Here is a 55,851-nt window from a genome sequence, read left to right on the forward strand (position 1 = left end):
TCGGGCACTCCGTCATCGCCACCAGCCGGGCGGAGCTCGACCGCCTGCGTGTGCACGAGCATGAGCATGTGCGGCAGTACGAGCGGTGGGGCCTGCTGTTCTTTGCCGCCTATCCGCTGGAAAGCCTGTGGCAGCTGCTGCGCGGCCGCCGCCTGTATGTCGACAACCGTTTCGAAGTGCAGGCGCGGGCCAGGGAAGTTGCGCAAGCTGTAAGCAAATACAGCAAGTTGTAAGCGCGTGTAAGGATGGTCAACTGGTCTGTCCCGGGCCGCGTTTCCTCCTCAGTGACACGGCAATTGTGCACCGGAAACCGAAACCGTTTATATCATTTTAAAGGAAATACATCATGACCAAGACCATCGCTACCCTGATCGCCGGCCTGTTCGCAACCGCAGCTTTCGCCCAGACCCCGGCTCCCGCCGCATCGCCAGTGCCAGCGGCCAAAGCCGAAGCCAAGGCGGTGAAAGCCGAAGCCAAGGAAACCAAGGAAGTGGTAAAAGCCGAAGCCAAGGAAAACAAGGAAGTGGTGAAGGCGGAAGGCAAGGAAGCCAAGGCCGTCGCCGGCGCCCACGCTGACGTGGCAAGCGCCAAGGCGGACGCCAAAGTAGAGAAAGCCAAGGCGCACGAGAAGTCGGCGAAAACCAAGGCCAAGGCGCACACCAAGGCCGCGAAGGAAGTCAAGCCGGCGGAAACCGCCGCTGTGCCAGCCGCTGCGCCGGCAGTGGCTCCTGCGCCAGCTGCCAAATAATCGTCCCCGCCTGGATCGCATCCCCGCCTCGGCGGGGATTTTTTTCGTCCTTACGGCATATCCCGGCAGCAAAATACAGTTGCAGTACGGACATGTTAAGATCCTGTCTATAATTATTGATTTAGTAATTTCATCGGCAGTCTCTTATGATAAGGCGAAACCATGGCGGTCATTGATATCAAGCTTACGCAAACTGCGCTGGATGCCGGCGGCAATCTGGGCGGCACGGACGGCAATGGCACGCTAGGGACGATATTCGACTCGATCGCCGGGATCAGCCACGCAGTGGACGAGTCGCTTAGTTACTACGCTTCGTGGAGCTTCCTCGGCAGCACCTTGCGGCTCGATTTTTCCGACGGCTCGTCCGAGGTGTTTACCGGCGTCGCGCTGTCCAACCCCGGCGCGCAGAGCGGGACGGCGACGGCCACCGGCATCGAAGTGCGCCTTGCGGGCGTGGTGACGATCGCGGAGGCGGGTTTGTACAGCTTCAAATACGACGTCAATGCCAGCAACCAGCTGTCGCTTGTCAGCACCGCTTCCACCACCGCCGCGGCCAGGATAGCCACGGTACTGCCTGCTTATTCTCCCGACTACAACCAGGAGTTCGGCAACGTCGCCATCCAGTTCAACGGTTCGCTCAGTTCCGATCCGAGCGGCAATACCAGCGGCAACGTGTCGAAAATCGTGCTGAGCGCCGATAAAGTCCTCTCGTCCACCACCGTCGCCGGCGACTTCAATATCAGCGGCAATGCGCTGACCATAGCCCAGGGACTGAGCCACTCATCGGTGACCGGCACCATGGCTTCCTATGTCACGGAATTCCGCGATGGCAGCTATGAGCGCATCAGCGGCCTGTCCGCGCCTTTGAGCGCGGCCTCGGTAATCGATTCCGACATGTTGGCGGACAGTGCGCTGTTTGGCGGCGACGACAGCATCAGCGTGGACCTGCCTGCGCAGATCTACGGGGATGCGTGGATCATGGCCGGTGCCGGAAAGGACACAGTCAAGATAGGCGGCGGCGGAGGGCAGCTGCATGTGGACACAGGGGCCGGCAACGATGTGATCTCGGCGCTGTCCGGTTCGCACCGCATCGATGGCGGAAGCGGGTTCGATGTACTGAAGTACAGCGGCGCGCGGGCCGGATACACGGTTGCAAAGACTGCCGTCGGCTTCAATGTGTCGGCGTCGGGCGGTGGCGTCGACATGACCGGCAACATCGAGCGCCTGCAATTTTCCGACACGGCGCTTGCCTTCGACATCAGCGGCAACGCCGGCATGGCTTACCGCGTTTATCAGGCCGCGTTCAACCGTACTCCGGATATGGCTGGCCTGAGCTATTGGATCGGCGTGCTGGACGCAAACAACAGCATGCGCGATGTCGCCGGCAGCTTTATCGGCAGCCCGGAATTTCAGGGCATGTATGGCGCCAATCCGTCGGTCGACGTTTTTGTCACGAGCTTGTATGCCAATGTGCTGCACCGTGCGCCCGATCAGGGCGGGTTCGACTTCTGGAGCGCCTCCGTCAAAAACGGCATGGCGTATGCCGATGTGCTGGTCAGCTTCAGCGAAAGCGCCGAGAACCAGCTGCAGGTGATCGGGGCGATACAGAACGGTATCGCTTACACGCCGGTCGCCTGACGCCTCCTGGCCCCTCAGACGGATCCCTGCTTCGGCGGGGATTTTTTTTCGCCTGGACCTGGACAGACCTGTAAGCAAATGCCGCAAGTTGTAAGCACGTGTAAAGCTCGTCAACTGCTAGCTCGCCGGCTGCGTTTTCTGCTCAGTGACACGGCAAATGTGCACGGAACCTAAACTTGGAAAGAGGGACTGAAGAATGAGAAAAGTAACCGTTACCCTGATCGCCGGACTGTTCGCCAGCGCTGCGTTCGCACAGACCTCCACGCCAGCTGCACCGGCAACCGTGCCAGTCAGCGCAGCAGTTGCAGCGGTGGCCGTAGCGACGCCCGTAGCGACGCCCGTAGCTGCGCCCGCAGCGACGCCCGTAGCGAAAGTCGAAGCGAAAACGGAAGCCAAAGCCGAAGTCAAAGCAGTAACCCAAGACACCAAGGACGCGGAAAAACCAGCCGCCCCGGCAGCGAAGTAATTAGTACCAACAAACAAACTAAACCGTTTATATCAATCTAAAGGAATTCATCATGACCAAGACCATCGCCACCCTGATCGCCGGCCTGTTCGCTACCGCAGCCTTCGCCCAAGCCCCGGCTCCCGCCGCATCGCCGGTGCCAGCGGCCAAAGCCGAAGCCAAAGCGGTGAAAGCCGAAGCCAAGGAAACCAAGGAAGTCGTGAAAGCCGAAGCCAAGGAAAACAAGGAAGTAGCGAAAGCCGACGCGAAGGAAGCCAAGGTTGTCGCCGGTGCCAAGGCGGACGTGGCCAGCGCCAAGGCGGACGCCAAAGTAGAGCAAGCCCAGGCTCACGAAAAGTCGGCGAAGAAGAAGGCCAAGTCGCACGCCAAGGCTGCGAAGGAAGTCAAACCGGTGGAAACCGCTGGCGCGCCAGCCGCCGCGCCAGCAGTGGCAGCGGCTGCCGCACCAGCCGCCCCGGTCAAGAAATAAGTCTGCCTGAAGAAACAAACTAAACCGTTTATATCAAAAATTAAGGAATTCATCATGACCAAGACCATCGCTACCCTGATCGCCGGCCTGTTCGCAACCGCAGCCTTCGCACAAGCCCCGGCTCCGGCCGCAGCGCCAGCTGCAGCGGCTAAAATCGAAGCCAAGACCGAAGCCAAAGCGGTGAAGGCCGACGCCAAGGAAGCCAAGGCTGTCACCAAAGCCGAAGCCAAGGAAATCAAGGAAGTGGCGAAAGCCGAAGCCAAGGAGACCAAGGCGGTAGCGAGCGCGAAGGAAGACGTGGTCAGCGCCAAAGCGGACGCCAAGGTGGAGAAGGCCAAGGCGCACGAGAAGGCTGACAAATCGAAGGAAAAGGCGGCGCATGCCAAGGATGCGGCCAAGCCGGCTGAAAAATCAACAGGCGTTCCGGTGGCAGCGCCGGTTGTGGCTGCGGCAGCCGCACCTGCCGCAAAGTGATCGGATCGCGCTGATATGAATCCAGCCCCGCCAGTGTGCGGGGCTTTTTTTCGGATCGCTGCTTGCAACGGAAATCAACGCTTTCTACAATGGCTTACGGCAGTTCCCACAACAGGAGATGAACATGGCTCGATCGGTGACAGGCAAGGCATTGGCGGCGCTGGCATTGTTGGCGTGCGTGGCGGATGCGGCGGTGGCGCAACAGGCCAATCTGCCGGCCGGCATGGAAGGTCTGCGCGGGCGCCATTGGCGCGGCGGCGAGTGTTGCGGCTGGACCTGGGACTGGGTGCAGCAGAACGGGCCGGTCTTCCGGGGGGCCTTCCGTAATCCCAATGGACAGCGGCTCGAAGAGCAGAACATCATCATTTCGATTTTCGGCGACCGCGTGCAGATCACGCGCGCCAACGGTTCGGCGGCGGGCGGCTGCACCTACGACGGCGTGATCCGCGGCGGCAGCGCCGAAGGCACTTATGCCTGCGCGGGCAGGGATGCCGGCAAGTGGGCCGCCACCATTTATCAGAGCGCGCCGCGATAGCCGCTGCGCAGCCGTGTTAAGTCTGGGACTTTACGCGGCAATATGTCTATTTTTGTAACTTTTTTGACTAGCTCGCCGCGACTGTTTAACTTGGGCCGCCTGAAAACCGACCCCTGGAGACAGACATGGCAGCTTGTATTTCGACCAGATTCAACGCATTGATCGTAGCCGGATTGCTGGCTGGCGCTTCCGCAAGCGTGCTGGCGCAAACCGGCACGATCTGGATCACCGTGGGCGACGCCGCCTACGCCCAATTGAAGAAGTCCGCGCCGCAGGCCGTCACGCGCGAGAGCCGCTCCACGCTGATGACGAGCGCCAGCGGCGCATTCGCCGCCCAGGAGAAAGTTCATCTGGTCGAGGTCAGCGAGCAGCAGATGCTGGCGCTGTCGGCCGCCGTCCACAGGGAGCTGCACCGCTGCGGCGGTTTCATGGCCCACGCCAGCGAGGCGGCCGGCATCACGGCATTGGCGCCCAGGTCGCCGGCGGCCACGCTGGCCTCCCTGGCCGTGCCGCGCCCCTCCTACGTGATCGACCAGCAAACTGTCGTCAACCCGCTGCTGCCGCAAATGCAGGCCTCGAACATCGCGCAGACCATTACCGACCTGGCGGCCCACACCAACCGCTACTACACCACCGCCAGCGGCGTGGCCGCGTCGAACTGGCTGAAGCAGAAGTGGACCACGATGGCCACCGGGCGCAGCGACATCAGCGTAAGCCAGTTTACGCATGCGGCCTATCCGCAGAAGTCCGTCATCGTCACCATCAACGGCACCGACAACGCGTCCGAAGTGGTGGTGCTGGGCGCCCACCTCGATTCGATCAACGGCAGCGGCACCGGCGAGACCACCCGCGCGCCAGGCGCCGACGACGACGCCTCCGGCATCGCCAGCATGACCGAAGCGCTGCGCGTGATGATCGCCAGCGGCTACAAGCCGCGCCGCACCATCAAAATGATAGGCTACGCCGCCGAGGAAGTGGGCCTGCGCGGTTCGCAGGAAATCGCCCAGTACCACAAAAACAACAACATCAACGTGGTCGGCGTGATGCAGCTCGACATGACGAACTACAAGGGCTCGGCGTCCGACATCTATGTCTACACGGACTACACCGACAGCCTGCAGAACGACTTCCTCGTCAAGCTGATCACCACCTACCAGCCGACGCTGACGATAGGGTACGACAAGTGCGGCTACGGCTGCTCCGACCACGCCTCGTGGACCGCCGCCGGCTACTGGGCCTCGATGCCGTTCGAGACCTCCTTCACGCAGGACAACCCCTACATCCACACCGCCAACGACACCTACGCCAACATGGGCAGCCAGGCCGAGCACGCCCTCAAGTTCGCGCGCCTGGGCCTGACGTTCGCGGTTGAACTGGGCAGCGACGGCCCCGGCGTGGTGCCGCTGCCGGACATGGTGGAGACCTTCAGCGGCAGCCTGACCCGTGGCCAGACGCGCAGCTTCGGGCCGTTCAAGGCCGGCGCCGGCAGCTTCAAGGCATCGACCACCGGCAGCGGCGACGCCGACCTGTATGTGCGTAAAACCAGCATGCCGACCACCAGCACCTTCGACTGCAAGTCCGATGGCTCGACCAGCACGGAAAGCTGCACGCTCACCATGGCGGCCAACGGCGACGTCTACGTGCTGCTGAACGGCTACTCGGCCTCCAGTTACACGCTGACGGCAACGTACCGCCCGCAATAAATAGTATTGTTGGTAACTATGTGGCCTTGCGGCTGCCGGGAGATGTATAATTCGATCCGCTGCCGAAAGGCGCACACGCTAGGGGTCCTGCAAGCCGCCGTTTATCAAACGGCGGGGCGCGGGTGAGAAATACCCTCCGAACCTGATCTGGATAATGCCAGCGAAGGGAAGCTTTAGGCCTCCATCCGCCACACCGCGCGCCCGCGCTCAGGGTTGCGCGCAGTGCCGGCCAGTTTGCCGAACCTCCTTTGCTGGCTCCTGTAGCTAACGAAGGAGCCAAATGAACGCCAACTCGAAATTCCTCTCCGCCACTGCCGAAGTGGACAGCGCCGCCATCGCACCGCTGCCGAATTCCCGCAAAATCTATGTCCAGGGCAGCCGTCCTGATATCCGCGTTCCCATGCGCGAGATTTCGCAGTCCGACACCTCGGCCTCGTTCGGCCACGAGAAGAATCCGCCTATCTATGTCTACGACACCTCCGGCCCCTATACCGACCCGGACGTGCAGATCGACATCCGCTCCGGCCTGTCCACCCCGCGCCTGCCGTGGATACAGGAGCGCGACGACACCGAAGAACTGGACGGTCCAAGCTCGGACTACGGCAAGGAGCGCCTGGCCGACGCCGCGCTGGAAGAACTGCGCTTCAATCTGACGCGCAAGCCGCGCGTCGCCAAGCCGGGCCGCAACGTGTCGCAGATGCACTACGCGCGCCAGGGCATCATCACCGCCGAGATGGAATACGTGGCGATCCGCGAGAACCTGCGCCGCCGCGAGTACCTGGAAGAGCTGAAGGCGTCCGGCCCCATGGGCGAACGCATGGCCGACCTGATGGGCCGCCAGCACCCGGGCCAGAACTACGGCGCCGCCATCCCGGCCGAGATCACGCCCGAATTCGTGCGCTCCGAAATCGCCCGCGGCCGCGCCATCATCCCGGCCAACATCAACCACCCCGAAGTCGAGCCGATGATCATCGGCCGCAATTTCCTGGTCAAGATCAACGCCAACATCGGTAATTCGGCCGTCACCTCGTCCATCGGCGAGGAAGTGGAAAAGATGACCTGGGCCATCCGCTGGGGCGGCGACAACGTGATGGATCTGTCGACCGGCAAGCATATCCACGAAACGCGCGAATGGATCATTCGCAACAGCCCGGTGCCGATCGGCACCGTGCCGATCTACCAGGCGCTGGAGAAGGTGAACGGCAAGGCCGAGGACCTGACCTGGGAAATCTTCCGCGACACGCTGATCGAACAGGCGGAGCAGGGCGTCGACTACTTCACCATCCACGCCGGCGTGCTGCTGCGCTACGTGCCGATGACGGCCAAGCGCCTGACCGGCATCGTCTCGCGCGGCGGCTCCATCATGGCCAAGTGGTGCCTGGCGCACCACAAGGAATCGTTCCTGTACACGCACTTCGAAGAGATTTGCGAAATCATGAAGGCCTACGACGTGTCCTTCAGCCTGGGCGACGGCCTGCGCCCCGGTTCGATCTACGACGCCAACGACGAGGCCCAGCTGGGCGAGCTGAAAACCCTGGGCGAGCTGACCCAGGTCGCCTGGAAGCACGACGTGCAGGTGATGATCGAAGGCCCGGGCCACGTGCCGATGCAGCTGATCAAAGAGAATATGGACCTGCAGCTGGAGCAGTGCAGCGAAGCGCCGTTCTACACGCTGGGACCGCTGACCACCGACATCGCGCCCGGCTACGACCACATCACCTCCGGCATCGGCGCCGCGCTGATCGGCTGGTACGGCACGGCCATGCTGTGCTACGTCACGCCCAAGGAGCACCTCGGCCTGCCGAACAAGGACGACGTCAAGGACGGCATCATCACCTACAAGATCGCGGCGCACGCTGCCGACCTGGCGAAAGGCCATCCGGGCGCGCAGATCCGCGACAACGCGCTGTCCAAGGCGCGCTTCGAGTTCCGCTGGGACGATCAGTTCAACATCGGCCTCGATCCGGACAAGGCTCGCTCCTTCCATGACGAGACGCTGCCGAAAGACAGCGCCAAGGTGGCGCACTTCTGCTCCATGTGCGGCCCGCATTTCTGCTCGATGAAGATCACGCAGGAAGTGCGCGACTACGCCGCCAAGGGCATGCAGGAGAAGGCGGTGGAGTTCGTGAAGAAGGGCGCGCAGCTCTACAGCAAGGCCTGAGCGATGAGCGCGACGCAAATTGCCATTGAGCTCAACGGCGAGCCGCGCAGCGTGCCGCCGCAGCACAGCCTGCAGGCCCTGGTGGAAGAGCTGGGCCTGGCGCACCAGGCGCTGGCGCTGGCGGTCAACCGCAGCGTGGTGCCGCGCCAGGCCTGGAGCGCACGCACGCTGCAGGCGCGGGACAAGGTGGACATCGTGCGCGCCATCGGCGGCGGCTGACCATGGCGGGTTAGCGTGCAACGCGTAACCCGCCAGGCCGGCGCGTGCAATTACAACAAGGAGAACGAAGATGCGTGACCAACATGAAGACTTGCTGACCATCGCGGGCAAGAGCTACAACTCGCGCCTGCTGGTCGGCAGCGGAAAATACAAGGACCTGCAGCAGACGCGCGAGGCAACCGACGCGGCGGCAGCGGAAATCATCACCGTGGCGATCCGCCGCGTGAACATCGGCCAGGACCCGAAGGCGCCCAGCCTGCTGGACGTGCTGCCGCCGTCGCAGTACACCATCCTGCCCAACACGGCCGGCTGCTACTCGGCCAAGGACGCGGTCTACACGCTGCAGATGGCGCGCGAGCTGCTCAACGGCCACAAACTGGTAAAGCTGGAAGTGCTGGGCGACGAGAAGACGCTGTTCCCCAACATGCCCGAAACGCTGGTGGCGGCCAGGGAGCTGGTGAAGGACGGCTTCGACGTGATGGTCTACTGCAGCGACGACCCGATCCAGGCCCGCATGCTGGAGGACATCGGCTGCGTGGCGGTGATGCCGCTGGCCTCGCTGATCGGTTCCGGCATGGGCATCCTGAATCCGTGGAACCTGTCGCTGATCATCGAGCAGTCCTCGGTGCCGGTGCTGGTGGATGCCGGCGTGGGTACGGCCTCGGACGCGGCAATCGCGATGGAGCTGGGCTGCGATGGCGTATTGATGAACACCGCCATCGCCGGCGCGCAGGATCCGGTGCGTATGGCGCGCGCCATGAAGCTGGGCGTGCAGGCGGGCCGCGAGGCCTATCTGGCCGGCCGCATTCCGCGCAAGTTCGCGGCATCGCCGTCGTCGCCGATGGCGGGCCGGATGGCATGATGACCGCCGTGATGGCAAAGGACGCGCCCGCGCCGCGCCAGCGCTGCGTGCTGGTGTTTTCCGGCGCCGATCCATCCGGCGGCGCAGGCATCGCGGCCGACATCCTGGCGATCCACGCCCAGGGTGCGCACGCGCTGCCCGTCATCACCGCGCTGACGGTGCAGGACAACGAGCGCGTGTACGAAGTGCTGCCGGTGGAGCCGGACGTCGTGCTGCGCCAGGCGCGCGCGCTGATGGCGCGGGTGACGATAGACGCGGTCAAGATCGGCATCCCCGGCAGCGCGGCCAATGCGCGCGTGATCGCGCAGGTGATCGGCGAGCTGCGCGCCGCGTTGCGCGCGCGGCCCGGAGTGCCGGTCGAGCTGCCGGTGGTGCTCGACCCGGTGCTGGCCAGCGGCCACGGCGACCTGCTCTCGCGCGACGATGCGGTGCAGGCGCTGGCGGTGCTGCTGCCGCTGGTCACGCTGATCACGCCCAACGGCCCGGAGGCGCTGGCGCTCACCGCGCCGCCCGACGGCCCCTGCGACGACCCTGCGCAGCTTGCCGCGCAGGCCCTGCTGGCGCGGGGCTGCCAGCACGTCTTGATCACCGGCGGCCATGACGGCGGCGACACCGTCGTCAACCGCTGGTTCAGCTCCGTCCCGGACCAGGGGCAGAGCTGGAGCTGGGCGCGGCTGCCGGGCGAGTTCCATGGCAGCGGCTGCACACTGGCCGCTGCCATCGCCGGCCTGCTGGCCTATGGTTACCCGATGCCGCAAACCCTGTCGCGCGCGCAAGGCTACAGCCACCGCGCGCTTGCCTCCGCCTTCGCCATCGCGCCCGGCCAACGCATTCCGCAACGTTAAATACCAACCCATTCGAAAGCGCACCATGCAAGGACTCTACCTCGTCACCCCGAACTGGGACGACACCTCCCGCCTGCTGGACGTCAGCGAACAGGCCTTGGCCGAAGGCGTGGCCCTGCTGCAGTACCGGCACAAGGACGCCAACCCCGAACTGCGCATGGAGCAAAGCTCGGCGCTGCTGGCGTTGTGCCGCCGCTACAGTGTGCCCTTCATCATCAACGACCATGTCGACCTGTGCCTGCTGCTCGGCGCCGACGGCATCCACCTGGGCGGCACCGACGCCGAGGTGGCGCAGGTACGCGCACAGCTGGGCCCCGATACCATCATCGGCTCGTCCTGCTACGGCGACATGCAGCGCGCGCTCGACGCGCAGGCTGCCGGCGCCAGCTACGTCGCCTTCGGCGGCTTCTATCCCTCGCGCGTGAAGCAGTACGCGGTCACTACCCAGCCGTCCATACTGGACCAGGCGCGCGAGCACATCCGGCTGCCGCGCGTGGTCATCGGCGGCATGACGCCGCACAACGCGGCGCCGCTGGTGGCGCGCGGCGCGCACATGGTGGCAGCCGTCAGCAGCGTGTACATGAGTGAGAACCCGGCCCAGGCCGTGCGCGATTTCAACACCCTGTTCGCGACCGAAGAAATTAGCTCCAACGCCGCCTAAGCGCTTTATAATTGGTCGCGTTATCTCCCGCTCAAGGTTGCGACCATGAATGCCTCCCCCCCGGCGAAGCGCCTGATTTTGATCGTCGACGACGACCAGCTGCTTGCCGCCTTTCTGAGCGAAGTCCTGCGCCACGCCGGCTACGACACGGTGCAAGCATACTCCGCCGACCAGGCCCTGGCACAGGTGGCCGAGCGCGAGCCCGACATGGCCCTGCTCGACATCCACATGCCCGGCATGTCCGGCCTGGAACTGGCCAAGCAGCTCAACCGCAACACCTCGGTGCCCTTCATGTTCCTGTCCGGCCGCGGCGACAGCGACGCGGCCAAGCAGGCCGCCGCCTATGGCGCGGTCGGTTTCGTGGTGAAGCCGGTCGACGAGCAGCACCTGATGCCGGCGTTCGAAGCGGGCCTGGCGCGCGCCGACGAGATCCGCCAGCTGCGGCGCACCGAGCTGAATCTGAACGCGGCGCTGGCGGCGGGGCGGGAGACCAGCCTGGCAGTCGGCCTGCTGATGTGCAAATTCCAGACCGACCGCAACACCGCGTTCGAAGTGCTGCGCGACCACGCCCGTTCCAGCCGCCGCAAGATCAACGAGATTGCGGACCAGTTGCTGACCGCCGAGGAAACATTGAATGGTTTGCATGCGGCGTTCAACGCAAGGCTTAAAAAATAACGATAGCTTCCGTCAGGAAATGCGTTAAACTAGTTTCATCAGCGCGGGGTCCTGACACGCCCCGCTGCCTATCCCTTACAGCCGCCCGTTCCCTGCCGCTGTATCCGAATTTCGGCCCAGCTCCGCCGAGTATTGCACCCTGAACCATACCGATCCCGCGCCGCCTTGCTGCGTGTGCCCGTCCGTCCGGCTCCAGGCGTTGCACAACACTGAAAATCCGCAGCCGCCATGGCTGCGGGCGGAGAACACGATGAAAGACGATTTGACCGCGATCGGCGCCGTGATGGACGAACTCGCCGCCGCCTACAAGGATGTGCCACGGGTGCTGCACGTGGACAGCGACGGCGACACGGCACTGGTGCTGGCGACCTTGCTGGTGCCGGAAACCGAAGTGTTGCACGCCGCCACGCTGGCCGACGCGGTGAGCGCTGTGGAAAGCGGACGCTTCTCGCTGGTGGTGCTCGATCCGGACCTGCCGGACGGCGACGGCGCCGAGCTGCTGCAGCGCCTGAGGCAGCAGCAGGAACACACGCCGGTGCTGCTGTATTCGGCGCGCCATCCCGGCTTGCGCACCCAGGCGCATGCCTTCCTGCCCAAGCCATGGACCTCGCCGCGCCAGCTGTGGCGCACGGTATCCCATTTGCTGGGCATAGACCCGGTGGCTATCCAGGAGGCGACAACATGAGCGGCGCCGAACTACACAACATCCTGTATGTGGAAGACAACCCGCATGTGCGCGGCGTGGCCAAGATGGCCCTGGAAGTGATAGGCCGCTTCAAGGTGCGCGACTGTTGTTCCTCTGGCAGCGAGCTGCTGGCGGCGTCCGATTTCCGGCCGGACCTGATCCTGCTGGACGTGCAGAATCCGGGCACCGACGGCGTGGCCGCGCTGTCGCTGCTGCGCCGCATGCCGCATTTGCTGCATACCCCGGCCATGTTCGTCACCGGGCTGGCCTCGGCCAGCGACGTGGCGCGCTATGTGGCGGCCGGCGCGGCAGGCATCATCGCCAAGCCGCTCGAACCGCTGCGCCTGGCCGGCCAGGTGCGCCTGTTGTGGGAGGGGCAGGCGGCGCACCGTCCGCCGCCGGGTATGTTACCCATGTAAGCTTGCTTTCCTTGCTATGATGCGGATATCCCGCTTATCAGGGTATTCCCCGCTCATACACAGGACACACGAATGAAAACCAAAGCAGCCGTTGCATGGAAATCCGGCGCTCCGCTGACCATTGAAGAGGTGGAGCTCGGCGGCCCGCGTGAAGGCGAAGTGCTGGTGGAAATCAAGGCCACCGGCATTTGCCACACCGACTACTACACTCTGTCCGGCGCCGATCCGGAAGGCATCTTCCCGGCCATCCTCGGCCACGAGGGCGCAGGCGTGGTGGTCGACGTCGGCCCGGGCGTCAAAACGCTGAAGAAGGACGACCACGTCATTCCGCTGTACACGCCGGAATGCCGCCAGTGCAAATTCTGCCTGTCGCAAAAAACCAACTTGTGCCAGTCGATCCGTTCGACCCAGGGGCGCGGCCTGATGCCGGACGCCACCAGCCGCTTCTCGATCGACGGCCAGCCCATCTTCCACTACATGGGCACGTCCACCTTCTCGAACTACATCGTGGTGCCCGAGATCGCGCTGGCCAAGATCCGCTCGGACGCGCCGTTCGACAAGGTCTGCTACATCGGCTGCGGCGTCACCACCGGCGTGGGCGCCGTGCTGTTCACCGCCAAGGTGGAGGCGGGCGCCAACGTGGTCGTGTTCGGCCTGGGCGGCATCGGCCTGAACGTGATCCAGGCGGCCAAAATGGTCGGCGCCGACAAGATCATCGGCGTCGACATCAACCCGGCGCGCGAAGACATGGCGCGCAAGTTCGGCATGACGCACTTCGTCAATCCGAACAAGGTGGAGAACGTGGTGGACGCCATCGTCCAGCTGACCGACGGCGGTGCCGACTACAGTTTCGAATGCATCGGCAACACCACCACCATGCGCCAGGCGCTGGAGTGCTGCCACAAGGGCTGGGGCCAGTCCATCATCATCGGCGTGGCGGCGGCGGGGCAGGAGATTTCCACCCGTCCGTTCCAGCTGGTGACGGGGCGGGTATGGAAGGGCTCCGCTTTCGGCGGCGCGCGCGGCCGCACCGACGTGCCCAAGATCGTCGACTGGTATATGGAAGGCAAGCTCAATATCGACGACCTGATCACCCACAAGCTGAAGCTGGAAGACATCAACAAGGGCTTCGAGCTGATGAAGTCCGGCGAGTCGATCCGTTCCGTGGTCGAGTTCTAAACCCCGCATTTTTGCCGCCTGCTCCGCGCAGGCGGCATTCCATCGCAATCCACCGGCAATTCCCCCTCCCTGGCGCTACATTCATGCTCGGCCCACTCGTGGCTGGAAGTAGAAAAAAAGTTCTAGACAACATGGTCTAGATCATTTAATCTACATTGCATATCCAAGGAGCCCCGCATGACCTCGTCCTCGCTGCTGTCCCTGCTGATGCCGGCCCTGGGCTGGTCGCTGCTGCACTTTGTGTGGCAGGGTTTGCTCATCGGCTGGGCCGCATCGCTGGCGCTGCATCTGCTGCGCAACGCCCGGCCGCAGGCGCGCTATGGCGTCGCCTGCGCTGCCCTGCTGCTGTGCGCGGCGCTGCCGCTGGGCGGCACCGTCTGGCGCGTGCTGGACGCGGCCGGTTCCGCTGCCACCGCTGCCTCGGGCACCGCCACCGCGCCCGGATTGTTGCTCGCGGGCGGGCAGGGCGCCTTCGGTTCCGCCTCGGCCATGGCCGCCAGCCTCGCCACGCCTTTGCTGGTCGATAACGACAAACTGATTTCCTGGCAGTACCTGCTGCAGCGCCAACTGCCGTGGCTGGTGTTGTTATGGGCTTGCGGCGCCGCCGTGATGACCTTGCGCTTGTCGCTGGGCCTGATGTGGGTGCGCGAGCGCACGCTGGCGGCGCGGCGGGCGGCCGGCGCTGGCTGGGAACAATGGCAGCCGCACGTGGACCGGCTGGCGCTGCGCATGGGCCTGGGCCGCGACGTGCGCCTGGCCATCGTTGAACATCTGGACGGGCCGATGACCGCCGGCTGCTGGAAGCCGGTCGTGCTGCTGCCCGCCGCGCTGCTGACGGGCATGCCGGCCGCGCTGCTGGAAGCGTTGCTGGCGCACGAACTGGCCCACATCAAGCGCCACGACTACCTGGTCAACCTGGTCCAGAGCGCAATCGAGATTTTGCTGTTCTACCACCCGAGCGTATGGATGCTGTCCCGGCACATCCGCGACGGGCGCGAACAGATTGCAGATGATTTAGCCGCAAGTACCCTGGGCGAACCGCGGCGCCTGGCCCTTGCATTGTCGGAGCTGGACAAGTTCCAGTTCACCACGCCCCAACCCGCCCTGGCGGCCCATGGAGGAAACCTCATGTCACGCATCAAACGCCTGGTCCGGCCAGGCAAGCAGCCCCTGAGCTGGAAAATCGCCGCGCCCCTGCTCGGCCTGTGTACCGCTTGCGCGGTGCTGGTGGCCCACGCGGCCCCGCAGATGGCGACCGAACTCGTCGGCGGCCCCCCGGCTTCGGACGAAGCTGCCCCGCCCCCGGCGCCAGTGCCGCCGGGGCCGCAGGGGAGGTCGGCCGTACCGCCTGTTCCGCCCGCCATGACGGTTGGCGAAGTGCCGCCTGTGCCGCCCGTTCCGGCGCCGCCGCGCTTCATCGCGGCTGTGCCTCCAGTGCCGCCACTGGCCAAGGTCCCGCCGGCCCCGGGTGCACCCGCAGCGCGACCAGCGCCACCAGCGCCACCAGCGCCACCAGCGCGACCAGTGCCACCAGCGCCGCCAGCGCCCCGCATGATGCTGGCCGCCGCCCCAGCGGCCCCAGCCGCCTCGGCCGTGCCCGCAGCGCCAGCAGTGCCCGCCGCCCGCCTCGCACCGGCGGCGCCTGCCGCTCCCGCCGCTCCCGCCGCACCATCAGCTCCGGCCATCGATGCCGACGATGGCTCGTCCGTCAGCCTCCGCGAACTGCGCAAATTGCGTGGCGTCCGCATCGACGGCGAGCAGATGCGTTTCCAGCACTTCAACATGGTCGACAGCCGCAAGGCATCCTATGCCCTCAAGCGCGGCGATGAATTCGTCTCGCTGTCCGGAAATCCGCGCGACCTGGCTGACGTCAAAGGCGTGAAAAACAGCGTCAAGGGCGATTTCATCTGGTATCGCGACGGCAAGCACACTTATTTGATCCAGGATCCTGCGCTGTTGGCGAAAGCCGACGCCGCCTGGGGGCCAGTGAAAAAACTGGACGCGCAAATGGAAGTGCACAGCAAGACCATGGAGCAGCACAGCAGGGCCGTGGAGGCGGTCGGTCAGCGCATGGGCAAGCTGACGGCGGAGGCCGAGGGCACGCGTGCCGAGGTGCAGGCGCGCCGCGAGCAGGAGCGCAAGATCGAGCGCCTGGCGCGCCAGCAGGAAGCGGTCGCGCAGCGCATGGAAGCGGTGAGCCGCAAAATGGAGCGCAGCGGCGGCGTGGACGACCAGCTTGACAGCCACCAGCGCGACATGGCGGCGCTGAAAGCGAGAATGGAAGTGCTGCAGCAGCAGATGAAGCAGGCATCGAGCGAGCTGGACAGGCAGCACGCCGGCCTGCGGGCTGTGCAGGCGCCGCTGCAGTCGCTCAGCGCCGACATGCGCGAAGCCAGCAAGCCGATGAAGGAGCTGGGCAGGAAGATGGGCGAACTGGGCCGCGAGCAGGGCCGCCTCAGCCGCGAAGCCGACCAGACCGTGCGCGGCCTGATCCAGGAAGCCATCGCCAAAGGCCAGGCCACGGCGCTGCCGGCGCCCAAGGGCTGATCGTATATCCAGTGTTTTGCACCGGGGCGCGAGCCGCCCCGGTATAATCACGGGATGCAAAATCTCCTCCACAACCTCAATCCCGAACAACTCGCCGCCGTCACGCTGCCCGCCCAGAGCGCCCTGATCCTCGCGGGCGCCGGCTCCGGCAAGACGCGCGTGCTGACCACCCGCATCGCCTGGCTGATCCAGACCGGCCAGGTCTCGCCGGCCGGCATCCTGGCGGTGACGTTCACCAACAAGGCGGCGAAGGAAATGCTGACGCGCTTGTCGGCCATGTTGCCGATCAATACACGCGGCATGTGGATAGGCACTTTCCACGGCCTGTGCAACCGCCTGCTGCGCACCCACTACCGCGACGCGGCGCTGCCGCAAACTTTCCAGATCCTCGATTCCCAGGACCAGCTGTCGGCCATCAAGCGCCTGCTGAAAGCGTTCAACATCGACGACGAAAAGTTCCCCGCGAAATCGGTGATGTATTTCATCAACGGCGCCAAGGACGCGGGCTTGCGGGCGGACAAGGTGGAGGCCTACGACGCCAACGAGCGCAAGATGGTCGAGTTGTACCAGCTGTACGACGACCAGTGCCAGCGCGAAGGCGTGGTCGATTTTGCCGAACTGCTGCTGCGCAGCTATGAACTGCTGAGCCGTAACCAGCCACTGCGCGAGCACTACCAGGCGCGCTTCAAGCACATGCTGGTCGACGAGTTCCAGGACACCAACGATTTGCAGTACAAATGGCTGAAACTGCTGTCCGGCCAAGGCCAGAGCCAGGGCAGCAGCGCGCTGTTCGCGGTGGGCGACGACGACCAGAGCATCTATGCCTTCCGGGGCGCGAACGTGGGCAATATGCGCGCCTTCGAGCAGGAGTTCAACGTCAAGAACCTGATCAAGCTGGAGCAGAACTACCGCTCGCACGGCCACATCCTGGACTCGGCCAATATGCTGATCGCCAACAACAGCAAGCGCCTGGGCAAGAACCTGCGCACCGACGCCGGGCACGGCGAGCAGGTGCGCGTGTACGAGGCCAGCTCGGACTTGCAGGAAGCGCAGTGGATCATCGAAGAGGCCAAGAGCCTGATCGGCGAAGGCGCGCTGCGCCGCGAGATCGCGGTGCTGTACCGTTCCAACGCGCAGTCGCGCGTGATCGAGCACGCGCTGTTCTCGGCCGGCATCCCCTACCAGGTGTACGGCGGCCTGCGCTACTTCCAGCGCGCCGAGGTCAAGCACGCCATCGCCTATTTGCAGCTGATGGACAATCCGCACAACGACTCGGCCTTCCTGCGCGTGGTGAACTTCCCCACGCGCGGCATCGGCGTGCGCACCATCGAGAACCTGCAGGGCGCGGCGCAGCAGTATGGCATCTCGCTGTACGCGGCCGTGCCCTACCTGACGGGCAAGGCCGGCAGCTCGCTGGGCGGCTTCGTCAAGATGATCGAAGGCATGCGTTTTGAAACCCAGCAGATGGCCTTGCCGGAACTGGTGCGCGTGGTGCTGGAAGGCAGCACGCTGCTGAGCCATTACGCCGCCGAAAAGGAAGGCGCAGACCGCGTCGAGAACCTGGAGCAGATGGTCAGCGCGGCCACGCAGTTCATCTCCGAAGAGGGTTACGGCCAGGGTGCGCCCGCGCATCTTGGGCCGCGTTCGGACGCGCAATCGGGCATGCCCATCGTGACCGCCGACGGCATCGAGATCCTGGATGCGGACGCGCCGCTGGCCACCGTGATGTCGCCGCTGTCGGCCTTCCTGTCGCACGCATCCCTGGAGGCGGGCGACAACCAGGCGCAGGCCGGCCAGGACGCGCTGCAGATGATGACGGTGCACTCGGCCAAGGGCCTGGAATTCGACAACGTCTTCATCACCGGCCTGGAGGAAGGCCTGTTCCCGCACGAGAGCAGCTCGAAGGAAGAGGGCGGCGTGGAGGAGGAGCGGCGCCTGATGTACGTGGCCATCACGCGCGCGCGCAAGCGCCTGTACATGTGCTTCTCGCAGACGCGCATGCTGCACGGCCAGACCCGCTACAACATGAAGTCGCGCTTCTTCGACGAGCTGCCGGAAGAGTCCTTGAAATGGCTGTCGCCGAAGGTGCAGTCGCACTGGTACGCCAACAAGAAATCGGCCTGGGACGACGCGCCCGTGACCATGGGCAGCGACAACGCCCTGGCGCAGCGCATCGCGCAGAAGGCGGCCGGCGGCAGCGGCTGGCGCATCGGCGAATCGGTCGCGCACGGCAAATTCGGCGAAGGCGTGATCGTCAACATCGAAGGCAGCGGCGCCAACTGCCGCGCGCAGATCAACTTCGGCAGCTTCGGCATGAAGGTGCTGGACCTGAGCATCGCCAAGCTGGAACGGCTGGGCCGGTAAACGACAGGGGAGCGAAAGGGGAGCCAAGCTCCCCCTTTTTTACTTCTGGTCCGGTATGCCGAAGATCTGGCGGTAGCTGGAATAGAACGAGCAGTGGATCAGCACCGAGAACAGCAGCAGCACGATCTGCATCACCATCACCAGCACTTTCGGACTGCCGCCGAACAGCATGCCGATGATCTGCGTCAGCACCAGCATCAGGCCGAACTGGCTGAAGGCGAATACGATGAAGGTTTTCAGCGCGCGCCAGACGGCGAAGAAACTGAAGAACATCGCCTTGCCCACGCCCATGTTCTGGAAGTAGATCAGCGGCGCGCTGAAGCAGAAGGCCATCGCGGCCGGCAAGCCGACCAGCATGATCATCACGAAGGCGCTGCCCAGGCTGGCCTCGCGCGCTTCCTTCGAGTTCGGGTCGACTTTCCCCGTCAGCAGCTTGAGCAGCATGCCGTCGTCAGCCAGCGACGACAGGCCGATGGCCAGCGCGGCGGCCGACACGTACAGCAATCCCACCGCCAGCAGCTTGAGGAAGGCCGGCTTGCGGAAACCGGTCAGCAGCAGCGCAGGCAGCACGCGCTTGCCTTGCTCGATGTCGAGGCAGGCTTGCATGAACGCGACCGAGAAGGCCGGGATCAGGACGATGGAGGCCAGCTGGCCGACCACCGGCACCAGGTTCATCACCAGGTTCAGCATGGCGTACAGCATGGCCAGCGAGGTCAAGCCGCCGGGCTGCCGGAGGAACAGCTGGAAGCCTTGCTTGATCCACAGCCAGCCTGTGCTTGCGGGGAATTTTCCCATGTCAGAACAGCGCCGGCGCGGCCACTGCGATGCGTTCGCGCAGGATGCGTTCGAAGTGGCCCGGGTCGTGCGGCGTCAGCATTTCGGCCTCGCGCGGCAGGTGCAGGTCATACAGGCGCGAGAGCCAGAAGCGCAGCGCGCCGGCGCGCAGCATCGGCTGCCAGGCGGTTTGCTCGGCCTGCGTGAACGGGCGCTCCGCGTGGTAGGCGTCCAGCATGGCGCGCACGCGGGCCGTGTCCAGCACGCCGGTGTCGAGGTCGATGCACCAGTCGTTGACGGTGACGGCGACGTCGAACAGCCAGCTGTCGCAGCCGGCGAAGTAGAAGTCGAAGAAGCCGGTGAGCTTGTCGCCGTCGAACATCACGTTGTTGCGGAACAGGTCGGCGTGCACCGGGCCTTGCTGCAGCAGCTTATAGGTGTCGCAGCCGTAGAACGCGTCCTGGAAATGCATCTCGGCGCGCAGCAGGTGGGCTTCTGCGTCGGACAGGAAGGGCAGCACCTGGGGCGTGGCCCAGTTCCACCATTCCAGGCCGCGCAGGTTCGGCTGCGTGCCCGGGTAGTCCAGCGCCGCCACGTGCATCCTGGCCAGCATGGCGCCCACTTCGGCGCAATGCACCGGCTGCGGGTCCATCTGCGAGCGGCCCTCGAGCTTGCTGACGATGGACGCCGGCTTGCCGTGCAGGGGCACCACCAGCTCGCCGCTGGCGTTGGCGATCGGCGCGGGCACGGCCACGTCCCGGTCGGCCAGATGGCGCATCAGGTTCAAATAGAAGGGGAGTTGCTCGAAAGACAGGTTCTCGAATATCGTGAGGACGTATTCGCCGCTCTCGGTAGTGAGGAAGAAGTTGCTGTTTTCGATGCCGGAAGCGATGCCTTTGATCGCCACCGGTTTGCCGAGGGGAAATTGCGTGATCCACTGGCTAACGTCGTCCAGGCTGACCGGGGTAAAAACTGCCATGAGAAGCGGAATATTTTAAAATTAAGCTACGGGAGCAAGCGATCAGCGTTTCGGTGGCGGCGGCGGTGGCGCGGATGCGTCGTCGGCTGCTTCGCCTTCCTTCTGCTTGGTCTTTTTCTTGCCGATGTCGAATTCCATCACGGTCCACTGCGGGCCGCGGTTGGCCGAACCGCCCGACGCGTCGCCCGGCAGGGCGGTCGTGCTGGTGGTGCTGTTCGGCTTGACGGTGTATGTGCTCGGGCCGCTCTTGACTTTGGCCTCGGTGACACGGCCGCCCTCGCGTTTTTCCGTGACCTTGCGTTCGTTGGCCGGCTTGGTGGTAACCGTGATCGGCGTGTCGACTTCTTCGATTTTGTCGAGTTTTGGAGGCTGGGCCGCAGGCGTTTGGGCCTGGGCATAGCTGCTCAGGGCGAGTATGAGGACTGGCCAGATAGTGGAAGCACGCATGGTAATTACCGCCCTGTTAGGTGAATTGCTAGTTTCTGTGTGCTCATTGTAACAAACCGACACGATTCCGGTTTTAAAATAGTCTGCGATAATGGCCGATTCGATCCCATACAACGCCGGCGCCCGCGAGGCGGCCGGCCAGCTTACTATCATATATGCAAAAGACCCTGCTGCTGGTTGACGGTTCCAGCTACCTCTATCGTGCCTTCCACGCGCTGCCCGACCTGCGCAGCCAGGACGGCCACCCGACCGGCGCCATGCACGGCATGGTCAACATGCTGCGCCGCCTGCGCGCCGATTTCCCCGCTGCCTACATCGCTTGCGTGTTCGACGCCAAGGGCAAGACCTTCCGCGACGATATGTACCCGGAATACAAGGCCACCCGCGCCTCGATGCCGGACGACCTGCGCCTGCAGATCGAACCCATCCACGAGGCGGTGCGCGCCATGGGCTGGCCCATCCTGATGGTCGAGGGGGTGGAGGCGGACGACGTGATCGGCACGCTGTGCGTGGACGCGGCCAAGGCCGGGATGGACGTGATCGTCTCGACCGGCGACAAGGACCTGGCGCAGCTGGTCAATGCGCAGGTCACGCTGATCAACACCATGACCAACGAGAAGCTCGACGAGCCGGGCGTGCTGGCCAAGTTCGGCGTGCCGCCGAACCGCATCATCGACTACCTGACCCTGATCGGCGACACGGTCGACAACGTGCCGGGCGTGGCCAAGTGCGGACCGAAGACCGCGCTCAAATGGCTGGCCGCCTACGACAGCCTGGACGGCGTGATCGCGAACGCGGACAAGGTCACCGGCGCGGTCGGCGACAACCTGCGCAGCGCGCTGGAATGGCTGCCCAAGGGCCGCGAGCTGATTACCGTGAAGACCGACTGCGACCTGAGCGCGCACATGATGTCGATCTCCGAAACGCTGGTGGCGCGCGGCGAGGACAAGGAAACGCTGCTGGCCTTCTTCTCGAAATACGGCTTCAAGACCCTGCTGCGCGAGCTGGGCGGCATGACGCCGGCCGCGCCCATCGGCGCCGGCGGCGCAGGCGCCCCCGCTGCGGCGTCGGGTACGGGCTCGGCGCCCACCGGCGCGGTCGCGGCGGGTGGCCTCGCCGGCAGCATCAATGGCGACCTGTTCGCCGCCGCCAGCGCGCCGGCCAGCGTCAGCTATGAAACCGTGCTGACCGAGGCCCAGCTGGACGCCTGGATCGCGCGCATCGAAGCCGCCGCGCTGACGGCGGTGGACACCGAAACCACGTCGCTGGAGCCGATGACGGCGCAGATGGTCGGCATTTCGCTGGCCACCGAGCCCGGCCTGGCCTGCTACATCCCGGTGGCGCACAGCTACCAGGGCGTGGCAGAGCAGCTGCCGCGCGAGCTGGTGCTGGAAAAGCTCAAGCCGTGGCTGGAGGACGCCGGCAAGGCCAAGGTCGGCCAGAACCTGAAGTACGACGCCCACATCTTCGCCAACCACGGCGTGGCGCTGCGCGGCATCGTGCACGACACGCTGCTGCAGTCCTATGTGTTCGAATCGCACCGCACGCACGACATGGACAGCCTGGCCCTGCGCCACCTGAACCACACCACGATCCCCTTCGTCGACGTGTGCGGCAAGGGCGTGAAGCAGATCACGTTCGACCAGGTGGAAATCGGCCGCGCCACCGAGTACGCGGCGGAGGACGCCGACATCACGCTGCGCCTGCACCTTGCCATGTACGGCAACGTCAGCGCGGACGAGAAGCTGACCCACATTTACAGCAAGATCGAGCTGCCGACGGCCGTCGTGCTGCAGAAGATTGAACGCAACGGCGTGATGATCGACGCTGCGCTGCTGAAGACGCAATCGAATGAACTGGGCGCGCGCATCATGGAACTGGAAGCGAAGGCGCACGAGCTGGCCGAGCAGCCTTTCAACCTCGGTTCGCCCAAGCAGATCGGCGAAATCTTCTTCGAGAAGCTGAAGCTGCCGGTGGTGAAGAAGACCCCGAGCGGCGCGCCTTCGACCGACGAGGAAGTGCTGCAGAAGCTGGCCGAGGACTACCCGCTGCCGAAAGTGCTGCTGGAGTACCGCGGCATGGCCAAGCTGAAGTCGACCTATACCGACAAGCTGCCGCTGATGATCAACAAGGACACCGGCCGCGTCCACACCAACTACGCGCAGGCGGTGGCCGTGACGGGGCGCCTGGCGTCCAACGATCCTAACCTGCAGAACATCCCGATCCGCACCGCCGAGGGACGCCGCATCCGCGAAGCCTTCGTGGCGCCGGAAGGCAGCCATATCGTCTCGGCAGACTATTCGCAGATCGAGCTGCGCATCATGGCGCACATCTCGGAAGACGAGAACATGCTGCGCGCCTTCGCCGAGGGCGAGGACATCCACCGCGCCACCGCCGCCGAGATTTTCGGCGTGGCCCCGGCCGACGTGACGAGCGAGCAGCGCCGCTACGCCAAGGTGATCAACTTCGGCCTGATCTACGGCATGAGCGCCTTCGGCCTGGCGGGCAACCTGGGCATCGACCGCGCCGCCGCGCAGAACTATATCGACCGCTATTTCGCGCGTTTCTCCGGCGTGAAGGCCTATATGGACGATACGCGCCTGCAGGCGAAAGCCAAGGGCTACGTGGAGACCGTGTTCGGCCGCCGCCTGTGGCTGCCCGAGATCAATTCGCCGAACGGCCCACGCCGCCAGGGCGCCGAGCGCGCCGCGATCAACGCGCCGATGCAGGGCACGGCGGCCGACCTGATCAAGCTGGCCATGGTCGCGGTGCAGGACTGGCTGGAGAAAGACCAGCTCAAGACCAAGATGATCATGCAGGTGCACGATGAACTGGTGCTGGAAGTGCCGGACGACGAGCTGGCGCTGGTGCGCGAACGACTGCCGCAACTGATGGCCGGCGTGGCCGAGCTGAAGGTGCCGCTGCTGGCCGAGGTCGGCGTCGGCAAGAACTGGGAGGAGGCGCATTGAACATGCCCCTCCTTGCCTCAAGCGTTTAGCAGGTATTGCAGGTCGCCGCTGATCACGCCCGCCAGTTGCACATGGTTTTCGGCGCTGGCGGCGAACTGCAGCATCACATCCGCGCGCGGCACGCCCTGTGCCAGCGCGCCGCTCCAGAATTGCAGTCCTCCCGCGTCGGGCGCGCGGTGCAGCACGTTCTGGTAGAGCAGCGCGGCATAGGCGCTGTCCGACATCTCCGAACCGAAGCGCGCGGCAAACTCGCCGGATACGCTGAAGTCGCGCGCCACTTCCAGCATGCTGGTGCCGTGCTCGACATTGCCCAGCCACCATCTGAATCCAGCCGCATCCGGCGCGCGGTCGAACGCCGCCTTGTACAGGCGGTACACTTGTGCCGCCCATCCTTCCACATCCAACGCTTGCAGCGGCAGCACCGCGCTGCTGGCGACCGGCAGCATGACCGCGCCGCTCCAGTGCAGCATGTCGGCAGAGGTGGACAGCGCCAGTTGTTCGCTGCCGCCGGCGCGGGCGCCCTCGTAACTGAGCTTGTCCAGGTCCGCGGCGGCGACGATGAATACGCCGGGCGACAGCGCGCTCTTGGCCTGCAGGTTGGTGCCGTCCACGCGCAGATGCAGCGATCCCGCGCCATCCGGATCGGTGATGCGATAGTAGGCCTGCGCCTCTCCGTTTGCACTGAACAGCGACGACAGCGCGATGGTTTCCCCGCCCTTGATGGCGGCGGCGTGCGCGGCGACCGGCGCCGCGCCGGCCACGGTGGTCAGCATCGCGCTGCCGGGCGCACCGCCGGCGCCGTTGTTGGCCCAGATCTCGATGAACTGCGCGCCCAGGTCGGGGGCGGCGCGGAACGTCACCTTGTCCAGGTCCTGCGCGGCGATCTGATAATTGCCCGGCGGTGCGCCGATACCGGCGATCAAATCCACCGCCCCGTGCAACTGCAGCGTGCCGCCGGAAGAAGGCGAGTTCGGTCCCCAGTCGATCACCTGCACGCCGGTGGTGCTGATGCTGTAGCTGGTGACGGCCGTGCCGTCCGGCAGTGTGACGTTGAACAGCGCGGACAGCGGGATCTCCGAGTCCGGCGTGACCCACTGCGGCGCCGCGTGCACGGTGGCCACCTGCGCGGCCATGACGACATGCGCTTCGACGCTGGCCAGCGGCGACGCGTTGTGCGCGGTGATGCCCAGCGTGTCCGCATTGCTGTAAGCGCTGGCCGTGTAGGTGAGCCTGGCGAAATCGGCGGCGTTCACTTCCAGCGTGCGCTCCTGGTCCGCTCCGGGCGCCGCGCCGGCGTAGAGATTGGCCGCGCCGTTGAGCTGCACGGTGCCGGAATGGGCGGGGTAGGTGACGGTGTAGGACGTGATGGCCGAGCTGCGCGCATCCGCGACGACCAGCGAGGACAGCGCTAACGATTGCCCGCCATGGACGAACACCGTGTCCGCCGCCGGGCGCAGCAGGGCGGGTTGCGCGGCCGCGCCGGTTGCCGTGCCTGGCGTACCTGGCGTGCCTGCCGTGGCCGGCGCTGGCGCGACTGCGATGGTTTCCCAGTCGCCCCAGTAGCTGCCATTGAAGGCGCGTACTTCGACGGTGCCGGGCGCTGCGGCGCTAAAGGCCAGCCGCGCCAGGCTGGCGCTGTCCACGGTGATGGCCTCGGCCGCGCTGTGCGCGCCGGACGCTGCGCCGTCGAGCGTGAAGCTGCCCGCCGCCGTGGCATAGAACTGGTAGCCTTGCACGGTCTTGCCAGCCGGGTCCTGCACGCTGAACAGCGGGGCCAGTTTGCCGCTGCCTGCCAGGCCGCTGGCCACGCTGATCAGCGGCGTGTCGAGCCGGTAGACCACCACATTGTCCGGATCGTCGCCCAGCGCCCAGTAGGGCATGGTGTGCGCTGCGCCGATCACGATGTCGTGCGGGCCGCCGCCGGCTGCAGCGCCGCCGCTGTTGTCGATGAATTGCGCCGCGTAGCCGGACCCTGCCACCACCGTGCTCACGTGGCCGCCGCAGCTGTTGTCCGCCACCAGGATGTCGCCGGGGCGCAGCAGTTGCTGCCAGCTGAGCTTCTGCGCCGCGCTGGCGGCGGCGCTGTTGTAGGCCACGATCCAGCCGCCGTTGGCCAGCGGCGGCACGACGGTGGGGCGCGCTTCGTCGCTGGTGAGCGGCAGCGAGGCGCCGGCCGAGGCGGCGATATTGCTGGCCAGGACCCAGCAGCCATTGTCGTCCCAGGTCTTGCCCACATAGCTGGCGGCCACCGCCGCTATCTCGTCCGGCGTGGCGGCGTTGGGCGTGGGGTCCGCGTAGCCGCTGCGGGTGACGATGTTGAGCGCGCCCAGTTCGCCTGAAACGGGATAGTTCCGGGCTTCCATGAAGGCGCCGCCGTCGAAAAAGGGCTGGCCGACTTCAGCCTGCAGTTTTGCGCCGAGCGCGCTGTCGGGCGCGGCGGCGCTGCCGTAGCCGTACAGCGCCAAATAGGCGCTGCGGTATTCGGCGGCGGAGGCGTGGTAGTTCAGGTCGGCCAGATAGCCGTGGCTGCCGCTGTAGTAGCCCGACGCCGTATGGCTGAAGACCACCCCGAAACTGGCGCAGTCCGAGCCCGGATAGGCGTGGAAGGCGATGGCCTCGCCGGTGCCGCTGAGCGTGCCCGGCGTACTGGCCGCCGCCCCCGCCAGGCTGGCCGGATAGCGCTCGCGGTCCAGTCCCACCAGCACGATGTATTCCGGCGCGTATCCCGGCGTGGCCGCCAGCAGCGCCGACATGGCGTAGCTTTGTCCGGGCTGGGCGATGACGGCGTTCTGGCTGAAAGCGAGTGGCATGCGAACTCCTGTGATGATTCCAGTCTAGCTCAGCAGGAAGCATGCCATGGCAAAAAAGCGCCCGATGGCCACTTTTTGTCAGCGTCCACTGACAAAATTTGTCGAATCATGCTGTTAGAATGGAAATCTTGTCAATTCACTCGGGAGCTTAGGATGAAGGATTTGCTGGAAGACGCTGTAAGCTTGCACGCGCCCGCCACGTCGACGGATGGCGTCGAGCGGCGCGGCTTTCTGAAAGCCGCACTGGGTGCAGGCTTCGCCGCCGCCGCGATGCCCGTGGTGGCGCAAAATGTCGTCAAGACCGACAGCGAGGGCCTGACCGCCGGCACCGTGACGATTACCGTCAACGGCACGGCCGTGCCTGTGTACCGCGCCCAGCCGGCAGGCAAGACCGGCCTGCCGGTGATCCTGGTGATCTCCGAAATCTTCGGCGTGCACGAGCACATCGCCGACGTGGTGCGCCGTTTTGCCAAGCAGGGCTACCTGGCGCTGGCGCCGGACCTGTTCGTGCGCCAGGGCGACGCCACCAGCCAGCCGTCGCAGGCTGAGCTGATGAAGAACATCATCGCCAAGACGCCGGACAGCGACGTCATGGCCGACCTGGACGCCGCCGTGGCCTGGGCCAGGGCCAACGGCGGCAGCACGGACAAGCTGGGCGTGACCGGTTTCTGCTGGGGCGGCCGCCAGGCCTGGCTGTACGCGGCGCACAATCCGAACGTGAAGGCCGGCGTGGCGTGGTACGGCCGCGTGGTGGGCGAGAAAACGCCCATCAACCCCGCCCATCCCATTGATCTGGCCGCGCAAATAAAAGCCCCCATGCTCGGCCTGTACGGCGCCAAGGACAGCGGCATCCCGGTCGAATCGCTGGACAAGATGAAGGCGGCCCTGGCGGCGGCCGGCAATACCAGGTCCACCTTCGTGGTCTATCCGAACTCGGGCCACGCCTTCCACGCCGACTACCGGCCGAGCTACGTCGAGGCCGACGCCAAGGACGGTTTTGCCCGCGCGCTGGCCTGGTTCAAGGCCAACGGCGTTGCATAACTGAGCAGGAAATCGGGCCGGGCGGTAAAATGCCCGGTTTGCGCCGGTATCCAGGCGCGCAACGCAGCAGGCGCCGGGCCCCGGCTGCGTTCCCAGGCAGTGCTCAAGAGGCAATAAAATCGATTCCACACTCATCTCCATCCTGCTGGCCACCACCATAGGCGGCATCGTCAGCCTGACGGCGGCGGCCATCTTCTCGTTCACCTTGCTGTCCAAGGTGGTCGAGCGCATGGTCAGCCTGTCGGTGGGCATCATGCTGTCCACGTCGCTGCTGCACGCGTTGCCGGAGGCCTTCGAATCGAACGCGGACCCGCGCACCTTGTTTGCGACCCTGCTGGCCGGCCTGCTGGGTTTCTTCATGCTGGAAAAGCTGGCCATCCTGCGCCACTCGCACCACCACGAGGGCGACGGCCACCACCACCACCATGGACATGACAAGCGCGAGGCGGGCAAGGCGGGCTGGATGATCCTGGTCGGCGACGGCATGCACAACTTCACCGACGGCATCCTGATCGCGGCGGCCTTCCTGGCCGATCCGGGCCTGGGCCTGGTGACCGGCCTGGCCATCATCGCGCACGAGATCCCGCAGGAGATCGGCGATTTCATCGTGCTGCTCAACGCCGGCTTCTCGCGCACGCGCGCCTATGTCTACAACCTGATCTGCAGCATGATGGCGATCGCCGGCGGCCTGCTGGGCTACTACACGCTGGACCGGGCCAGCAACCTGATCCCCTACGTGCTGGTGTTCGCCTCGTCCGGCTTCATCTACATCGCCGTCAGCGACCTGATGCCGCAGATGCAGCGCCGCGCCACCATGCGCGAGACCATCCCGCAGGTGCTGCTGATCGCCGCCGGCGTCTGCATCGTCCTCTTCCTCACCGCGCACCGCCACTAGGCAGCGCCTTGCGGCGGCGCAAAATGCGCAGCCGCCATCCTGTGCTAAGGTGGAGTTTTGGGCCGCCAAGGAGGACATCATGGCTACCGAACAAGACTTGCAAGCCCTGTCAGCTGCCGACCGCGAGCGTCTTGAGCGCCTGGCGGTTCTTTGTGAACGCACGTCGCTGGAAACCTTGTATTTTGTTCAGCGGGACGGATTTGAGGAGTGCGAGGAGAGCGTGCGCGAAACCTTGCTCGCCGAGCAGAGCATATTGGAGCATGGCACGATCCCTCACGAGGAAGTCATGGCCGAGACGCGGCGCATGGTTGAGTACTATGCCCGGAAAAAACAGTCGGCAAAGTAGTTATCGCGTCGAGTGGGCGCCACCCGCATTGCAGTCTTATCGCGACACGCTGCAGCATATTGCTGAGCAAGACACTGAGACGCTGGCGTTATTTGAGCAGCGGGTGATGCGCGCGCTGTCCCTGCTCGCCGAGCAGCCAGGCATCGGAACGCCGAGCACACGTCAAGGCAAGAGGACTTTTGCCGTGCCGAAAACCGGGCACACGGTCGAGTATCAAGCGCAGGATGGCACCGTGGTGATATTGCGCTGGTACCGCCAGCGCCGCAAGCGGCCCTGATCAGGCCCCGGTGGCGACCGGGCGGGCCGGGTCGGCGCACCATTCGCTCCAGGAGCCGGGATACAGCGCCGCGCCATGCAGGCCGGCCACTTCCATCGCCAGCAGGTTGTGGCAGGCCGTCGCTCCCGAACCGCATTGCATGATGGCCGCCTGCGCGCTGCCGAACAGCGGCGCGAACTCCTGTTTCAGTTGCGCGGCCGGCTTGAAACGGCCGTCCGGCTGCAGATTGTCCTTGAAGAAGCGGTTCTTCGCGCCCGGAATGTGGCCGCCCACCGGGTCGATGGTCTCGTTTTCGCCGCGGTAGCGGTCCGCCGCGCGCGCGTCCACCACGGTGCGGCGCTGCGTGGCCAGATTCTCCACCACGTCGGCCACCGACACGGTGTGCGTCAAGCTCGGGCGCTCGGCAATATGGCCGCGCGTCGGCGTCACCGTCGGCGTCACCAGCGGCAAGCTTTCCGACTGCCACGCGGCCAGGCCGCCGTCCAGCACCGCCACCGCCGGGTGGCCTATCCAGCGCAGCAGCCACCACAGGCGCGCGGCGAACATGCCGCCGTGCGCGTCGTAGGCCACCACTTGCGTGTCGTCGTCGATGCCCCAGCCGCGCAGCGTCTCGATCAGCGCGCCGCGCTCGGGCAGCGGATGGCGGCCCGTGAACTGGGCGCCGGCCGCCGCCTTGGGACCCGACAGGTCGTCGTCGAGGCTGGCGAACTGCGCGTTCTGGATATGGCCGATGGCGTAGCCGTCGCGGCCCGCGTTCGGGTTCATCAGGTCGTGGCGGCAGTCCAGGATGACCCAGGCCGGGTCGGTCAGGTGCTGCGCCAGGTTGGCGGCGCTGATCAGGGTGGTGTGCATGGCGTGCTTCCTCTTCTACACTTCGCTGGCGATCGGATCGGTGTCGGCAATGGCTTTGCCGCGTTCCGTACTGCGCGTATTGTAAAACGTTGCGGCGATGCCGGACGCAAGAATGATGGCGATGCCCAGCCAGCTATGCCAGTCGAACGAGTCGTTGAACACCATCACGCCCCAGAAGCTGGAGAAGACGATGCCCGTGTACTGCAGATTGGCCACCACCAGCGTCTTGCCGACGCGGTAGGCGCGCGTCATGGCCATCTGGGCGGCGGTGGCCGACAGGCCGATACCGAGCAGCAGGACGAATTTGGTCCAGCTGTCCACCGGGTGCCAGAGCACCGGGCCGCTGCCGGCCTCGAGGATGTTGCCGAACACGCCGGCCAGCAGGTTGCCGATCGCGAAATAGAACACCACGCGGTATTCCGGTTCGCCCGCCAGGCCCAGCTTGCGCACCTGCATATAGGCCATGGCCGACAGCACGCTGGAGGTCAGCGCCACCAGGGTGGGGCCGAACAAATGGGAATGGAAGGCCGGCTGCAGCAGCAAGGTGACGCCGACAAAGCTCATGAACACGGCCAGGATCAGCGGCCATTCGATGCGGTTCCTGGCGTGCCACCAGCCGTGCGCGAACAGCCAGACGGCGATCCAGATCGGCGCCATGTAGTTCAGCGTCATGGCGGTGGCGAGGGGGAGTTTGGCGATGGCGTAGAACCACAGCCACAGCGAGACCACGCCGATGAAGCCGCGCCACAGATGGGCCAGCGGCATGGTGGTCTTGAAGCTGCCGCCCTGCAGGCGGATCATGCAGAACAGGAAAACGACGCCGACCACGCCCCGGCACAGCACGATTTCGGACGTGGTGTAGATTTCCGACGCCAGTTTCACGCACACCCCCATGGCGGCGAACATGAAACTGGCGAACAACATCCAAAGCGATTGCATCATTTCCTGTTTCTGCCGCCCTGGCGGCTGGATTACAAAGCGACTTTACTGCGGTACCACTCATGGAAGTGCTGCATGCCGTCTTCCATCGGCGACTGGTACGGCCCGGCGTCGCTCTCGCCGCGCTGCATCAGGATCTTGCGGCCGGCATCCATGCGCAGGGCGATTTCATCGTCCTCGACGCAGGTTTCCATGTAGGCCGCGCGTTCAGCGTCGACGAAGTCGCGCTCGAACAGCACGATTTCCTCGGGATAGTAGAACTCCACCACGTTGCGCGTCTTCTGCGGGCCGTCCGGCCACAGGGTGGAGACCACCAGCACGTGCGGATACCATTCCACCATGATGTTGGGGTACAGCGTGAGCCAGATGGCGCCGTACGGCGGCGGTTCTCCGCCCCGGAACTTGAGCACTTGCTCCTGCCATTTCTGGTACACCGGCGAGCCGGATTTGCGCAGGCTGCGGTTCACGCCCACGGTCTGCACGCTGTAGTCGGCGCCGAATTCCCAGCGCAGGTCCTCGCAGTTGACGAAGCCGCCCAGGCCCGGATGGAAGGGCTCGACGTGGTAGTCCTCCAGGTAGACCTCGATGAAGGTCTTCCAGTTGTAGTCGCACTCGTGCACTTCGGCGTGGTCGAACATATAGCCGCTGAAGTCCAGGTCCTTGGTGACCGACATCGCCTTCAGCTTTTCCATGACGTTGTAGCCGTTCTGCTCGAACAGCAGGCCGTTCCAGCTTTGCAGCGGGGTCTTCGGCAGGTTCAGGCAGGGCGTCTCGGGGAAATGGGGCGCGCCGATCAGTTCTCCCTTCAGGTCGTAAGTCCAGCGGTGCAGCGGGCAGACGATGGTGCTGGCGTTGCCGCGGCCGTTGAACATCAGCGCCTGGCGGTGGCGGCAGACGTTGGACAGCACTTCCAGGCCGTTTGCGTTGCGCACGAGCATACGCCCTTCGTTTTCGGAAACGAGGGTCGCGAAGTCGCCGGTGTTCGGCACCATCAGTTCATGCCCGACGTAGCGCGGGCCTGTCTTAAACAGTTGCTGCATTTCACGCTGCAGTAGCGTTTCGTCAAAGTAGACGTCAACCGGAAGTTGCGCGTTGGAGCGCGCTAGCTTGGCGTGGGTAGCCAGATCGGACATCCCAACCCCCCTTAATTAATGTGCTGCAAACCAAGAAGAGACAGAATCCGTAAAGACCTGTGTCAAATTTTGAAACGGTATTTCGGACAGAACCGGAGATTATAGCGTGAAACGGCCATCTTTCGCTTGAGTTACTCCCCCGCAATCCCGTACAAGTCTGTTAATTCCACTGCATTGGATGGTTTGATCTAAAATAACGGGCTACACTGCTGGCGGCCCCCGAACGCTGCCCGGCCTTACCGATTTGAGTGCATATGTCTAAGAAATTGAACGCTGATCCTGCGGCTTCGACCGCCGCGCCCGCCTCCTTCGAGGAAGCGATGGCGGAGCTCGCCCAACTGGTTACGCAGATGGAGGCGGGCCAGTTGCCGCTGGAAGCGTCCGTGGCGGCCTACGCGCGCGGCTCGGAACTGGTGAAATACTGCGCCGGCCAGCTCGACAAAGTGGAAGCCCAGGTGAAAGTGCTGGAGGGCGGCATGCTCAAGCCTTTCGCCGACACCGAGGAGCTGGCATGAGCGCCGCCTTCCACGACTGGATGAAAACCATCCAGGCCGGCATGGAGCAGGACATGGGCGACTACCTGCCCGCCGCCGACGCGGTGCTGGGCAAGCTGCACGAGGCGATGCGCTATGCGCTGCTGGGCGGCGGCAAGCGCGTGCGCCCGCTGCTGGTGTACGCGGCCGGGGCGCTGTTCGGCGCCGACGCGGCCGTGCTGAGCCGCGCCGCCGCCGCCGTTGAAATGATCCACGCCTACTCGCTGGTGCACGACGACATGCCCTGCATGGACGACGATGCGCTGCGCCGCGGCAAACCGACCGTGCACGTGGCCTACGACGAGGCCACCGCGCTGCTGGTGGGCGACGCGCTGCAATCGCAGGCTTTCCTGGTGCTGGCCGATGCCGCGTCTGCGGCGCTGCCCGCGCCCCGCCTGGCGGCCATGCTGCGCCTGCTGGCGCACGCCTCCGGCTCGGCCGGCATGTGCGGCGGCCAGGCCATCGACCTCGACAGCGTGGGCCTGAGCCTGACGCTGGAACAGCTCGAACGCATGCACCAGCTGAAGACGGGCGCGCTGCTGCGCGCGTCCGTGGTGCTGGGCGCGCTGGCCGGCAAGGACCTGGGCGAGGCCGAGACGGCAGCGCTGAACGATTACGCGCGCGCCATCGGCCTGGCCTTCCAGGTGGTGGACGACGTGCTCGACGCGACGGCCGATTCGGCCACGCTGGGCAAGACGGCGGGCAAGGACGCGGCCGACAACAAGCCGACCTATGTGTCCATCCTGGGCCTGGAACCGTCGCGCGTGCTGGCGGAAAAATTGCGGCTCGACGCGCACGCAGCGCTCGCACCGTTTGGTGACAAAGCTCTGCGGTTACGCGAACTCGCGGATCTGATCGTGCAGCGGAAAGCATAATAATGAACTTGCTCGAAAATATAAACGACCCGGCCGACGTGCGCAAACTGACGCGCGCGCAACTGACGCCGCTGGCGCACGAAGTGCGCAACTACCTGCTCGACTCGGTCTCCAAGACCGGCGGCCACCTGTCGTCCAACCTGGGCACGGTGGAGCTGACCGTGGCGCTGCACTATGTGTTCAACACGCCGCACGACCGCATCGTCTGGGACGTGGGCCACCAGACCTACACGCACAAGATCCTGACCGGGCGCCGCAACAAGATGCACACGCTGCGCCAGCTGAACGGCATCTCCGGTTTCCCGCGCCGCGTGGAAAGCGAATACGACACCTTCGGCACGGCCCACTCGTCGACCTCGATCTCGGCCGCGCTGGGCATGGCGCAGGCGGCCAAGATCAAGGGCGAGCACCGCCACGCCATCGCCGTCATCGGCGACGGCTCGATGACGGCCGGCATGGCCTTCGAGGCGCTCAACAACGCCGGCGTGCAGGAAGACGTGAACCTGCTGGTGATCCTGAACGACAACGACATGTCGATCTCGCCGCCGGTGGGCGCGCTGAACCGCTACCTGGCGCGCCTGATGTCCGGCCAGTTCTACGCGGCCGCCAAGAATGTCGGCAAGTCGGTGCTGCCCGGCCCCGTGCTGGAGCTGGCCAAGCGCTTCGAGGAGCACGCCAAGGGCATGGTGGTCCCGGCCACGATGTTCGAGGAGTTCGGCTTCAACTACATCGGCCCGATCGACGGCCACGACCTCGAATCGCTGATTCCCACGCTGGAAAACATCAAGAAGCTCAAGGGCCCGCAGTTCCTGCACGTGGTGACCAAGAAGGGCCAGGGCTACAAGCTGGCCGAGGCGGAGCCCGTGCTGTACCACGGCACGCCCAAGTTCAATCCGGCCGAAGGCATCGTGCCCGGCCCGGCGGGCAAGAAGTCCTACACCGACGTCTTCGGCGACTGGCTGTGCGACATGGCCAAGGCGGACAAGCGCCTGGTCGGCATCACGCCCGCCATGCGCGAAGGCTCGGGCATGGTGCGCTTCGAGCAGGAGCAGCCGGAACGCTACTTCGACGTCGGCATCGCCGAGCAGCACGCGGTGACCTTCGGCGCCGGCCTCGCTTGCGAAGGCCTGAAGCCGGTGGTGGCGATCTACTCCACCTTCCTGCAGCGCGCCTACGACCAGCTGATCCACGACGTGGCGCTGCAGAACCTGGACGTCACGTTCGCGCTGGACCGCGCCGGCCTGGTCGGCGCCGACGGCGCCACCCACGCCGGCAATTACGACCTGGCCTACCTGCGCTGCATCCCGAACATGGTGGTGATGGCCGCGTCCGACGAGAACGAGTGCCGCCAGATGCTGACCACCGGCTACCACTACGCGGGACCGGCTGCGATCCGCTATCCGCGCGGCGCCGGCATCGGCGCGGCGATCGATCCGGTGCTGTCGTCGATTGAAATCGGCAAGGGCGAAATCAAGCGCCGGGGCCAGAAGATCGCCATCCTGGCCTTCGGTTCCATGGTCGCGCCTTCGGTGGCGGCGGGCGCCCAGCTCGACGCCACCGTGGCCAATATGCGCTTCGTCAAGCCGCTGGACGTGGAACTGGTCAAGCAGCTCGCCGCCGAACACGATGTCTTCGTGACGGTGGAAGAGGGCAGCATCATGGGCGGCGCCGGCTCGGCCGTGGCCGAAGCGCTGGCCGCCGAGGGCCTGGTGAAGCCGGTGCTGATGCTCGGCCTGCCGGACAAATTCATCGACCACGGCGACCCGGCCAAGCTGCTCGCCGGCGTCGGCCTGGACGCGGCCGGCATCGCCGCCTCCATCAGGGCGCGCTTTGGCGGCCAGGGCTCCGGCGACGAGCCGCGCCTGGTCGTCAACAACGGCTGAACCATGCCGGTCAGCTCCTATCTCGACACCTCGCCCGAACTGGGCGAGGGCGTCTACCTGCACGACACGGCGCAAGTCATCGGCGACGTGCGGATCGGGCGCGATTCCTCCGTGTGGTGCAACACGGTGCTGCGCGGCGACGTCAACCGCATCGTCATCGGCGCGTGCAGCAATGTGCAGGACTTCGCCATGGGGCACGTGTCGCACAAGAACGCGGCCAAGCCGGACGGCTCGCCGCTGCTGATCGGCAACCACGTCACCATCGGCCATTCGGTCATCCTGCACGGCTGCGAGATCGGCGACGAATGCCTGGTCGGCATGGGCTCCATCATCATGGACGACGCCGTGCTGCAAAAGCACGTCATGGTGGGCGCCGGCAGCCTGGTATCGCCGGGCAAGGTGCTCGAAAGCGGCTACCTGTACGTCGGCCGCCCGGTCAAGCGCGTGCGCAAGCTGACCGATGAGGAAGTCGCTTACCTGAAGTATTCGGCCGAGCACTACGTCCGCGTTAAAAACAACTATCTGAAGTAGCGCGTCCCCATTTCGGGCTTGCGGCAGGCCTGGCGGCCTCCTATATTGGTATAAACGGTTTATGCCAATGAGGGAAGGTCGCCATGCGTCTCGCTGCGCTGCTTTGGGGATGGTGCTTGTGTATTCCCGTCCTGGCCCAGGTTCCGGACTCCGGCCGCTGGCAGGAGCTGCGTTTCGGCGCGGACGAAGTCGGCGAGCGCATGGAAGACCGTTACATCGAGCAGGTGGTGGACCTGGCCGCCGCCGGCAGGCTCGATGCGGACCGCGCCTTGCTGCACCGTCTGCGCTACGTCAGTACCGAACTGATTGCCGCAGCGGTCGAACTGAAGCCGGAGGCGGCATCCTGGCATTGGGAAGTCCATCTCGCCAGCGGCCCGGAGATCGACGCCGTCTGCCTGGCCGGCGGCAAGCTGCTGGTCGGCGCCGAATTCGTCCGGCGGCTGGCGCTGGACGACGGCGAGCTGGCCGTCTTGCTGGCGCACGAAGTGGCGCATGCCATCGCCGAACATTCCCGTGAATTCCTCTCCGAAGCGCAACTGGCCTATCGCCCGCTGGTGCCGGTGGACGTCGTGATGGAGCGGCTGGACAGCGATTTGCCGCTGCAATTGCGCATGGCAGGGCTGGCGCGCACGCAGGAGCGCGAGGCGGACCAGTTGGGGATGGTGCTCGCGCATCGCGCCGGTTGGCCGGTATCGGCCATGCTCAGCTTGTACCGCAAGCTGGCCGACGCGGATGGCGGCGCCAGCGTCAGCGAGCCGCTGATTGCCAGCCATCCCTCGCATGCCGCGCGCATCAGCATGTCGCGCGGCATGGCGCGGCTGCTGGAACCCTGAGCCAGCCATTGCGCCCATGATGGACTAATCCTTGCCGAGGAATAGTTTTCCATCCTTGAATTCGCAGGGCGCCGGAATCTGGCGCGCATCCGTCCCGCGGCAGCTACCTTGGCCATGCCGCAGGCCGCTGTCATTCGCGGGTCCTCTGAAAACCAAGCCATTTTCCGCCGCCCATTCGATCCCGCCACGCCGCCATGTGCCGCTAAGCGTGACCGGTTTTTTCGCCGCGGTGAATTCGCCCGCGCCATGCATGCCGCCGTCCTTGAACTCGCCCACGTAACGGCCCGCTTGCGTCACCAGTTCGCCTTTGCCGGATGGCTGCATGTACTCGACCTGCCCCTTGTACGAGACGGTCTCGTTGCCGGCCGGGTAGCTCACTTCGCCCTGGCCGCGCGCAAACCCGCGCTCGAATTCGCCCAGGTAGGTCAGGCCGGAGTCGCTGGCCAGTTTTCCCCTGCCGTGCGGCAGCCCCTGCACGAAAGGTCCTTCGTAATACGAGCCGTTCGGCAAGGCCATTTTTCCTGTGCCTTCAGGCTTGCCGCTGCTGACCGGGCCGGTATACAGTGTGCCGCCGGGGTATTCGAGTCCGGCGCCCGTGGCCTTGGCGCCGCCGGCCAGCTCAGTCAGCAGTTCGAGGTTGTCGAGCAGCAGCACCTCCGGGCCGAGCAGGGAAGGCTTGTTGAACGCTACCGCGCTGCGCAAAGCAGCGAGCGCTTCCATCGGCCTGCCCATGCGGATGAAGACGCCGGCAAGCTGCTTGAAAGTCTCCGGTTCACGCGTGTAGATCGACGCCGTATCGAAACCGGCCAGGGCTTCCTGCAAGGGCTCGCTGGCCGGCAGCAGACGGTAGATCAGGCCCAGGCCGTTGTAGGGGGCGGGATAGTCGGCATCGATAGCGATCGCTTTGCGGTAGTAGTCGCGCGCCTGGTAGGCGACAGGCAGCCAGCCGTCGTCGCCCCGGTCGTTCATGTATTCGGCCTGCCGCCGCAGCGTGTCGCCGCGCCAGGCCAGCAGTTTGGGATGCTTGGGGAAGCGCCGCTCCAGGTCTGCCGCCGCCGCACCTCCTTCCAGGCCCGACAGCAAGGGCAACACGTTGGCGTCGCCGTCGTCCGGATTGAGCTGTCGGTTCCGGCTCAGCAGCTTTGGGATGTCCTTGTGCAGCGTCTTGAAGTTGGGAAGAACGCGGGCAAGTTGGCTGTACAGGGCAGGCGTGTCGAGCCGGGTGACGGTGGGGGAAATGGTCGGGAAGCCGAAGCTGCCCTTCTGGGCGGTCAGCATCTGCGTTGCCAGGTCGCGGGTGGCGTACTTTGCGATGTCTTGGTCCAGTTTCCCGTAGGATCTTTGGAAAGCCATTGCGGCCGCACGGTCCTGACGGTAGCCGCGGTTGATCAGGGCGAGGTATTTGCCGAGCGAGGCGCGCAGCGCTTCCGAGGAATTGAAATAGTGGACCGCAAAGTAGGCGGACGAGTAGAACCGTTCCGTGTTGAATTCGTCCGTCCGGCCCCTGCCGTCGACCGCGAGATCGACGGTATTGAAAACCTTTTCCGTATCGGCGGCGACGCGGCCGAAGTGGTTGTACAGGCCGTAGTCCCTGCTGCCGCCATTAGTACTCGTCACCCGGTCGCCCAACCGGATGACGGGGCCTTCGACATTGAAGGTCGCCCAGTAGTCTGCCAGGCCCTCGTCCACCCAGCGCGTATAGGCGAAGGTTTGTTCCGTCAGGCGCAAGAGAAAATGGGAATACTCGTGCAGCAGGACGGTGCGGGCCCAATTGTCCGTTTTGCTGCCGTCCCTGTAGTTGCCGATATTGGCCATTGCGGAATAGCCCTGCAGGTTCAGGTTGAACACGCCGGCCCACATGGGCGGCAAGCCCAGTTCGCCGAAGGCATCGTCGCCGGCGGCAAGCATCGGCAGCGGCTTGGAGACATTCAATGGCTTGATGCCGCCGAGCTGGACTCTGAAATACCGGAACGCTTCCAGGTCGCTTATTACCTGCCTGGCGACGTCCTCCGGCTGCTCGGTGATGATGCTGAAGTGCGGGCTGTCGACCTTGAGCCAGCTGCGCTTGGCGAGGGCGTCCAGGTCGGCGGCGGCGGCAGAGGAGAGCAGGCAGGCGGCGCAGAGCAGCGCGCACAGGGATAGACGGGACATGGAAAAGTTGATGATAAGAAATAATTTATCTTATCAACAACTTGAGTCCATGGCAATGCTTGTGTCCGCTTAGCGGCTCTTGCGCTCGTGCTGCCACAGCACGTCGCTGCCGCCGGCAAAGCGGTTCAGCACGCGGGCCAGTACGAACATCAGGTCCGACAGGCGGTTGACGTATTGGCGCGGGTGCTCGTGCAAGGTCTCGGCCTTGCCCAGGGTGACGATGCTGCGCTCGGCGCGGCGGCAGATGGTGCGGCACACGTGGGCGATGGCGGCGGCGCGCGAACCGGCCGGCAGGATGAATTCGGTCAGCGCGGGCAGGGTGGCGTTGTACTTGGCCAGCAGCGCGTCCAGCTTTTCGACGTGCGCTTCCTTGATCATCTGGTAGCCGGGGATGCACAACTCGCCGCCCAGGTCGAACAGGTCGTGCTGGATGCCGACCAGTTCGTCGCGCAGCGCGTCCGGCATGGCCTCGCTGAGCAGCAGGCCGATGTTGGAGTTCAGCTCGTCCACGTCGCCGATGGCGTGGATGCGCAGGCTGTCCTTGTCGGTGCGGCTGCCGTCGCCCAGGCCGGTGGTGCCGTTGTCGCCGGTGCGGGTGGCGATTTTCGAGAGTCGGTTGCCCATGGTATTGCTCCTCGTGTCTGGAATGACAGCGAGCATACGATAATTTGCCGCGTCCCGCCTGTTTTCGGCCGATTTGAACTTACAATCACTGCATGACTCCAGCCACCCCAGCCACCGAACTCCCTGCGTTCACCGCGGAGCGGCAGCACAGCGTCGCCGCCGCGCTGAGCGCCGTGCTGCCGCCGGCCAGCATCCTGTCGGCGCTCGAAGACACCCGCCCCTACGAATGCGACGGCCTGTCGGCCTACCGCCAGCCGCCCATGATCGTCGCGCTGCCGGCATCGGAGCAGGAGGTGCTGGCGGTGCTGAAGGTGTGCCGCGACATGAACGTACCCATCGTGCCGCGCGGCGCCGGCACCGGCCTGTCCGGCGGCGCCATGCCGATCGCCGACGGCGTGGTGCTGTCGACCGCGCGCATGAACCGCATCGTGCGCATGGACGCCTATTCCCGCACGGCGGTGGTGCAGCCCGGCGTGCGCAACCTGGCCATTTCGGACGCGGCGGCGCAGCACGCGCTGTACTACGCGCCGGACCCGTCGTCGCAGATCGCCTGCACCATAGGCGGCAACGTGGCCGAGAATTCGGGCGGCGTGCATTGCCTGAAATACGGCCTGACCGTGCACAACGTGCTGCGCGTGCGCGTGGCGACGATAGACGGCGACATGCTGGAGCTGGGCAGCGGGGCGCTCGATGCGCCGGGCCTGGACTTGCTGTCGGCCTTCATCGGCTCGGAAGGCATGCTGGGCATCGTCACCGAAGTGACCGTGAAGCTGGTGCCGAAACCGGCCAGCGCGCGCGTCATCATGGCCTCGTTCAACGACGTGGTCACCGGCGGCAACGCGGTGGCCAGGGTGATCGCGGCCGGCATCATACCGGCCGGGCTGGAGATGATGGACCGCACCTCCTCGCGCATGGTGGAGCCCTTCGTCAAAGCGGGCTACGACACCGACGCCGCCGCCATCCTGCTGTGCGAGGCGGACGGCACGGCGGAGGAGGTGGACGAGGAAATCGCGCGCATGACGGCGGTGCTGGAAGCGGCCGGCGCGAGCGCCATCCAGGTTTCGCAAAGCGAGGCGGAACGGCTGAAGTTCTGGTCCGGGCGCAAGAACGCCTTCCCGGCGGCGGGCCGCATCTCGCCGGACTACTACTGCATGGACGGCACCATCCCGCGCAAGAACCTGGCGCAGGTCCTGACCGGCATCGCGCAGATGGAGGCCAGGTACGGCCTGCGCTGCGCCAACGTGTTCCACGCCGGCGACGGCAACCTGCATCCGCTGATCCTGTTCGACGCCAACCAGCCGGACGAGCTGGAACGGGCCGAGGCTTTCGGCGCCGAGATCCTGGCCCTGTGCGTGGAGGTGGGCGGCACCATCACCGGCGAGCACGGCGTGGGCATCGAGAAGATCGATTCCATGTGCGTGCAGTTCAAGCCCGCCGAGCTGGAGGCGTTCTTCAGCGTCAAGCGCGCTTTCGATCCGGCCATGCTGCTCAATCCAAACAAGGCCATCCCGACCCTGAACCGTTGCGCGGAATTCGGCAAGATGCGCGTGACGGCGGGCCTGCTGCCGCACGCCGGCCTGCCGCGCTTTTAACCGGAACCCCATGCAAGCGATCATCGAAGACTTCCGCAGGCAGATCCTGGCCGCGACAGAAACCGGAACCCCGCTGCGCCTGCGCGGCGGCGGCAGCAAGGACTGGTACGGCAACGCGCCGGCGGCGCTGTCCGGCACATTGCCCGCCACGCTGCTCGACACGGGCGCCTACACGGGCGTGGTCGACTACGAGCCGACCGAACTGGTGATCACCGCGCGCTGCGGCACGCCGCTGGCGCAGATCGAGGCCTTGCTGGCCGCGAACGGCCAGATGCTCGCTTTCGAACCGCCGCGCTACGCCGAAGGCTCGACCATAGGCGGCGTGGTGGCGAGCGGCCTGGCCGGCCCGCGCCGCGCCAGCGCCGGCGGCGTGCGCGACTTCGTGCTGGGCGCGAAGCTCATGGATGGCAGGGGCGAGGTGTTGAAGTTCGGCGGGCAGGTGATGAAGAACGTGGCCGGCTACGACGTCTCGCGCCTGCTGGCTGGATCCATGGGTACGCTGGGGCTGGTACTCGAGGTGTCGCTGAAAGTGCTGCCGCTGCCGGTGTGCGAAGCGTCGCTGCGTTTCGGCATGAGCGAGATCGATGCGCTGCGGCGCCTGAACGAATGGGCGGGCCAGCCATTGCCGGTATCGGCCAGCTGCTGGCACCAGGGCGTGCTGACGCTACGCCTGTCCGGCGCCGAGGCGGCGGTGCGGGCCGCGCTGTTGCGCTTCGGCGCGGCCGGCGGCGCGCGCCTGGACGACGGCGAGGCGGCCGCGTTCTGGACCGGCTTGCGCGACCAGACGCAGGGCTATTTCAGCGGCGGCGCACTGTGGCGGCTGTCCGTGCCGTCGGCGGCCAGCGCCATCATCCTCAAGGGCGAGCAATTGATCGAGTGGGGCGGCGCGCTGCGCTGGCTCAAAGTCGACGCGGACGCCGGGCCGGATGCGGGTGCTATAGCCGAGGGCATCCGCCGCAGCGTGGCGGCGGCTGGCGGTCACGCCACGCTGTTCCGCGCCGAAGACAAACGCTGCGGCGCCTTCCACCCCCTGCCGCCCGCCGTCGCCACGATCAACCGGCGCCTGAAGCAGGCCTTCGACCCGGCCGGCATTTTCGACCCGGGCCGACTTTAAAGCTGGTAAATCTGGGGTCAGGCCTGCATTCGTGCACTTGTTGCCGTTTCGCAACAAATGCACAAATGCAGGCCTGACCCCAGGGGGATGATCCCAGGGAGAGTTTATGCAAACGAATTTGGCGGACTTCATCAAGAACACGCGCGAGGGCGACGAGGCGGAGGCGATCCTGCGCGCGTGCGTGCATTGCGGTTTTTGCACGGCGACCTGTCCAACCTACCAGTTGCTGGGCGATGAGCTCGATGGGCCGCGCGGCCGCATCTACTTGATCAAGCAGGTGCTGGAGGGCGCGCCCGTCACGCAGAAGACGCAGCTGCACCTGGACCGCTGCCTGACCTGCCGCAACTGCGAAAGCACCTGTCCGTCCGGCGTGCAGTATGGCCGCCTGGCCGACATCGGCCGCAAGGTGGTGGAGCAGCGCGTGCGGCGGCCGCTGGCCGACCGCGTCAAGCGTTACGTGCTGAAGGAGGCCTTGCCGCGCCGCTGGCTGTTCACGCCGGCCATCGCGATGGGGCGCCTGGTCAAGCCGCTGCTGTCGCCGTCCCTGCAGGACAAGCTGCCGCCTGCCGCCGCGCCGGGACGCTGGCCCGCGCGCAGCCATGCGCGCAAGATGCTGGTGCTGGAAGGCTGCGTGCAGCCGGGCATGGCGCCCAATATCAACACGGCCGCGGCGCGCGTGCTCGACGCCCTGGGGGTGCAGCTGATCGCCGCGCCCAGGGCGGCCTGCTGCGGTGCGCTCCGCTATCACTTGAACGACCAGGACGGCGGGCTCGATGATATGCGCCGCAATGTCGACGCGTGGTGGCCGCATGTGTCGGGTGGCGCCGGCGCAGCGCAGGTCGAGGCCATCGTCATGACGGCGTCCGGCTGCGGCGCCACGGTGAAGGAGTACGGCCACCTGCTGGCGCACGATCCGGCCTACGCGGACAGGGCGCGCCGCATTTCGGTATTGACCTGCGACTTGAGCGAGGTGCTGCCGGCGTTCGAGGCGGAACTGGCCGAGAAGATGAAAGGCCGCGCCACGGGGCGCGTGGCTTTCCATCCGCCGTGCACGCTGCAGCACGGGCAGCAGATACGCGGCAAGGTGGAAGGCGTGCTGCGCGCGGCGGGCGTGGATGTGGTGCTGTGCGCCGACAGCCATTTGTGCTGTGGTTCGGCTGGCACGTATTCGATGCTGCAGCCGGAGCTGTCGCTGCAGCTGCGCGACCGCAAGCTGGAGAACCTGCAGGCGACCGGCGCGCAGCAGATCGTGTCGGCCAATGTGGGTTGCCAGACGCATTTGCAGTCGGGCACCGATACACCGGTGCGGCATTGGATCGAACTGCTGGACCAGGCGCTGGCCGGCGGCTGATGCACGTCGAGCAGGCGAAGCGCCGAGCTCCTACGGACCTGCGGCGCGCTGCCGCGATACGCCGTCACCCGGGCGACGGCAGGGCCGGGTAGGAGGGGCGGGGCGCGCCGCTCATGCCGTCCAGCGGCAGCAGCGCGGCGCGCTGCCAGGCGGGCGAGCAGACGAAACCGGCGCTCCAGTCCAGCACTTCCCCGGCCGGCATCGGCCGCGCGATGCCGTAGCCTTGCGCCAGCTCGCAGCCCAGCCGCATCAGCTGGGCGCCGTGCTCCACCGTCTCCACGCCCTCGGCGATCACGCTGCGGTTGAAGGCGCGCGCCAGGCCGATGACGGCCGACACCAGGTGCAGATCGTCGCGGTCGACCAGCATGTTGCGCACAAAGCTCTGGTCTATCTTCAGCACTTCTGCGGGCAGCCGCTTCAGGTAGGACATGGAGGAATAGCCGGTGCCGAAGTCGTCCAGCGCGAAGCGGATGCCGAGCGCCTGGCATTCGAGCATGAGGGCGCGCACGTGGTTGATGTCCTGCAGCGCGGACGATTCGAGTATCTCCAGCTCCAGCATGCGCGGCGGCACGCCGGGGAATTCGGCCAGGATGGCTTTCAGGCGCTCGACGAAGTCGGTGCGCTGGAATTGGCGCGCGGCGATGTTGACGCTGACCACCCAGCCGGGATGGCTGGCGCGCCACGCATCGAGCTGGCCCAGGGCCTGCCTGAGCACCAGGTCGCCGATTTCGACGATCAGGTCGGTGTGCTCGACCACGGGCAGGAACTCCATCGGCCCGACGATGCCGCGCTGCGGATGGCGCCAGCGCAGCAGCGCTTCCATGCCGATGATGCGCCCGGCCCGCATGTCCAGCTTGGGCTGGTAGTACAAGCACAGTTCGCCGGCCCGCAGCGCGGCGCGGATTTCCGCGCGGCGGTTGTGGTGGGTGCGCACCTGCTCGTCCAGGTCGGCGTCGAAGTAGTGTACCCGGTTGCGGCCCGTCAGCTTGGCCTGGTACAGCGCCTGGTCGGCGTGGCGCAGCAGCTTGTCGGCGCTGATGTCGCCGCCCGTGTACAGGGCCACGCCGGCGCTGGCGGGCACGGACAGGGTCTGCGTTTCGCAGTGGTAGTGGCGGCCCAGCAGCGCCATCAGGCGCGCCAGCGTCTGCTCCACGGCTGCGCGGTCCGGCTGGTCCGGCAGCAGCAGCACGAATTCGTCGCCGCCCAGGCGCGCGGCGTAGTGGCGCGGGCCGGCGAAACTGTGCAGGCGGCCGGCGGTCTGCTTGAGCACCTCGTCGCCCAGCGCGTGCCCGCCGCGCTCGTTGACCTGCTGGAAGTGGTCCAGGTCGAACATGCACACCGCCAGCATGGCGCGGCCGCTGTTGTCCTCCCGCGCCAGCTCCAGCTCGTGCTCGAAGCGGGCCGCCAGCGCGCTGCGGTTGGGCAGGCCGGTCAGCACGTCGTGCTGGCTTTGCCAGGACATCTGCTGGATCAGCTGCTTTTTTTCGCTGACGTCGCGGAACACCAGCACCAGTCCCTGCGCCGCCGTGTGCTGCGCGTCGGTGCGGCGGATGGCCGCCATGGTGTATTCGACGTTGAAGCTGGCGCCCGATTGCTGGCGCAAGCTCTGGTTCTTGGCGCGCACCGCCGCGCCGCCGGCGTGCAGGTCCTGCATGGCTTGCTTGAGCATCTGGTGGCCGAAATTGTTCGCCAGCGTGAACACGCCTTGCAGCTGCCTGCCGCGGGCCTGTTCGCCGCTGCAGCCGGTGAGCTGCTGCGCCACCGCGTTCATGGTGTCTATGCGGCCATCGATGCCGGTGGTGATCACCGCGTCGCCGATCGAGGCCAGCGTCACTTCTATCCTTTCCTTCTGCTCCTGCAGCGACTGCACCAGCGCCTGCACCTGGCCGGCCATGCTGTTGAAAGTGCTGGCCATGGCGCGCGCCTCGGGCGAGCCGCTGACCTGCATGCGCACGCCCAGTTCGCCGTTCTGGAAGCGGCCGGTCGCCGCCTGCAGGCGCCGCTGCATGCGGCGGTTGATGTAGATCAGCAGGCCCAGCAGGAAGTAGATGGTGACGATGTTCAGCGCCGAGATGGGCGCCTGCTGGGACAGGGCGCGCCAGACGCGGTTCAGCGGCTGGGTGGGCTGGAACCACAGCGACAGCGTGGCGGCCGGGCTGCCGGCCGCCGTCGCGCCGTCGCGCAGCGGTACGCGCAGGTGCTGGTATTGCGGGGCGATGCCCGCCAGGTCCTCCAGCCAGCGCGGAAAGACGGCCGCACCGGGCGGCAGCGGGGCGGCTGCCGCGGTGCTGGCCCGGCCGCCGTACTCCCATTGCACCAGCGCCAGGTCGAGGTTCTGCGCGGCGGCGTTGGCCAGCAGCGCGTCGATGCCGGCCTGGTTCTGTTCGCGCTGCAGCGGTTTCAGGGCGGCGGCCAGGTACTGGCCCAGCTGCTGGGCTTCCACTTCATAGCGCAGGCGTGCACTGGCCGATTCGGAGTCGGTCATCAGCGTGTAGCGCACGCCGACCACCGCTGCCACCAGTAAGAAGATGGGAACAAAGAGCCGCGTGTAGATCCCCATGCGCATCCACAACGACAGCATATTCCCCAACAGTGGCATGGTTTCCGTCCGGCCTTAAATAATTCCCATTCCCATTATTACGTAAAAGTTAATCATTGCACACCCTTTTTAACGTTCCGCCCATTTTTCCTTGACTTCAACGATGGCGGGCAGCTGGCCCAGGAACAGGTCCACCAGCGCCGGCTCGAAATGCAGGCCGCGCTGGCTGCGCAGATAGTCGCAAGCGTCGTCCACGCTCCACGCTAGCTTGTAGGGGCGCACCGAGGTCAGCGCGTCGAACACGTCGGCGATGGCGACGATGCGGCCGCACAGCGGTATGTCTTCGCCCTTCAGGCCGGCCGGGTAGCCTTTGCCGTCCCATCTTTCGTGGTGGGTGCGCGCCACGTCGTAGGCCACGGCCAGCATGCCGGTGGCGTGGCTGCCGATGATGTCGGCGCCGATGGTGGGGTGGTTCTGCATCACGCGCCACTCGTCGGCATCGAGCCTGGCCGGTTTTTGCAGGATGCGGTCGGGGATGCCGATCTTGCCGATGTCGTGCATCGGGGCGGCATTGAACAAGTCGTCCACGTCGTCCTCGTCCATGCCGTGGGCGGTGGCGAGCAGGCGCGCGTAATGGCTCATGCGGATCACGTGCAGGCCGGTTTCATTGTCCTTGTATTCGGCCGCCAGGCCGAGGCGCTGCACGATTTCGAGGCGGCTCGCCTTCAGTTCGTCCAGCCGCACCAGCGACAGGTGCAGGCGCACGCGCGCCTTCACCACCGACGGGCTGACCGGCTTGGTGATGTAGTCCACCGCGCCGGCCTCGAAGCCATCCACCTCGTCGTTGCTGTCGGTCAGCGCGGTGACGAAGATGACGGGGATGGCGGACGTGGCGGCGTCGGCCTTCAGGCGGCGGCACACTTCGTAGCCCGTCATGTCGGGCATCATCACGTCGAGCAGGATCAGGTCGGGCTGCTCCTTGGCGGCCAGTTCCAGCGCGCGCGGGCCGTCCTTGGCGAACAGCAGCTGGTAGCGGTCTTGCAGTATCTGGCGCAGCAATTGCAGGTTGGTCGATTCGTCGTCAACCGCGAGGATGACGGGCATGCGTTTAGGGGGATTGCTCATGGTGTGCTCCCGGCCGTGGCGGGCAGGCAGGCCGCCAGCAGCGCCTCCAGCCGCGCGTGGGCCGCGCTGAAATCAAAGTCGTCGATCGCTTGCTGCAGTTCGCGCAGGCGGCCGGGCGCGGCGTGCGTGGCCAGGGCCTGCGCCAGCTGCTGCATGGTGTCCTCGTCGAAGGTGCCGCTGTCGATGGAACGGTGCAAGGTGGCGCCGAGGCGGCGCACCAGGTCCTGGTCGAGGCGAACTTCGGTGGCCGCGGTGGCCGCGCTGGCTGCGGCGGCCGCATTGGCTGTGATGGCGGCGATGACCGCTGTGCCGTCGGCCATGCCGCCAGGCTGCGTGGCGCCGTCCGCCTGCGGGCCGGCCGCGTCCGTCCCGTCGGCCGCGAGCAGCGCGGCGATGGCGGCGGTGGCCTCGGCCAGGCGTTCGGCGGCTTGCGCCAGCGGGGCCGTGATGGCGTCGGCCTCGGAAGGCGCTGCGCCGGCGCCGTGGACGTTGGCGGCGGCGCGCAGCCAGGCGTGCTCCAGCTGGCCTAGCGTGGCGGCCAGCTGTTCCAGGCCGAGGTTGGCGGCCGCGCCCTTGATCTGGTGGGCGAAGGCGGCGCCGTCGGCCGCGCGGCCGGCGTCGGCCATGGCGCGCAGTTCGGCTGCCGCGCTGTCGCGCCGTTCCGCCGCGAAGCTGCGCAGCGCCCGGTGGTAAGCCTGCTGCTGACCGGCCCAGCGGTTCAGGGCGCGGCCGTGGTTGAGCACTTGCGGCGTGACGCCGGCATACGCCCCGTCCGCGCCGGCGTCGATGGCGATGCCCAGCACCATGGCGATCTCGCGCGCCAGCACCTGCATGTCCACCGGCTTGGGCGCGAAACCCTCCATGCCGGCCGCGCTGGTCGCTTCGCGGTCCTTGTCCAGCACGCTGGCCGTCATCGCGACGATGGGCACGCGCGGGCGGCCCAGCTGCGTTTCCTGCGCGCGGATGCGGCGCGTCGCTTCCAGGCCGTCCATGCCCGGCATCTGCACGTCCATCAGGATCACGTCGAAGCGGCCCTCGGCGGCCAGCTGCACGGCGCTGGCGCCGTCGCTGGCGCCGGTGATGCTGTGGCCCTGTTTGCCCAGCAGCAGCATCAGCAGTTCCAGGTTCTGCGGCACGTCGTCGGCCGCCAGGATGTTCAGCGCCGGCAGCTTGATGCAGGGCGCCTGGGCTTGCGGCGCGACCGGGCTGGCGGCGGCGACCAGCGGCAGCACCACGTGGAAGGCGCTGCCTTGGCCTTCGCTGCTGGTGGCCCAGATCTGGCCGCCCATCAGTTCGGCCAGCTGCTTGCAGATGGTGGTGCCCAGGCCTGTGCCGCCGAAGCGCCGGTTCATCGACGCGTCGGCCTGCGTGAACGGTTCGAAGATGGCGGCCAGGCGGCCGGCCGGGATGCCGATGCCGGTGTCGCTGACGATGACGTGCAGGTTGTCGCCGTCCGGGCCGTTCTCGCGCAGCGCCTCCAGCTTGACACTGCCTTTGGCGGTGAACTTGATGGCGTTGCCCAGCAAATTGCCGAGCACCTGGCGCACGCGCAGTTCGTCGCCGTGCAGGAAACGCGGCAGCGAAGGGTCGTAGGCGATGGCCAGGTCCAGGCTCTTGGCGCTGGCGCTGCTGCCCATGGTGGACGCCAGCTCGTCGATCAGGGCCAGCAGATTGTAGTCGCCCAGCTCCAGCTCCACGGCGCCCTTGTCCAGCTTGGCCGTGTCCAGGATCTCGTTGAGCAGGCGCAGCAGCGAGCGCGCCGAATTGCGCACCGTGTTCAGGTGGCGGCGCTGGTCGTTCGCCAGTTCGCCCTGCAGCAGCACGTCGGTGAAGCCGAGGATGGCGTTCATCGGCGTGCGGATTTCGTGGCTCATATTGGCCAGGAAGGCCGAGCGCGCGGCCGCGGCCTGCTCGGCGCGCTCCTTGGCGGCGCGCAGCTCCTCCTCCATTGTGCGGCGGCCGCTGATGTCCAGGATCACGCCGTCCAGCCACTGCACCTTGCCGCGCTCGTCGAAGATGGCGCTGCCGTTTTCCCACATCCAGCGCGTGCTGCCGTCCTTGTGCAGCAGCCGGTATTCCAGCACGAACGGTTCGCCCTGTTCGACTGCCAGCTCCAGGCCGCGCGCCACCTGCCCGTGGTCGTCCGGGTGGATCAAGTCGCCGTAGCAGCGCGCCGGCGGCGTGCCCAGGAAGTCGGTGGCGGGGTAGCCGGTCAGGTTCTCCACCGCCGCGCTGACGAACACCATGGGCCAGCCGGGCGCCATCAGGCTGCGGTAGGAAATGCCGGGGATGTTGCCGATCAGGGAGCGGAACTGCTGTTCGCTGGCGCGCAAAGCCTGTTCCATGGCCTTGCGCTCGCTGATGTCGGTGACGAAGCAGACGTACAAATCCTGGTCGGCCATGCGCGCGTGGCCGTAGGCGTTGCGGATCGGGACGTGGGCGCCGCTCTTGTGCAGGCCCAGCACGTCCTGGCTCTCGCCGATCACGCCCTCCTTGCCGTCGTTCAGGTGGCTGAGCAGGCCGTCCTGTTGCGAGCGGGCCTGGTCGGCGATCAGCACGCGGATGTTGCGGCCCACGATCTCGTCCCGGTTCCAGCCGAAGATGCGCTCGGCCGAGGCGTTGAACTCGCGCACGGTGCCGTCCGACTCCACCGTGATGACGCCGTCGACGGCGGTGGCCAGCAGCGCGCGCATCCACGATTCGCTCTGGCTGAGCTGAAGGAACAGGGCGCGGTAGCGCAGCAGGCCGTTGGCCGACACCACCAGCGCCGTGAAGGAGGCGGTGATCAGCGACACGGCCAGCGCGACGAAAGTGGCGTTGGCCACGCCGCCGTCCGTGCCCGGCGGGACCGTGCCGACGAAGCGCGCCGCCGCCATGCCGGTGTAGTGCATGCCGGCGATGGCGCAGCCCATGATGACGCCGGCGATGGCCAGGCGCCAGGCGCCGCTGATGCGGCCGCTCAGCGCGCTCAGGCCGAAGCGCACCCACAGCGCCAGCGTGGCCAGCGCCACCGCCACCACGATGGACAGGCCGAACATGGCCGGGTCGTAGCGCAGTTCGAGTGCGCTGCGCAGGGCGGCCATGCCGGTGTAGTGCATGGCGCCGATGCCGGCGCCGACCAGCACGCCGCCGGCCAGCAGGGCCCAGGGGCCGATGTGCTGGCGGCTGATCAAGGACAGCGCCACGAAGGACGCCGCCACGCTGGGCAGCATGGACCAGATGGTGATGCTGCGGTCGTAGTCGACGGTGGTGCACAGGTTGAAGGCCAGCATGCCGATGAAGTGCATGGCCCAGACCCCGCTGCCCAGCGCCAGGCTGCCGGTCAGCAGGGCGGCGCGGCGCAGACGCGGGTTGGCGGCGGCGCCGGCCTGGCCCGCCATCTGCAGTCCCATCCAGGACGAGAAGCTGGCCACCACCACCGACAGCACGACCAGCCACGGATCGTAGATTCCATAGGTCAGCATGGAGGGATCGGACGGGGGCGAGAACAGCTGCGCGAGATAATCGGTGACCATGGTTTTCTGCGCGGCCGGCAGGCCGCAGGGGTACTAAGGGGACAGCTTATTCGGCCAACAGGCGCGCGATGTCGTCCGTCAGTTCTTCAGGCTTGGTGGTCGGCGCGTAGCGCTTGTACACGGTGCCGTCTTTGCGGATCAGGAATTTGGTGAAATTCCACTTGATGCCCTCGGTGCCCAGCAGGCCGGGCGATTCCTTCTTCAGGTGCTTGTAGAGCGGATGCGTGTCGGCGCCGTTGACGTCCACCTTGGCGAACATGGGGAAGCTCACGCCGTAGTTCTTTTCGCAGAAGGCGCCGATCTCGTCGGCCGATCCAGGTTCCTGGGCGCCGAACTGGTTGCACGGGAAGCCCAGCACTTCCACGCCCTTATCCTTGAACTGCTGGTACACCGCCTCCAGGCCCTGGTACTGCGGCGTGAAGCCGCACTTGCTGGCGGTGTTGACGATGAGCAGCACCTTGCCCTGGTACTGCGCCAGGTCCACCGGCGCGCCGGACAGGGTGTCGGCCTTGAAGTCGAATACAGAGGTCATGGGATCCTTGCTAATGTTTAGATGATGTTCAGGTGTTCGGTGCCGGCCGACAGGTCGCGCGTCTTGGCGGCCTTGCCTTCGAGCTTGATCGCCAGGCGCAGGTCGTTGACGGAATCGGCGTTGCGCAGCGCGTCCTCGTAGCTGATCGCGTCGGCCTCGAACAGCTCGAACAGCGACTGGTCGAAGGTCTGCATGCCCAGTTCGCGCGACTTCTTCATCAGCTCCTTGATCTCGTGCACCTGGCCCTTGAAGATCAGGTCCGAAATCAGCGGTGAATTGAGCATGATCTCGATCGCCACCGCGCGGCCCTTGGTTTCCTTGCGCGGGATCAGGCGCTGCGAAATCATGCCCTTCAGGTTCAGCGACAAATCCATCAGCAGTTGCTGGCGGCGCTCCTCGGGGAAGAAATTGATGATGCGGTCGAGCGCCTGGTTGGCGCTGTTGGCGTGCAGGGTGGCCAGGCACAGGTGGCCGGTTTCGGCGAAGGCGATGGCGTGGTCCATGGTCTGGCGGTCGCGGATCTCGCCGATCTGGATCACGTCCGGGGCCTGGCGCAGCGTGTTCTTCAGCGCCACCTCCCAGTCGTCGGTGTCGACGCCGACCTCGCGCTGGGTGATCACGCAGTTGCGGTGCGGGTGCACGAATTCGACCGGGTCCTCGATGGTGATGATGTGGCCGTAGCTGTGCTCGTTGCGGTAGCCCACCATGGCCGCCAGCGTGGTCGACTTGCCGGAGCCGGTGGCGCCGACCATGATCACCAGGCCGCGCTTGGACATCACGACCTCCTTGAGCACCTCGGGCAGGCCGAGCTCCTCCAGCTTGGGGATGGCGCTGTTAATCGTGCGCAGCACCATGCCGACCGCGCTCATCTGGACGAAGGCCGAGACGCGGAAGCGTCCCAGGTCGCCCGGGCTGATGGCGAAATTGGCCTCCTTGGTGAGCTCGAAGCCGGCGGTCTGCTTGTCGTTCATGATGGAGCGGGCCAGGTCGGACGTGTGGGCGGCCGTCAGCGGCTGTGCCGAGACCGGCGTCATCTTGCCATCGATTTTCATCGCCGGCGGGAAGCCGGCCGTGATGAACAGGTCCGAACCGTTCTTGCTGACCATCAGGCGCAAGAGGTCGAACATGAATTTGGATGCCTGGTCGCGTTCCATTGATGGTTCTTTCCTGTGGGGCCAGGCCCCTATGCTAAATCAGCCCGGGAAATTGTCCGGGATCTTGGCCGCGTTGCGCGCGGCGGCCGACGAGATGACGTTGCGGCGCACCAGGTCGGTCAGGTTCTGGTCCAGCGTCTGCATGCCGACATTGCTGCCGGTCTGGATCGCCGAGTACATCTGCGCGATCTTCGCTTCGCGGATCAGGTTGCGGATGGCCGGCGTGCCGACCATGATCTCGTGCGCGGCCACGCGGCCGGAACCGTCCTTGGTCTTGAGCAGGGTCTGCGAAATGACCGCCTGCAGCGATTCGGACAGCATGGCCCGCACCATCTCCTTCTCCTCGGACGGGAAGACGTCGACGATACGGTCTATGGTCTTGGCGGCCGAGGAGGTGTGCAGGGTGCCGAACACCAGGTGGCCGGTTTCGGCGGCCGACAGCGCCAGGCGTATGGTCTCCAGGTCGCGCAGCTCGCCGACCAGGATGGCGTCCGGGTCCTCCCGCAGCGCCGAGCGCAGCGCGTTGTTGAACGACAGCGTGTGCGGCCCCACTTCGCGCTGGTTGATCAGGCATTTCTTGGAGTCGTGCACGAACTCGATCGGGTCTTCGATGGTCAGGATGTGGCCGTACTCGTTCTCGTTGAGGTGGTTGACCATGGCCGCCAGCGTGGTCGACTTGCCCGAGCCGGTCGGCCCGGTCACCAGCACCAGGCCGCGCGGCCTGAGCGCGAACTCGGCGAAGATCTTGGGCGCGTTCAGTTCTTCCAGGCTGAGGATCTTGGACGGGATGGTGCGCAGCACGGCGGCCGCGCCGCGTTCCTGGTTGTAGGCGTTGACGCGGAAGCGCGCCAGGCCGGGGATGGCGAAGGAGAAGTCGCACTCCAGCATTTCCTCGTAGGCCTTGCGCTGGCCGTCATTCATGATGTCATAGATCATGCCGTGCACGTCCTTGTGCTCCAGCGGCGGCAGATTGATGCGGCGCACGTCGCCGTGCACCCGTATCATCGGCGGCAGCCCGGCCGAGAGGTGCAAATCGGAAGCCTTGTTCTTGACGGAGAATGCGAGTAATTCGGAGATGTCCATTTATAATCCCTGTGCCTGCGTTTCGGGCGCCTCCCCGGTGAACCATGCTGAGGGACGCGGCCACGGAACCAGCTTAACCAGCCCGCTCAATGATTATGTCCAGAATAGCCCAGAACTTGCAAGCAGTGATCAGTACAATTGTTGCCTCCGAGCACGAAGCGGGGCGCGCGCCGGGAGCGGTGCGCTTGCTCGCCGTGTCCAAGACCTTCGGGCCGGAAGCGGTGCTGGAGGCGGTGCAGGCAGGGCAGCGCGCCTTCGGCGAGAACTATCTGCAGGAGGGCGTCGACAAGATCCGCGCCCTCGCTGCCGCGACCCCCACGCCGGACCAGGCGCTGGAATGGCATTTCATCGGACCGATACAAAGCAACAAGACGCGCCCCATCGCCGAGCACTTCGACTGGGTGCACACGGTGGAGCGCGAGAAGATCGCGCTGCGCCTGAACGAGCAGCGCCCGGCCGGGCTGGCGCCGCTGAGTATTTGCATACAGGTCAATATCAGCGGTGAAGCGAGCAAGAGCGGCGCGGCGCCGGACGAGGTGCTGGCGCTGGCGCGGGCGGTGGCGGCGTTGCCGCGTTTGCGCCTGCGCGGCCTGATGGCGATCCCCGAGCCGGAAGACGATGTAGCCAAGCAGCGCGCGGCATTCCGCCGCGTGCGCGAACTGTACGAGGAACTGCGCGCCCAGGGCCTGCCGCTCGACACGCTGTCGATGGGCATGTCGGGCGACATGCGGGCGGCGGTGCTGGAGGGCGCGACCATCGTACGCGTCGGCAGCGCCATCTTCGGCGCGCGCAGCTACGCCGCAACCACACAATGATGCACACCGGATGCACACAAGGATGACTATGAAGATTGCATTTATCGGCGGCGGCAATATGGCCACCGCACTGATCGCGGGACTGGCAGGCAAGCTGACGGCCGGCGCCAATATCCACGTGGTCGATCCCAACGCGGCGGCGCTGGCCAGGCTGCAAGCGCAGTACGGGGTGACGACGTCCTCGTCGCTGCCTGGCGCGCCGCACGCACCCGGCGTGGCCGATGCCGACGCGGCGGCCTACCAGGCCGTGGCCAGCGCGGACGTGATCGTACTGGCGGTGAAGCCGCAGAGCATGCGCGAAGTGGCCGAGCAGCTGCGGCCGCTGCTGCCCGACGCGGCGGCGGCGGCGGCCGGCGCCGGCCCGCTGTTGGTGTCGATCGCGGCCGGCATCCGCGCCGTGGACCTGTCGCGCTGGCTGGGCGGCGAGGGCGCCAATATGCGCGCCATCGTGCGCTGCATGCCGAACACGCCGGCGCTGATCGGCATGGGCATCACCGGCATGGCCGCTTGCGGCGGCGTGAGCGCGCAGCAGAAGGCGGCGGCGGATGGCATCATGCAAGCCGTGGGCGGCACGGTGTGGCTGGACGACGAAAGCAAGATCGACGCCGTGACGGCCGTGTCGGGCAGCGGTCCGGCCTATGTGTTCTACTTCATCGAGGCGATGCAGAAGGCGGCCGAGGAACTGGGCCTGAGCGCGCAGCAGGGCAAGGCGCTGGCGCTGGCCACCTTCACCGGCGCGGCGCAGCTGGCCGCGCAGTCGGACGAGCCGGTGTCGGTACTGCGCGAGCGCGTGACGTCCAAGGGCGGCACCACCTACGCCGCGCTGACCAGCATGGCGGACGACGGCGTGGCCGAAGCGATAGGGCGCGCCATGAAAGCGGCCGCTGAACGCGGCCGGGAACTGGGCGAGGAGTTCGGCGGCGCCGACTAGGCCGGGGGACGGGATTCCCGCCTGCGCGCCGGTCAGCCGCTGCGCAACGAGAGCACTGCCGCGCGGGCGGCACGGCGGTCAGCGCAGCCGGCAGGCGCCGGCGCGGCAATCGGCACCGGGGGCGCTGGTGCAACAATCAGCGCTGCCTGGCGCCGATCAGCAGTCCGGCCAGCACGCCGATGGTGGCGCCCACCGCCACCGCGCCCCAGGGATGGTCGTGCACATAGCCGTCGGTCGCTTGCGCGGCCAGCTTGCCGCGCGCCAGCACGCTGTCCTCCAGCTTGAGCAAGTCGGTCCTGGCCGTTTGCAGGGTTTCCTTGAATGCGGCCTTGGCGTGCTCGATATCGGCGCCGCCCTCCTTGGTGACGGTATTGAGCCACTGTTCGGCGTCGGTGACTGCTTCACGCAGGTGGCTGAGCAGGCGTTCGCGGTCGGCGCCGGCCGTGTCGCGCAAGCTGCTGCCGCTGGCTTGGTTGGTTTTCTGGTCCATGTTGAGCCTCTTTGCTGTGGTGGATAAGCCAGGGACGGCTAGCGCAGCGCGTAGTCCATCGCGATGCC

At 66.1% G+C, this 55,851-nt stretch carries 51 protein-coding genes and 1 riboswitch (2 of these 52 cut by a window edge); of the genes, 34 read left to right on the plus strand and 17 right to left on the minus strand.

Annotated features, from left to right (window positions below; genetic code table 11):
* From ACSQ8Y_RS29900 to ACSQ8Y_RS29990, 19 genes are all read left to right on the plus strand, one after another.
* Positions 1 to 233: the 3' portion of a signal peptide prediction gene (locus ACSQ8Y_RS29900; protein ID WP_436270219.1), read on the plus strand. The gene continues 211 nt to the left of window position 1, outside the view; 233 of the gene's 444 nt are visible here — the last part of the coding sequence; its start codon lies beyond the left edge, outside the window; the stop codon is at positions 231 to 233.
* 113 nt (positions 234 to 346) lie between these two features.
* Positions 347 to 748, plus strand: coding sequence for a hypothetical protein (locus tag ACSQ8Y_RS29905; protein WP_436270220.1), 402 nt, complete (start codon positions 347 to 349; stop codon positions 746 to 748).
* Between the two features lie 162 nt (positions 749 to 910).
* Positions 911 to 2,386: a DUF4214 domain-containing protein gene (locus ACSQ8Y_RS29910; RefSeq protein ID WP_436270221.1), complete on the plus strand. Its 1,476-nt coding sequence runs from the start codon at positions 911 to 913 to the stop codon at positions 2,384 to 2,386.
* Positions 2,387 to 2,582: 196 nt separating this feature from the next.
* Positions 2,583 to 2,852: a hypothetical protein gene (locus ACSQ8Y_RS29915; RefSeq protein WP_436270222.1), complete on the plus strand. Its 270-nt coding sequence runs from the start codon at positions 2,583 to 2,585 to the stop codon at positions 2,850 to 2,852.
* Positions 2,853 to 2,904: 52 nt separating this feature from the next.
* Positions 2,905 to 3,321: a hypothetical protein gene (locus tag ACSQ8Y_RS29920; protein WP_436270223.1), complete on the plus strand. Its 417-nt coding sequence runs from the start codon at positions 2,905 to 2,907 to the stop codon at positions 3,319 to 3,321.
* A 54-nt stretch (positions 3,322 to 3,375) separates the two neighbouring features.
* Entirely contained in the window at positions 3,376 to 3,795 is a 420-nt protein-coding gene (locus ACSQ8Y_RS29925; protein ID WP_436270224.1) for a hypothetical protein, read from the plus strand.
* A gap of 124 nt (positions 3,796 to 3,919) precedes the next feature.
* Positions 3,920 to 4,330, plus strand: a complete 411-nt coding sequence (locus ACSQ8Y_RS29930) for a hypothetical protein (protein ID WP_436270225.1) — start codon at positions 3,920 to 3,922, stop codon at positions 4,328 to 4,330.
* Positions 4,331 to 4,455: 125 nt separating this feature from the next.
* Complete coding sequence (locus ACSQ8Y_RS29935) at positions 4,456 to 6,033, plus strand: M20/M25/M40 family metallo-hydrolase (protein WP_436270226.1); 1,578 nt, start codon at positions 4,456 to 4,458, stop codon at positions 6,031 to 6,033.
* A gap of 70 nt (positions 6,034 to 6,103) precedes the next feature.
* Positions 6,104 to 6,219: riboswitch (TPP riboswitch) on the plus strand.
* A 94-nt stretch (positions 6,220 to 6,313) separates the two neighbouring features.
* Positions 6,314 to 8,194 (plus strand): phosphomethylpyrimidine synthase ThiC, encoded by a 1,881-nt coding sequence (gene thiC / locus ACSQ8Y_RS29940; protein ID WP_436270227.1) that lies wholly within the window; start codon positions 6,314 to 6,316, stop codon positions 8,192 to 8,194.
* A 3-nt stretch (positions 8,195 to 8,197) separates the two neighbouring features.
* Entirely contained in the window at positions 8,198 to 8,413 is a 216-nt protein-coding gene (gene thiS, locus ACSQ8Y_RS29945; protein WP_436270228.1) for a sulfur carrier protein ThiS, read from the plus strand.
* 70 nt (positions 8,414 to 8,483) lie between these two features.
* Positions 8,484 to 9,275 (plus strand): thiazole synthase, encoded by a 792-nt coding sequence (locus tag ACSQ8Y_RS29950; RefSeq protein ID WP_436270229.1) that lies wholly within the window; start codon positions 8,484 to 8,486, stop codon positions 9,273 to 9,275.
* Positions 9,272 to 10,120: a bifunctional hydroxymethylpyrimidine kinase/phosphomethylpyrimidine kinase gene (gene thiD, locus ACSQ8Y_RS29955; protein ID WP_436270230.1), complete on the plus strand. Its 849-nt coding sequence runs from the start codon at positions 9,272 to 9,274 to the stop codon at positions 10,118 to 10,120. The genes ACSQ8Y_RS29950 and thiD overlap by 4 nt, the downstream gene beginning before the upstream one ends.
* A gap of 25 nt (positions 10,121 to 10,145) precedes the next feature.
* A complete protein-coding gene (thiE, locus tag ACSQ8Y_RS29960) occupies positions 10,146 to 10,781 on the plus strand; it encodes a thiamine phosphate synthase (RefSeq protein ID WP_436270231.1) in 636 nt (211 codons plus the stop codon).
* A gap of 45 nt (positions 10,782 to 10,826) precedes the next feature.
* On the plus strand, positions 10,827 to 11,456 hold the full coding sequence (locus ACSQ8Y_RS29965; RefSeq protein WP_436270232.1) for an ANTAR domain-containing response regulator: 630 nt from the start codon (positions 10,827 to 10,829) through the stop codon (positions 11,454 to 11,456).
* A 250-nt stretch (positions 11,457 to 11,706) separates the two neighbouring features.
* Positions 11,707 to 12,141 carry a response regulator gene (locus ACSQ8Y_RS29970; RefSeq protein ID WP_436270233.1) on the plus strand — a complete coding sequence of 145 codons (435 nt, stop codon included), beginning with the start codon at positions 11,707 to 11,709 and terminating at the stop codon, positions 12,139 to 12,141.
* The gene (locus tag ACSQ8Y_RS29975) at positions 12,138 to 12,560 is read left to right on the plus strand and encodes a response regulator (RefSeq protein ID WP_436270234.1); all 423 of its coding nucleotides are present in this window, start codon (positions 12,138 to 12,140) and stop codon (positions 12,558 to 12,560) included. The genes ACSQ8Y_RS29970 and ACSQ8Y_RS29975 overlap by 4 nt, the downstream gene beginning before the upstream one ends.
* Positions 12,561 to 12,632: 72 nt before the next feature.
* Complete coding sequence (locus tag ACSQ8Y_RS29980) at positions 12,633 to 13,739, plus strand: S-(hydroxymethyl)glutathione dehydrogenase/class III alcohol dehydrogenase (RefSeq protein WP_436270235.1); 1,107 nt, start codon at positions 12,633 to 12,635, stop codon at positions 13,737 to 13,739.
* A 177-nt stretch (positions 13,740 to 13,916) separates the two neighbouring features.
* Complete coding sequence (locus tag ACSQ8Y_RS29985; RefSeq protein WP_436270236.1) at positions 13,917 to 16,286, plus strand: M56 family metallopeptidase; 2,370 nt, start codon at positions 13,917 to 13,919, stop codon at positions 16,284 to 16,286.
* A gap of 54 nt (positions 16,287 to 16,340) precedes the next feature.
* Positions 16,341 to 18,650: a UvrD-helicase domain-containing protein gene (locus ACSQ8Y_RS29990; protein ID WP_436270237.1), complete on the plus strand. Its 2,310-nt coding sequence runs from the start codon at positions 16,341 to 16,343 to the stop codon at positions 18,648 to 18,650.
* A gap of 39 nt (positions 18,651 to 18,689) precedes the next feature.
* Here ACSQ8Y_RS29990 and ACSQ8Y_RS29995 read toward each other — a convergent pair whose 3' ends face one another.
* Genes ACSQ8Y_RS29995 through ACSQ8Y_RS30005 form a run of 3 tightly spaced genes read right to left on the minus strand, consistent with a single transcriptional unit; the run spans position 18,690 to position 20,850 of the window.
* Positions 18,690 to 19,445 carry a BPSS1780 family membrane protein gene (locus ACSQ8Y_RS29995; RefSeq protein WP_436270238.1) on the minus strand — a complete coding sequence of 252 codons (756 nt, stop codon included), beginning with the start codon at positions 19,443 to 19,445 and terminating at the stop codon, positions 18,690 to 18,692.
* A 1-nt stretch (position 19,446) separates the two neighbouring features.
* Positions 19,447 to 20,403 carry a homoserine kinase gene (locus ACSQ8Y_RS30000; RefSeq protein ID WP_436270239.1) on the minus strand — a complete coding sequence of 319 codons (957 nt, stop codon included), beginning with the start codon at positions 20,401 to 20,403 and terminating at the stop codon, positions 19,447 to 19,449.
* 42 nt (positions 20,404 to 20,445) lie between these two features.
* Entirely contained in the window at positions 20,446 to 20,850 is a 405-nt protein-coding gene (locus tag ACSQ8Y_RS30005) for a hypothetical protein (RefSeq protein ID WP_436270240.1), read from the minus strand.
* A gap of 155 nt (positions 20,851 to 21,005) precedes the next feature.
* Here ACSQ8Y_RS30005 and polA point away from each other — a divergent pair, with 155 nt between their 5' ends.
* Positions 21,006 to 23,819, plus strand: coding sequence for a DNA polymerase I (gene polA, locus ACSQ8Y_RS30010; protein ID WP_436270241.1), 2,814 nt, complete (start codon positions 21,006 to 21,008; stop codon positions 23,817 to 23,819).
* Between the two features lie 17 nt (positions 23,820 to 23,836).
* Here the strand turns inward: polA and ACSQ8Y_RS30015 are convergent, their stop codons facing one another.
* Positions 23,837 to 26,629 carry a DUF4214 domain-containing protein gene (locus ACSQ8Y_RS30015; protein WP_436270242.1) on the minus strand — a complete coding sequence of 931 codons (2,793 nt, stop codon included), beginning with the start codon at positions 26,627 to 26,629 and terminating at the stop codon, positions 23,837 to 23,839.
* A 153-nt stretch (positions 26,630 to 26,782) separates the two neighbouring features.
* On the opposite strand from ACSQ8Y_RS30015, the gene ACSQ8Y_RS30020 reads away from it, so the two are divergent.
* The 4 genes from ACSQ8Y_RS30020 (at position 26,783) to ACSQ8Y_RS30035 (ending at position 29,188) form a co-directional block, all read left to right on the plus strand.
* Positions 26,783 to 27,670 carry a dienelactone hydrolase family protein gene (locus ACSQ8Y_RS30020; RefSeq protein WP_436270243.1) on the plus strand — a complete coding sequence of 296 codons (888 nt, stop codon included), beginning with the start codon at positions 26,783 to 26,785 and terminating at the stop codon, positions 27,668 to 27,670.
* 142 nt (positions 27,671 to 27,812) lie between these two features.
* Positions 27,813 to 28,565, plus strand: a complete 753-nt coding sequence (locus tag ACSQ8Y_RS30025) for a ZIP family metal transporter (protein WP_436270281.1) — start codon at positions 27,813 to 27,815, stop codon at positions 28,563 to 28,565.
* Between the two features lie 79 nt (positions 28,566 to 28,644).
* A complete protein-coding gene (locus tag ACSQ8Y_RS30030; protein WP_436270244.1) occupies positions 28,645 to 28,911 on the plus strand; it encodes a hypothetical protein in 267 nt (88 codons plus the stop codon).
* Positions 28,883 to 29,188, plus strand: coding sequence for a type II toxin-antitoxin system RelE/ParE family toxin (locus ACSQ8Y_RS30035; protein WP_436270245.1), 306 nt, complete (start codon positions 28,883 to 28,885; stop codon positions 29,186 to 29,188). Before ACSQ8Y_RS30030 ends, ACSQ8Y_RS30035 begins: the two co-directional genes overlap by 29 nt.
* On the opposite strand, the gene ACSQ8Y_RS30040 is transcribed toward ACSQ8Y_RS30035, so the two are convergent.
* From ACSQ8Y_RS30040 to ACSQ8Y_RS30050, 3 genes are read right to left on the minus strand one after another with little or no spacing between them, the layout of a single operon-like run.
* The gene (locus ACSQ8Y_RS30040) at positions 29,189 to 30,040 is read right to left on the minus strand and encodes a sulfurtransferase (RefSeq protein ID WP_436270246.1); all 852 of its coding nucleotides are present in this window, start codon (positions 30,038 to 30,040) and stop codon (positions 29,189 to 29,191) included.
* A 15-nt stretch (positions 30,041 to 30,055) separates the two neighbouring features.
* Positions 30,056 to 30,979, minus strand: a complete 924-nt coding sequence (locus ACSQ8Y_RS30045) for a DMT family transporter (protein ID WP_436270282.1) — start codon at positions 30,977 to 30,979, stop codon at positions 30,056 to 30,058.
* 32 nt (positions 30,980 to 31,011) lie between these two features.
* A complete protein-coding gene (locus ACSQ8Y_RS30050; RefSeq protein ID WP_436270247.1) occupies positions 31,012 to 32,112 on the minus strand; it encodes an aromatic ring-hydroxylating oxygenase subunit alpha in 1,101 nt (366 codons plus the stop codon).
* Positions 32,113 to 32,366: 254 nt separating this feature from the next.
* On the opposite strand from ACSQ8Y_RS30050, the gene ACSQ8Y_RS30055 reads away from it, so the two are divergent.
* The 5 genes from ACSQ8Y_RS30055 (at position 32,367) to ACSQ8Y_RS30075 (ending at position 36,767) form a co-directional block, all read left to right on the plus strand.
* Positions 32,367 to 32,627: an exodeoxyribonuclease VII small subunit gene (locus tag ACSQ8Y_RS30055; protein WP_436270248.1), complete on the plus strand. Its 261-nt coding sequence runs from the start codon at positions 32,367 to 32,369 to the stop codon at positions 32,625 to 32,627.
* A complete protein-coding gene (locus tag ACSQ8Y_RS30060; RefSeq protein WP_436270249.1) occupies positions 32,624 to 33,520 on the plus strand; it encodes a polyprenyl synthetase family protein in 897 nt (298 codons plus the stop codon). Before ACSQ8Y_RS30055 ends, ACSQ8Y_RS30060 begins: the two co-directional genes overlap by 4 nt.
* Before the next feature lie 2 nt (positions 33,521 to 33,522).
* Entirely contained in the window at positions 33,523 to 35,403 is a 1,881-nt protein-coding gene (gene dxs, locus ACSQ8Y_RS30065) for a 1-deoxy-D-xylulose-5-phosphate synthase (protein WP_436270250.1), read from the plus strand.
* Between the two features lie 3 nt (positions 35,404 to 35,406).
* Positions 35,407 to 35,934 (plus strand): gamma carbonic anhydrase family protein, encoded by a 528-nt coding sequence (locus tag ACSQ8Y_RS30070; RefSeq protein ID WP_436270251.1) that lies wholly within the window; start codon positions 35,407 to 35,409, stop codon positions 35,932 to 35,934.
* Positions 35,935 to 36,050: 116 nt separating this feature from the next.
* Positions 36,051 to 36,767, plus strand: coding sequence for a M48 family metalloprotease (locus tag ACSQ8Y_RS30075; protein ID WP_436270252.1), 717 nt, complete (start codon positions 36,051 to 36,053; stop codon positions 36,765 to 36,767).
* A 24-nt stretch (positions 36,768 to 36,791) separates the two neighbouring features.
* On the opposite strand, the gene ACSQ8Y_RS30080 is transcribed toward ACSQ8Y_RS30075, so the two are convergent.
* Together ACSQ8Y_RS30080 and ACSQ8Y_RS30085 are read right to left on the minus strand one after the other, a co-directional pair.
* Positions 36,792 to 38,918, minus strand: coding sequence for a hypothetical protein (locus tag ACSQ8Y_RS30080; protein ID WP_436270253.1), 2,127 nt, complete (start codon positions 38,916 to 38,918; stop codon positions 36,792 to 36,794).
* Positions 38,919 to 38,987: 69 nt separating this feature from the next.
* Positions 38,988 to 39,542, minus strand: coding sequence for a cob(I)yrinic acid a,c-diamide adenosyltransferase (locus tag ACSQ8Y_RS30085; RefSeq protein WP_436270254.1), 555 nt, complete (start codon positions 39,540 to 39,542; stop codon positions 38,988 to 38,990).
* Positions 39,543 to 39,634: 92 nt separating this feature from the next.
* Between ACSQ8Y_RS30085 and ACSQ8Y_RS30090 the strand changes: the two genes are divergently transcribed.
* From ACSQ8Y_RS30090 to glcF, 3 genes are all read left to right on the plus strand, one after another.
* Positions 39,635 to 41,134, plus strand: coding sequence for an FAD-linked oxidase C-terminal domain-containing protein (locus tag ACSQ8Y_RS30090; RefSeq protein WP_436270255.1), 1,500 nt, complete (start codon positions 39,635 to 39,637; stop codon positions 41,132 to 41,134).
* Positions 41,135 to 41,144: 10 nt separating this feature from the next.
* Positions 41,145 to 42,248, plus strand: a complete 1,104-nt coding sequence (gene glcE, locus ACSQ8Y_RS30095) for a glycolate oxidase subunit GlcE (RefSeq protein ID WP_436270256.1) — start codon at positions 41,145 to 41,147, stop codon at positions 42,246 to 42,248.
* Between the two features lie 106 nt (positions 42,249 to 42,354).
* On the plus strand, positions 42,355 to 43,599 hold the full coding sequence (glcF, locus tag ACSQ8Y_RS30100) for a glycolate oxidase subunit GlcF (RefSeq protein WP_436270257.1): 1,245 nt from the start codon (positions 42,355 to 42,357) through the stop codon (positions 43,597 to 43,599).
* A gap of 64 nt (positions 43,600 to 43,663) precedes the next feature.
* On the opposite strand, the gene ACSQ8Y_RS30105 is transcribed toward glcF, so the two are convergent.
* From ACSQ8Y_RS30105 to ACSQ8Y_RS30130, 6 genes are all read right to left on the minus strand, one after another.
* Complete coding sequence (locus ACSQ8Y_RS30105; protein ID WP_436270258.1) at positions 43,664 to 46,198, minus strand: putative bifunctional diguanylate cyclase/phosphodiesterase; 2,535 nt, start codon at positions 46,196 to 46,198, stop codon at positions 43,664 to 43,666.
* A 69-nt stretch (positions 46,199 to 46,267) separates the two neighbouring features.
* Complete coding sequence (locus ACSQ8Y_RS30110) at positions 46,268 to 47,263, minus strand: response regulator (protein ID WP_436270259.1); 996 nt, start codon at positions 47,261 to 47,263, stop codon at positions 46,268 to 46,270.
* Positions 47,260 to 50,778 carry an MHYT domain-containing protein gene (locus ACSQ8Y_RS30115; RefSeq protein WP_436270260.1) on the minus strand — a complete coding sequence of 1,173 codons (3,519 nt, stop codon included), beginning with the start codon at positions 50,776 to 50,778 and terminating at the stop codon, positions 47,260 to 47,262. The genes ACSQ8Y_RS30110 and ACSQ8Y_RS30115 overlap by 4 nt, the downstream gene beginning before the upstream one ends.
* Positions 50,779 to 50,824: 46 nt before the next feature.
* The gene (locus ACSQ8Y_RS30120; protein WP_436270261.1) at positions 50,825 to 51,310 is read right to left on the minus strand and encodes a glutathione peroxidase; all 486 of its coding nucleotides are present in this window, start codon (positions 51,308 to 51,310) and stop codon (positions 50,825 to 50,827) included.
* A 17-nt stretch (positions 51,311 to 51,327) separates the two neighbouring features.
* Entirely contained in the window at positions 51,328 to 52,464 is a 1,137-nt protein-coding gene (locus tag ACSQ8Y_RS30125; RefSeq protein WP_436270262.1) for a PilT/PilU family type 4a pilus ATPase, read from the minus strand.
* A gap of 39 nt (positions 52,465 to 52,503) precedes the next feature.
* Entirely contained in the window at positions 52,504 to 53,547 is a 1,044-nt protein-coding gene (locus ACSQ8Y_RS30130) for a type IV pilus twitching motility protein PilT (RefSeq protein ID WP_436270263.1), read from the minus strand.
* A 95-nt stretch (positions 53,548 to 53,642) separates the two neighbouring features.
* Between ACSQ8Y_RS30130 and ACSQ8Y_RS30135 the strand changes: the two genes are divergently transcribed.
* Positions 53,643 to 54,362 carry a YggS family pyridoxal phosphate-dependent enzyme gene (locus tag ACSQ8Y_RS30135; protein WP_436270283.1) on the plus strand — a complete coding sequence of 240 codons (720 nt, stop codon included), beginning with the start codon at positions 53,643 to 53,645 and terminating at the stop codon, positions 54,360 to 54,362.
* Positions 54,363 to 54,390: 28 nt separating this feature from the next.
* On the plus strand, positions 54,391 to 55,293 hold the full coding sequence (gene proC, locus ACSQ8Y_RS30140) for a pyrroline-5-carboxylate reductase (protein ID WP_436270264.1): 903 nt from the start codon (positions 54,391 to 54,393) through the stop codon (positions 55,291 to 55,293).
* Between the two features lie 136 nt (positions 55,294 to 55,429).
* Here the strand turns inward: proC and ACSQ8Y_RS30145 are convergent, their stop codons facing one another.
* Together ACSQ8Y_RS30145 and ubiA are read right to left on the minus strand one after the other, a co-directional pair.
* Positions 55,430 to 55,783, minus strand: a complete 354-nt coding sequence (locus ACSQ8Y_RS30145; RefSeq protein WP_436270265.1) for a DUF883 family protein — start codon at positions 55,781 to 55,783, stop codon at positions 55,430 to 55,432.
* A 38-nt stretch (positions 55,784 to 55,821) separates the two neighbouring features.
* Positions 55,822 to 55,851, minus strand: the 3' portion of a protein-coding gene (ubiA, locus tag ACSQ8Y_RS30150) for a 4-hydroxybenzoate octaprenyltransferase (RefSeq protein WP_436270266.1). Its footprint extends 825 nt past the window's final position; 30 of the gene's 855 nt are visible here — the last part of the coding sequence; its start codon lies off the right edge, out of view — the gene reads right to left on this strand; the stop codon is at positions 55,822 to 55,824.

Origin of the sequence: Pseudoduganella sp. LjRoot289, from assembly GCF_964252925.1 — a bacterium.
Taxonomy (GTDB): domain Bacteria; phylum Pseudomonadota; class Gammaproteobacteria; order Burkholderiales; family Burkholderiaceae_D; genus Rugamonas.

Coding starts and splice junctions, on each gene's coding strand:
- ACSQ8Y_RS29905 (WP_436270220.1), top strand. CDS start 347: ATGACCAAGACCATCGCTACCCTGATCGCCGGCCTGTTCGCAACCGCA.
- ACSQ8Y_RS29910 (WP_436270221.1), top strand. CDS start 911: ATGGCGGTCATTGATATCAAGCTTACGCAAACTGCGCTGGATGCCGGC.
- ACSQ8Y_RS29915 (WP_436270222.1), top strand. CDS start 2,583: ATGAGAAAAGTAACCGTTACCCTGATCGCCGGACTGTTCGCCAGCGCT.
- ACSQ8Y_RS29920 (WP_436270223.1), top strand. CDS start 2,905: ATGACCAAGACCATCGCCACCCTGATCGCCGGCCTGTTCGCTACCGCA.
- ACSQ8Y_RS29925 (WP_436270224.1), top strand. CDS start 3,376: ATGACCAAGACCATCGCTACCCTGATCGCCGGCCTGTTCGCAACCGCA.
- ACSQ8Y_RS29930 (WP_436270225.1), top strand. CDS start 3,920: ATGGCTCGATCGGTGACAGGCAAGGCATTGGCGGCGCTGGCATTGTTG.
- ACSQ8Y_RS29935 (WP_436270226.1), top strand. CDS start 4,456: ATGGCAGCTTGTATTTCGACCAGATTCAACGCATTGATCGTAGCCGGA.
- thiC (WP_436270227.1), top strand. CDS start 6,314: ATGAACGCCAACTCGAAATTCCTCTCCGCCACTGCCGAAGTGGACAGC.
- thiS (WP_436270228.1), top strand. CDS start 8,198: ATGAGCGCGACGCAAATTGCCATTGAGCTCAACGGCGAGCCGCGCAGC.
- ACSQ8Y_RS29950 (WP_436270229.1), top strand. CDS start 8,484: ATGCGTGACCAACATGAAGACTTGCTGACCATCGCGGGCAAGAGCTAC.
- thiD (WP_436270230.1), top strand. CDS start 9,272: ATGATGACCGCCGTGATGGCAAAGGACGCGCCCGCGCCGCGCCAGCGC.
- thiE (WP_436270231.1), top strand. CDS start 10,146: ATGCAAGGACTCTACCTCGTCACCCCGAACTGGGACGACACCTCCCGC.
- ACSQ8Y_RS29965 (WP_436270232.1), top strand. CDS start 10,827: ATGAATGCCTCCCCCCCGGCGAAGCGCCTGATTTTGATCGTCGACGAC.
- ACSQ8Y_RS29970 (WP_436270233.1), top strand. CDS start 11,707: ATGAAAGACGATTTGACCGCGATCGGCGCCGTGATGGACGAACTCGCC.
- ACSQ8Y_RS29975 (WP_436270234.1), top strand. CDS start 12,138: ATGAGCGGCGCCGAACTACACAACATCCTGTATGTGGAAGACAACCCG.
- ACSQ8Y_RS29980 (WP_436270235.1), top strand. CDS start 12,633: ATGAAAACCAAAGCAGCCGTTGCATGGAAATCCGGCGCTCCGCTGACC.
- ACSQ8Y_RS29985 (WP_436270236.1), top strand. CDS start 13,917: ATGACCTCGTCCTCGCTGCTGTCCCTGCTGATGCCGGCCCTGGGCTGG.
- ACSQ8Y_RS29990 (WP_436270237.1), top strand. CDS start 16,341: ATGCAAAATCTCCTCCACAACCTCAATCCCGAACAACTCGCCGCCGTC.
- ACSQ8Y_RS29995 (WP_436270238.1), bottom strand. CDS start 19,445: ATGGGAAAATTCCCCGCAAGCACAGGCTGGCTGTGGATCAAGCAAGGC.
- ACSQ8Y_RS30000 (WP_436270239.1), bottom strand. CDS start 20,403: ATGGCAGTTTTTACCCCGGTCAGCCTGGACGACGTTAGCCAGTGGATC.
- ACSQ8Y_RS30005 (WP_436270240.1), bottom strand. CDS start 20,850: ATGCGTGCTTCCACTATCTGGCCAGTCCTCATACTCGCCCTGAGCAGC.
- polA (WP_436270241.1), top strand. CDS start 21,006: ATGCAAAAGACCCTGCTGCTGGTTGACGGTTCCAGCTACCTCTATCGT.
- ACSQ8Y_RS30015 (WP_436270242.1), bottom strand. CDS start 26,629: ATGCCACTCGCTTTCAGCCAGAACGCCGTCATCGCCCAGCCCGGACAA.
- ACSQ8Y_RS30020 (WP_436270243.1), top strand. CDS start 26,783: ATGAAGGATTTGCTGGAAGACGCTGTAAGCTTGCACGCGCCCGCCACG.
- ACSQ8Y_RS30030 (WP_436270244.1), top strand. CDS start 28,645: ATGGCTACCGAACAAGACTTGCAAGCCCTGTCAGCTGCCGACCGCGAG.
- ACSQ8Y_RS30035 (WP_436270245.1), top strand. CDS start 28,883: ATGCCCGGAAAAAACAGTCGGCAAAGTAGTTATCGCGTCGAGTGGGCG.
- ACSQ8Y_RS30040 (WP_436270246.1), bottom strand. CDS start 30,040: ATGCACACCACCCTGATCAGCGCCGCCAACCTGGCGCAGCACCTGACC.
- ACSQ8Y_RS30045 (WP_436270282.1), bottom strand. CDS start 30,979: ATGCAATCGCTTTGGATGTTGTTCGCCAGTTTCATGTTCGCCGCCATG.
- ACSQ8Y_RS30050 (WP_436270247.1), bottom strand. CDS start 32,112: ATGTCCGATCTGGCTACCCACGCCAAGCTAGCGCGCTCCAACGCGCAA.
- ACSQ8Y_RS30055 (WP_436270248.1), top strand. CDS start 32,367: ATGTCTAAGAAATTGAACGCTGATCCTGCGGCTTCGACCGCCGCGCCC.
- ACSQ8Y_RS30060 (WP_436270249.1), top strand. CDS start 32,624: ATGAGCGCCGCCTTCCACGACTGGATGAAAACCATCCAGGCCGGCATG.
- dxs (WP_436270250.1), top strand. CDS start 33,523: ATGAACTTGCTCGAAAATATAAACGACCCGGCCGACGTGCGCAAACTG.
- ACSQ8Y_RS30070 (WP_436270251.1), top strand. CDS start 35,407: ATGCCGGTCAGCTCCTATCTCGACACCTCGCCCGAACTGGGCGAGGGC.
- ACSQ8Y_RS30080 (WP_436270253.1), bottom strand. CDS start 38,918: ATGTCCCGTCTATCCCTGTGCGCGCTGCTCTGCGCCGCCTGCCTGCTC.
- ACSQ8Y_RS30085 (WP_436270254.1), bottom strand. CDS start 39,542: ATGGGCAACCGACTCTCGAAAATCGCCACCCGCACCGGCGACAACGGC.
- ACSQ8Y_RS30090 (WP_436270255.1), top strand. CDS start 39,635: ATGACTCCAGCCACCCCAGCCACCGAACTCCCTGCGTTCACCGCGGAG.
- glcE (WP_436270256.1), top strand. CDS start 41,145: ATGCAAGCGATCATCGAAGACTTCCGCAGGCAGATCCTGGCCGCGACA.
- glcF (WP_436270257.1), top strand. CDS start 42,355: ATGCAAACGAATTTGGCGGACTTCATCAAGAACACGCGCGAGGGCGAC.
- ACSQ8Y_RS30105 (WP_436270258.1), bottom strand. CDS start 46,198: ATGCCACTGTTGGGGAATATGCTGTCGTTGTGGATGCGCATGGGGATC.
- ACSQ8Y_RS30110 (WP_436270259.1), bottom strand. CDS start 47,263: ATGAGCAATCCCCCTAAACGCATGCCCGTCATCCTCGCGGTTGACGAC.
- ACSQ8Y_RS30115 (WP_436270260.1), bottom strand. CDS start 50,778: ATGGTCACCGATTATCTCGCGCAGCTGTTCTCGCCCCCGTCCGATCCC.
- ACSQ8Y_RS30120 (WP_436270261.1), bottom strand. CDS start 51,310: ATGACCTCTGTATTCGACTTCAAGGCCGACACCCTGTCCGGCGCGCCG.
- ACSQ8Y_RS30125 (WP_436270262.1), bottom strand. CDS start 52,464: ATGGAACGCGACCAGGCATCCAAATTCATGTTCGACCTCTTGCGCCTG.
- ACSQ8Y_RS30130 (WP_436270263.1), bottom strand. CDS start 53,547: ATGGACATCTCCGAATTACTCGCATTCTCCGTCAAGAACAAGGCTTCC.
- ACSQ8Y_RS30135 (WP_436270283.1), top strand. CDS start 53,643: ATGTCCAGAATAGCCCAGAACTTGCAAGCAGTGATCAGTACAATTGTT.
- proC (WP_436270264.1), top strand. CDS start 54,391: ATGAAGATTGCATTTATCGGCGGCGGCAATATGGCCACCGCACTGATC.
- ACSQ8Y_RS30145 (WP_436270265.1), bottom strand. CDS start 55,783: ATGGACCAGAAAACCAACCAAGCCAGCGGCAGCAGCTTGCGCGACACG.